The sequence below is a fragment of the Gottfriedia sp. NPDC058432 genome (genome assembly GCF_042721555.1).
Lineage (GTDB): Bacteria > Bacillota > Bacilli > Bacillales > Bacillaceae_G > Gottfriedia.
The window spans coordinates 1-52,518 of the sequence record NZ_JBHXLC010000032.1 but is presented as its reverse complement, the minus strand read 5'-3'; the positions used below and the strand labels follow the sequence as shown (position 1 = coordinate 52,518).

The 52,518-nt window shown below is 34.3% G+C and carries 53 protein-coding genes, 2 tRNA genes and 1 rRNA gene; 1 reads left to right on the top strand and 55 read right to left on the bottom strand.

Features of this window, described 5'->3' with window-relative positions:
• Positions 1-363: 363 nt before the first annotated feature.
• The 45 genes from lysS to metG all read right to left on the bottom strand — a co-directional run bounded on the left by lysS (position 364) and on the right by metG (position 44,203).
• Positions 364-1,845, bottom strand: coding sequence for a lysine--tRNA ligase (gene lysS / locus ACFWM3_RS22425; RefSeq protein WP_056474397.1), 1,482 nt, complete (start codon positions 1,843-1,845; stop codon positions 364-366).
• A gap of 134 nt (positions 1,846-1,979) precedes the next feature.
• On the bottom strand, positions 1,980-2,978 hold the full coding sequence (gene dusB / locus ACFWM3_RS22420; RefSeq protein WP_390312975.1) for a tRNA dihydrouridine synthase DusB: 999 nt from the start codon (positions 2,976-2,978) through the stop codon (positions 1,980-1,982).
• Positions 2,979-3,008: 30 nt separating this feature from the next.
• Positions 3,009-3,209 carry a helix-turn-helix domain-containing protein gene (locus ACFWM3_RS22415; protein WP_056474403.1) on the bottom strand — a complete coding sequence of 67 codons (201 nt, stop codon included), beginning with the start codon at positions 3,207-3,209 and terminating at the stop codon, positions 3,009-3,011.
• Positions 3,161-3,658, bottom strand: a complete 498-nt coding sequence (folK, locus tag ACFWM3_RS22410; protein ID WP_390312974.1) for a 2-amino-4-hydroxy-6-hydroxymethyldihydropteridine diphosphokinase — start codon at positions 3,656-3,658, stop codon at positions 3,161-3,163. The genes ACFWM3_RS22415 and folK overlap by 49 nt, the downstream gene beginning before the upstream one ends.
• On the bottom strand, positions 3,655-4,017 hold the full coding sequence (gene folB / locus ACFWM3_RS22405; protein WP_056474411.1) for a dihydroneopterin aldolase: 363 nt from the start codon (positions 4,015-4,017) through the stop codon (positions 3,655-3,657). Before folB ends, folK begins: the two co-directional genes overlap by 4 nt.
• Positions 4,010-4,852 (bottom strand): dihydropteroate synthase, encoded by an 843-nt coding sequence (gene folP / locus ACFWM3_RS22400; RefSeq protein ID WP_056474414.1) that lies wholly within the window; start codon positions 4,850-4,852, stop codon positions 4,010-4,012. The genes folB and folP overlap by 8 nt, the downstream gene beginning before the upstream one ends.
• Entirely contained in the window at positions 4,849-5,721 is an 873-nt protein-coding gene (gene pabC, locus ACFWM3_RS22395; RefSeq protein WP_390312973.1) for an aminodeoxychorismate lyase, read from the bottom strand. Before pabC ends, folP begins: the two co-directional genes overlap by 4 nt.
• A complete protein-coding gene (gene pabA, locus ACFWM3_RS22390) occupies positions 5,718-6,305 on the bottom strand; it encodes an aminodeoxychorismate/anthranilate synthase component II (RefSeq protein WP_056474418.1) in 588 nt (195 codons plus the stop codon). Before pabA ends, pabC begins: the two co-directional genes overlap by 4 nt.
• Positions 6,302-7,720 (bottom strand): anthranilate synthase component I family protein, encoded by a 1,419-nt coding sequence (locus tag ACFWM3_RS22385; protein WP_390312972.1) that lies wholly within the window; start codon positions 7,718-7,720, stop codon positions 6,302-6,304. The genes pabA and ACFWM3_RS22385 overlap by 4 nt, the downstream gene beginning before the upstream one ends.
• 144 nt (positions 7,721-7,864) lie before the next feature.
• The gene (gene cysK, locus ACFWM3_RS22380; RefSeq protein ID WP_056474424.1) at positions 7,865-8,785 is read right to left on the bottom strand and encodes a cysteine synthase A; all 921 of its coding nucleotides are present in this window, start codon (positions 8,783-8,785) and stop codon (positions 7,865-7,867) included.
• A 154-nt stretch (positions 8,786-8,939) separates the two neighbouring features.
• Positions 8,940-9,815 (bottom strand): Hsp33 family molecular chaperone HslO, encoded by an 876-nt coding sequence (gene hslO, locus ACFWM3_RS22375; protein WP_056474429.1) that lies wholly within the window; start codon positions 9,813-9,815, stop codon positions 8,940-8,942.
• Positions 9,816-9,828: 13 nt separating this feature from the next.
• Positions 9,829-10,593: a type III pantothenate kinase gene (locus ACFWM3_RS22370; protein ID WP_056474433.1), complete on the bottom strand. Its 765-nt coding sequence runs from the start codon at positions 10,591-10,593 to the stop codon at positions 9,829-9,831.
• A gap of 246 nt (positions 10,594-10,839) precedes the next feature.
• Positions 10,840-12,756, bottom strand: a complete 1,917-nt coding sequence (gene ftsH / locus ACFWM3_RS22365) for an ATP-dependent zinc metalloprotease FtsH (protein ID WP_056474435.1) — start codon at positions 12,754-12,756, stop codon at positions 10,840-10,842.
• Between the two features lie 81 nt (positions 12,757-12,837).
• Positions 12,838-13,377, bottom strand: coding sequence for a hypoxanthine phosphoribosyltransferase (hpt, locus tag ACFWM3_RS22360; RefSeq protein ID WP_056474436.1), 540 nt, complete (start codon positions 13,375-13,377; stop codon positions 12,838-12,840).
• Between the two features lie 9 nt (positions 13,378-13,386).
• A complete protein-coding gene (gene tilS / locus ACFWM3_RS22355; protein WP_390312971.1) occupies positions 13,387-14,775 on the bottom strand; it encodes a tRNA lysidine(34) synthetase TilS in 1,389 nt (462 codons plus the stop codon).
• 71 nt (positions 14,776-14,846) lie between these two features.
• Complete coding sequence (locus ACFWM3_RS22350; protein ID WP_390312970.1) at positions 14,847-15,971, bottom strand: protein kinase domain-containing protein; 1,125 nt, start codon at positions 15,969-15,971, stop codon at positions 14,847-14,849.
• A complete protein-coding gene (locus tag ACFWM3_RS22345; protein ID WP_056474441.1) occupies positions 15,940-16,674 on the bottom strand; it encodes a VWA domain-containing protein in 735 nt (244 codons plus the stop codon). Before ACFWM3_RS22345 ends, ACFWM3_RS22350 begins: the two co-directional genes overlap by 32 nt.
• Positions 16,675-16,753: 79 nt before the next feature.
• Positions 16,754-19,228: a stage II sporulation protein E gene (gene spoIIE, locus ACFWM3_RS22340; RefSeq protein ID WP_056474443.1), complete on the bottom strand. Its 2,475-nt coding sequence runs from the start codon at positions 19,226-19,228 to the stop codon at positions 16,754-16,756.
• A 335-nt stretch (positions 19,229-19,563) separates the two neighbouring features.
• Positions 19,564-19,635: transfer RNA gene (locus ACFWM3_RS22335), tRNA-Glu, on the bottom strand.
• Between the two features lie 11 nt (positions 19,636-19,646).
• Positions 19,647-19,723, bottom strand: a tRNA-Met gene (locus ACFWM3_RS22330).
• A gap of 154 nt (positions 19,724-19,877) precedes the next feature.
• Positions 19,878-20,348: a S1 domain-containing RNA-binding protein gene (locus ACFWM3_RS22325; protein WP_056474447.1), complete on the bottom strand. Its 471-nt coding sequence runs from the start codon at positions 20,346-20,348 to the stop codon at positions 19,878-19,880.
• Positions 20,349-20,433: 85 nt separating this feature from the next.
• The gene (locus ACFWM3_RS22320) at positions 20,434-20,811 is read right to left on the bottom strand and encodes an FtsB family cell division protein (RefSeq protein WP_056474450.1); all 378 of its coding nucleotides are present in this window, start codon (positions 20,809-20,811) and stop codon (positions 20,434-20,436) included.
• Positions 20,812-21,423, bottom strand: a complete 612-nt coding sequence (yabQ, locus tag ACFWM3_RS22315) for a spore cortex biosynthesis protein YabQ (protein WP_390312969.1) — start codon at positions 21,421-21,423, stop codon at positions 20,812-20,814. It lies immediately after the preceding gene.
• A complete protein-coding gene (gene yabP, locus ACFWM3_RS22310; protein ID WP_056474457.1) occupies positions 21,420-21,725 on the bottom strand; it encodes a sporulation protein YabP in 306 nt (101 codons plus the stop codon). Before yabP ends, yabQ begins: the two co-directional genes overlap by 4 nt.
• A gap of 90 nt (positions 21,726-21,815) precedes the next feature.
• Positions 21,816-22,085, bottom strand: coding sequence for an RNA-binding S4 domain-containing protein (locus ACFWM3_RS22305; RefSeq protein ID WP_056474461.1), 270 nt, complete (start codon positions 22,083-22,085; stop codon positions 21,816-21,818).
• Positions 22,086-22,119: 34 nt separating this feature from the next.
• Positions 22,120-23,574: a bifunctional methyltransferase/pyrophosphohydrolase YabN gene (gene yabN / locus ACFWM3_RS22300; protein ID WP_390312968.1), complete on the bottom strand. Its 1,455-nt coding sequence runs from the start codon at positions 23,572-23,574 to the stop codon at positions 22,120-22,122.
• Between the two features lie 18 nt (positions 23,575-23,592).
• Positions 23,593-25,182 (bottom strand): putative polysaccharide biosynthesis protein, encoded by a 1,590-nt coding sequence (locus tag ACFWM3_RS22295; protein WP_390312967.1) that lies wholly within the window; start codon positions 25,180-25,182, stop codon positions 23,593-23,595.
• A gap of 223 nt (positions 25,183-25,405) precedes the next feature.
• Entirely contained in the window at positions 25,406-25,942 is a 537-nt protein-coding gene (gene spoVT / locus ACFWM3_RS22290; RefSeq protein ID WP_056474471.1) for a stage V sporulation protein T, read from the bottom strand.
• Between the two features lie 231 nt (positions 25,943-26,173).
• Positions 26,174-29,704, bottom strand: coding sequence for a transcription-repair coupling factor (gene mfd, locus ACFWM3_RS22285; RefSeq protein ID WP_056474473.1), 3,531 nt, complete (start codon positions 29,702-29,704; stop codon positions 26,174-26,176).
• 177 nt (positions 29,705-29,881) lie between these two features.
• On the bottom strand, positions 29,882-30,115 hold the full coding sequence (locus tag ACFWM3_RS22280; RefSeq protein ID WP_056474476.1) for an anti-sigma-F factor Fin: 234 nt from the start codon (positions 30,113-30,115) through the stop codon (positions 29,882-29,884).
• 90 nt (positions 30,116-30,205) lie between these two features.
• Positions 30,206-30,769, bottom strand: a complete 564-nt coding sequence (gene pth, locus ACFWM3_RS22275) for an aminoacyl-tRNA hydrolase (RefSeq protein WP_082459581.1) — start codon at positions 30,767-30,769, stop codon at positions 30,206-30,208.
• Between the two features lie 101 nt (positions 30,770-30,870).
• Positions 30,871-31,824, bottom strand: a complete 954-nt coding sequence (locus ACFWM3_RS22270; protein ID WP_056474480.1) for a ribose-phosphate diphosphokinase — start codon at positions 31,822-31,824, stop codon at positions 30,871-30,873.
• Positions 31,825-31,868: 44 nt separating this feature from the next.
• Positions 31,869-33,227 carry a bifunctional UDP-N-acetylglucosamine diphosphorylase/glucosamine-1-phosphate N-acetyltransferase GlmU gene (gene glmU / locus ACFWM3_RS22265; RefSeq protein WP_390312966.1) on the bottom strand — a complete coding sequence of 453 codons (1,359 nt, stop codon included), beginning with the start codon at positions 33,225-33,227 and terminating at the stop codon, positions 31,869-31,871.
• Positions 33,228-33,368: 141 nt separating this feature from the next.
• Entirely contained in the window at positions 33,369-33,659 is a 291-nt protein-coding gene (gene spoVG / locus ACFWM3_RS22260) for a septation regulator SpoVG (protein WP_056474486.1), read from the bottom strand.
• A gap of 207 nt (positions 33,660-33,866) precedes the next feature.
• A complete protein-coding gene (locus ACFWM3_RS22255) occupies positions 33,867-34,238 on the bottom strand; it encodes a RidA family protein (RefSeq protein WP_056474488.1) in 372 nt (123 codons plus the stop codon).
• A 51-nt stretch (positions 34,239-34,289) separates the two neighbouring features.
• Complete coding sequence (gene purR, locus ACFWM3_RS22250) at positions 34,290-35,132, bottom strand: pur operon repressor (RefSeq protein ID WP_056474490.1); 843 nt, start codon at positions 35,130-35,132, stop codon at positions 34,290-34,292.
• Positions 35,133-35,185: 53 nt separating this feature from the next.
• Positions 35,186-36,055: a 4-(cytidine 5'-diphospho)-2-C-methyl-D-erythritol kinase gene (gene ispE, locus ACFWM3_RS22245; protein WP_056474493.1), complete on the bottom strand. Its 870-nt coding sequence runs from the start codon at positions 36,053-36,055 to the stop codon at positions 35,186-35,188.
• Between the two features lie 184 nt (positions 36,056-36,239).
• Positions 36,240-36,398 (bottom strand): small, acid-soluble spore protein, alpha/beta type, encoded by a 159-nt coding sequence (locus ACFWM3_RS22240; protein ID WP_056474548.1) that lies wholly within the window; start codon positions 36,396-36,398, stop codon positions 36,240-36,242.
• Between the two features lie 118 nt (positions 36,399-36,516).
• Entirely contained in the window at positions 36,517-36,786 is a 270-nt protein-coding gene (veg, locus tag ACFWM3_RS22235; protein ID WP_056474496.1) for a biofilm formation stimulator Veg, read from the bottom strand.
• Positions 36,787-36,990: 204 nt separating this feature from the next.
• A complete protein-coding gene (gene yabG, locus ACFWM3_RS22230; RefSeq protein ID WP_056474498.1) occupies positions 36,991-37,869 on the bottom strand; it encodes a sporulation peptidase YabG in 879 nt (292 codons plus the stop codon).
• A gap of 190 nt (positions 37,870-38,059) precedes the next feature.
• Positions 38,060-38,935 carry a 16S rRNA (adenine(1518)-N(6)/adenine(1519)-N(6))-dimethyltransferase RsmA gene (gene rsmA, locus ACFWM3_RS22225; RefSeq protein WP_056474500.1) on the bottom strand — a complete coding sequence of 292 codons (876 nt, stop codon included), beginning with the start codon at positions 38,933-38,935 and terminating at the stop codon, positions 38,060-38,062.
• Entirely contained in the window at positions 38,935-39,489 is a 555-nt protein-coding gene (rnmV, locus tag ACFWM3_RS22220) for a ribonuclease M5 (RefSeq protein ID WP_056474503.1), read from the bottom strand. Before rnmV ends, rsmA begins: the two co-directional genes overlap by 1 nt.
• A 140-nt stretch (positions 39,490-39,629) precedes the next feature.
• Positions 39,630-40,838 (bottom strand): resuscitation-promoting factor, encoded by a 1,209-nt coding sequence (locus tag ACFWM3_RS22215; RefSeq protein ID WP_056474505.1) that lies wholly within the window; start codon positions 40,836-40,838, stop codon positions 39,630-39,632.
• Positions 40,839-41,024: 186 nt separating this feature from the next.
• The gene (locus ACFWM3_RS22210) at positions 41,025-41,795 is read right to left on the bottom strand and encodes a TatD family hydrolase (RefSeq protein WP_056474510.1); all 771 of its coding nucleotides are present in this window, start codon (positions 41,793-41,795) and stop codon (positions 41,025-41,027) included.
• Positions 41,796-42,220: 425 nt separating this feature from the next.
• Positions 42,221-44,203 (bottom strand): methionine--tRNA ligase, encoded by a 1,983-nt coding sequence (gene metG / locus ACFWM3_RS22205; RefSeq protein ID WP_172795440.1) that lies wholly within the window; start codon positions 44,201-44,203, stop codon positions 42,221-42,223.
• A gap of 297 nt (positions 44,204-44,500) precedes the next feature.
• Here metG and ACFWM3_RS22200 point away from each other — a divergent pair, with 297 nt between their 5' ends.
• Complete coding sequence (locus ACFWM3_RS22200) at positions 44,501-44,785, top strand: AbrB/MazE/SpoVT family DNA-binding domain-containing protein (protein ID WP_056474515.1); 285 nt, start codon at positions 44,501-44,503, stop codon at positions 44,783-44,785.
• Positions 44,786-44,891: 106 nt separating this feature from the next.
• Here the strand turns inward: ACFWM3_RS22200 and rsmI are convergent, their stop codons facing one another.
• The 10 genes from rsmI to rrf all read right to left on the bottom strand — a co-directional run.
• On the bottom strand, positions 44,892-45,767 hold the full coding sequence (rsmI, locus tag ACFWM3_RS22195) for a 16S rRNA (cytidine(1402)-2'-O)-methyltransferase (protein ID WP_390312977.1): 876 nt from the start codon (positions 45,765-45,767) through the stop codon (positions 44,892-44,894).
• Positions 45,763-46,029: a GIY-YIG nuclease family protein gene (locus tag ACFWM3_RS22190; protein ID WP_056474521.1), complete on the bottom strand. Its 267-nt coding sequence runs from the start codon at positions 46,027-46,029 to the stop codon at positions 45,763-45,765. Before ACFWM3_RS22190 ends, rsmI begins: the two co-directional genes overlap by 5 nt.
• Positions 46,016-46,756 carry a tRNA1(Val) (adenine(37)-N6)-methyltransferase gene (locus ACFWM3_RS22185; protein WP_390312976.1) on the bottom strand — a complete coding sequence of 247 codons (741 nt, stop codon included), beginning with the start codon at positions 46,754-46,756 and terminating at the stop codon, positions 46,016-46,018. Before ACFWM3_RS22185 ends, ACFWM3_RS22190 begins: the two co-directional genes overlap by 14 nt.
• Before the next feature lie 182 nt (positions 46,757-46,938).
• Complete coding sequence (yabA, locus tag ACFWM3_RS22180; protein WP_056474527.1) at positions 46,939-47,298, bottom strand: DNA replication initiation control protein YabA; 360 nt, start codon at positions 47,296-47,298, stop codon at positions 46,939-46,941.
• Between the two features lie 12 nt (positions 47,299-47,310).
• The gene (locus ACFWM3_RS22175) at positions 47,311-48,138 is read right to left on the bottom strand and encodes a PSP1 domain-containing protein (protein WP_056474530.1); all 828 of its coding nucleotides are present in this window, start codon (positions 48,136-48,138) and stop codon (positions 47,311-47,313) included.
• 3 nt (positions 48,139-48,141) lie between these two features.
• A complete protein-coding gene (holB, locus tag ACFWM3_RS22170) occupies positions 48,142-49,137 on the bottom strand; it encodes a DNA polymerase III subunit delta' (RefSeq protein ID WP_056474533.1) in 996 nt (331 codons plus the stop codon).
• Between the two features lie 213 nt (positions 49,138-49,350).
• Positions 49,351-49,983: a dTMP kinase gene (tmk, locus tag ACFWM3_RS22165; RefSeq protein ID WP_390312965.1), complete on the bottom strand. Its 633-nt coding sequence runs from the start codon at positions 49,981-49,983 to the stop codon at positions 49,351-49,353.
• Positions 49,984-49,995: 12 nt separating this feature from the next.
• Positions 49,996-51,417, bottom strand: coding sequence for an aminotransferase class I/II-fold pyridoxal phosphate-dependent enzyme (locus ACFWM3_RS22160; protein WP_483867286.1), 1,422 nt, complete (start codon positions 51,415-51,417; stop codon positions 49,996-49,998).
• 335 nt (positions 51,418-51,752) lie between these two features.
• The gene (locus tag ACFWM3_RS22155; RefSeq protein ID WP_286131748.1) at positions 51,753-51,941 is read right to left on the bottom strand and encodes a sigma factor G inhibitor Gin; all 189 of its coding nucleotides are present in this window, start codon (positions 51,939-51,941) and stop codon (positions 51,753-51,755) included.
• 486 nt (positions 51,942-52,427) lie between these two features.
• Positions 52,428-52,518, bottom strand: a 5S ribosomal RNA gene (gene rrf / locus ACFWM3_RS22150); the annotation flags it as partial.

The following is a 52,518-nucleotide window of genomic DNA, read 5'->3' as shown; positions in this document are numbered from 1 at the left end:
CCATAAAAGTTAAGTTTAAATCTTGTATTGCTCAAAAAACTAATAATTGACGTTTACTTCATGTTTTGTTTAGTTTTCAAAGTTCACTTCATCGCTCTGAGGCGACTTAAACATCTTAACATTTTCTTTCGAATGTTGTCAATGTTTTTTTAAAAGTTTTTTTGTTGTTGTTTCGAATTAACGTGACAACGTTTAATAATATAACACCTATAAAAACAAAATACAATACCTAAATTTAAATTCTTTTTATTCAGATAGTTTATACCAGATTTCAATAAATAAATGATGTCCTTATTCCTTTAAAAAGATACATCCAATCTTAAAAAAAACTGGCTAAAAGTACCCTTTTAGCCAGTTAGTTTCTTACTTATGTCTCATTAACGGGAACAATAGAACGTCACGGATTGAAGGAGAATTAGTTAACAACATAACTAATCGATCAATACCGATTCCTAGACCACCAGTTGGTGGCATACCGTGCTCTAATGCTTCAATGTAATCATCATCCATCATATGTGCTTCGTCATTACCAAGCTCACGTTCTTTAAGCTGCGCTTCAAAACGCTCTTTTTGGTCAATTGGGTCATTTAACTCTGTGAATGCATTAGCATGTTCACGCGCCACAATAAATAACTCAAAACGATCAGTAAAACGTGGATCGTCAGCATTCTTTTTCGCTAGCGGTGAAATTTCAACAGGGTGACCATAAATAAATGTAGGTTGAATTAACGTTTCCTCAACTTTTTGTTCAAAGAATTCGTTAATAATATGGCCAACGGACATATTCGCATTAACTTCAACATTATGTTCTTTAGCATATTCTCTTGCTTGCTCAACTGACATCTCTGGCCAGAAATCTACTCCACAAGCTTCTTTAATCGCATCTACCATATGAAGTCTAGTCCATTTTGGCTCTAGGTTTACCGTGTACTCACCATAAGGAATAGTAGTAGTTCCTAAAACTTCTTTAGCGATATGAGCAATTAGATTCTCAGTAAGTTCCATAATATCAGCATAATCAGCATAAGCTTCATATAATTCAATCATCGTAAACTCTGGATTATGACGAGTAGAAATACCTTCATTACGGAATACGCGACCAATTTCATAAACCTTTTCAAGTCCACCTACAATTAGTCGTTTTAAGTGTAGCTCAATTGCAATACGCATATATAATTCCATATCAAGCGCGTTATGATGAGTGATAAATGGTCTTGCAGAAGCTCCACCTGCAATTGCATGTAGCATAGGAGTTTCAACCTCTAAATAACCTTGGCTATCTAAATAACGTCTCATAGATTGGATAATCTTACTGCGAGCAATAAATGTTTGTCGGCTATCCATATTCATTAAATCTAAATATCTTTGACGGTAACGTTGTTCAACATCTTGTAAACCATGGAATTTATCAGGAAGTGGTAATAACGCTTTTGAAAGGAATGTATATTCTTTAACTTTAATAGATAATTCCCCTACATTCGTTTTAAATACCACACCAGAAACACCTACAATATCACCTAAATCAGTAATATCAAAGATTTCATATTGTTCTTCGCCTACAGCATCTTTACGTACATAGATTTGAACTTGTCCATTTAAATCTTGAACATGTGCAAATCCAGCTTTACCTTTACCACGTTTAGTCATTACTCGACCTGCAAATGAAACAACAATCGCTTTTTCTTCTAATTCTTCCTTAGAAAACTGGTCAAATTGTGCTAATAAATCGTTTGAAGAATGTGTGCGCACAAACTTCTTACCGAATGGATCGATACCTTTTCCTTCAAGTGTTTTTAATTTCTCCCTACGTATAAGGGCTTGATCATTTAATTCTTCATGACTCATTTTCTCAACTCCACGTAATTATTCAATAAATATTTAAATACAATATGATTTTAATAGAAAAACTGCCAGTAATTCGATCTGGCAGTTTTGTTTACTATAACTTATTATATTTTGTCAAGCGAAACCTGTCAAACTTACAAAGCTTGAGCAGCTTTCATTTTTTCTTCCACTTCATTAACGTATGTTGTTAATACTTCAACCATTTGAGCACGAGTACTAACCTCGTTAATTTGATTTCGAACTAATACAGTGCCTTTCAAACCTTTTAAATACCATGCTGCATGTTTTCTCATTTCCATTACAGCTACATGTTCATTTTTCAAATCAATTAAACGGTCTAAATGCAATAAACATACATCAATTTTTTCACGTGCTTCTGGCTCAGGCATTAATACACCAGATTCCAAGTATTTTACTGTACGATAAATCATCCATGGATTTCCTAAAGCAGCACGACCAATCATTACGCCATCACAGCCTGTTTCATCTAACATACGCTTGGCATCTTGAGGAGTCTCCACATCCCCATTACCGATTACCGGAATAGAAACCTGATTTTTAACTTCTTTAATCCAGCTCCAATCAGATTTCCCTTCATACATTTGATAACGAGTTCGTCCGTGGATTGCAACTGCTTTTCCACCCGCTGCTTCAACTGCTTTTGCATTATCTACTACATATATGTGATCGTCATCCCATCCAAGACGCATTTTAACTGTAACTGGTTTACTTACATTCTGTGCTACAGCATATACCATTTCATGAATTTTATTTGGGTCTAAAAGCCATTTAGCTCCTGCGTCCACTTTTGTAATCTTAGGAACAGGACACCCCATATTAATATCAATAATATCTGCATTCGTATTTTCGTCAACATACTTAGCAGCTTCAACTAATGTTGATTTTTCACCACCAAAAATTTGTAAGCTTAATGGCTTTTCACGTTCATCCATATAAAGCATATCTAATGTCCGCTTATTATTGTGAAGAATAGCTTTATCACTTACCATTTCTGCGCATACTAAACCTGCACCAAATTCTTTTACTGTTAAACGGAAAGCTGAGTTACAAACTCCAGCCATCGGTGCTAATACGACGGGATTTTTCATCTCGATGTCACCAATTTTTAGCACATCCCATCCTCCTTCTATTACATTAAAACCCTATATTGATAATTCCTCTACACTAACTTTTAATTGTTTTGCACAATCATGCAAAAACTGTTCAGTTGGCATACGATTCCCTCGCTCAACTTCACCTAACACTGAAACAGAAACTCCAAGGTTTTTTGCAAAGCCTTCTTGGGTAAAACCTTTTAATTTTCTAAAAGCCCTAATCCGTCTACCCCACTTTTCAGCTTCCATAATCGAACTCCTTTATCCTCTAAAAATTTAGTTTCAACCTTAATTGATTGATTAATTTCTTTTAAGGGGATTAATACAAAGCTTCTTTCAAACATTCTCGGGTGCGGTATTCTTAGGTGCTCAACTTCTATATCTTCGTGATTATAGAGTAAAATGTCAAGGTCTATTGTTCTTGGACCCCAACGTAATTCCCTTTTTCTACCAAGGTTTTGTTCGATTCCTTGCGTAACATCAAGTAATTGAAGTGGTGTCAAATTGGTAGAAATTTTAATAACGAGATTTAAAAATGGATCTTGGTCTACGTAACCAACTGGGTCTGTTTCATATATAGAAGAGATTTGTTCTACTTGAACGTCGGGATGGTCCACTAATTCCCTAATAGCTTTTGTAAGAAAACCTTCTCGGTCGCCTATATTTGTTCCTAAACTTAAATATGATTCATTTTTCATATGCGACCTCTTGTTATTTCAACTGCTACAAAATCATAATGTCCTGGTATTGGTGGATCTGGTTTTATGACTTTTACAGTACATTGTTGAATTAAATCGTATGTATTTAATATTTGTTTGGCAATCTCTTCAGCCACTGATTCAACTAAATCATAAGACTGACCTTGAACTACTTCTTCGCAGGTTTTAAATAAGTCTGCGTAACTTACTGAATACGCCAAATCATCTGTTTCTCCTGCTTTTTTTGTATCTAATTCGACAATTAAGTCAACATTAAATCGTTGCCCTAATGTTTTCTCTTCTTTAAATACACCATGGTATCCATAAAATCTCATACCTGTTACATAAATTTTATCCATTTTTAACTCCAATCTTTAACATCGCATCCATCATTTTAGTCATACGGGAAATCGCTAATACATCATGTACTCGTACAATTTCGCAACCTTTCGTAATACCTAAACAAACTGTAGCCCCTGTACCTTCCATTCGCTCATGTACTTCAGTACCAAGAACCTCCCCTATAAACCTTTTTCGAGAAGTACCAAGTAACACTGGATAATCCAATGCTTTGATTTGCTCCATTTGGTTTAAAACTTCCAAATTCTGCTCAGCTGATTTTGCAAAACCAACACCCGGATCCAAAATAATCATTTCATCCTTTACACCTGCGCGTTTTGCAATATTAATACTTTCTACTAAATCACAGACAAGATCACTCATTAAACTATAATAGTTTTCATCCGTTCGATTGTGCATTAAACAAATCGGAACATTATACGCTGCAGCCACTTCAGCAATTTTAGGATCTTTCTTTGCTCCCCAAACATCATTAATGATTGTAGCTCCTGCTTCAACAGCTTGCTTTGCCACTTCAGATTTATATGTATCAATTGAAATTGGGACATCAATTTCTTTAGATAATGCTGAAATAATCGGAACTACCCTTCTTAACTCTTCGTCTACATCAACTATTGCAGCTCCAGGCCTTGTCGATTCCCCACCTACATCAATAATTTTCGCACCATCAGCAATTAACTTTTTTGCATGTTGTATTGCTAATTCAATTTCGTTGTATCGACCACCATCAGAAAATGAATCCGGAGTTACATTTAAAATCCCCATCACAATTGTTTCATTCTGAATTGGTAATGAGTAATTTCCACAAATCAAAGGTTTAATTGCTCTTCTCACACTCGTTCACTTCTTTCCATTTCATTCATGCTTAATAAGGATTTTCGAAGATGTCTATAATCCTTTTGCAAATCCTTTATTACGCTATTTTCACTAACATTAAAGTTCCGCTCGCCAATTACTGTAACGGGAATAATTTCTTGAATTGAGTTTGAAATAAATATTTCATCCGCTTCTAACAGCTCTTGCTCCGTGTAGAAGCCCTCTTCAACTGTAATCCCTTTTAATTTAGCCCAATGGATTACAAACTGTCTCGTTATCCCATTCAAGATTCCCGTATCAACGTGTGGTGAATATAATCGATCTTGTTTAATAAAGAAGAGATTTGAAACAATACCTTCTGAAAGAAACCCATCTTTATTTAAAAAGATTCCTTCTATACTTGGTGAGTTACCGATCTCTTTTTTCCCGATAATATTATTTAAATAATGATGAGACTTTAATCGTTCTTTTCCTTCGGGAGAGTTTCGAGGGGTATTTAGTATTACCCCTTCTTTCTCTAAGATATTACTTTCATGCATTGGTTTAATAAAAATGATTGTATTTGGATTCGAATACTTACCAGTGTATAAACCTATTTCTCCATCACCCGCTGAAACATTCAAACGTATATACGCGTCTTGTAAATCATTAAATTCAATTAACCTATTTAAAATCGTTCGTATTTCCTCATCTAGCAAATCCCACTCGATATTCAGGTTTAATAACGACTTTCTTAAACGCTTTAAATGATCAAATAATAAAAATGGATGCCCATTATAGATCCGAAATGTTTCAAATAATCCTAAGCCATATAAAAAACCATGATCAAATGGAGATATTTTCACTTCATGATCGTTCAAGAATTCTCCATTACAATATAGTTTCATACTGTACTCCTAGACGGTTTATATGCTTGTAAAAAGTTTCTAAGCATTTCTTTGCCGAATTGTGACATAATCGATTCCGGATGAAATTGTACTCCTTCAATCGGTAATGTCTTATGTTTTAATGCCATGATTTCTCCATCATTCGTCCAAGCTGTTATTTCTAGCTCCTCAGGGAAAGTTTCTTTTTTAACAATTAAAGAGTGATATCGTGTAACGTCAATTGGAGATGGTAAGTCATTAAATAACCCTAAACCTTCATGTGTAATTGCAGATGTTTTTCCATGCATTAAGCGTTCTGCACGGACTACGTCACCTCCAAATACTTGAGCGATTGATTGGTGACCTAGGCATACGCCCAATATTGGGATTTTCCCAGCAAAGTGTTCAATGGCTTTTAAACTGATTCCAGCTTCGTTTGGTGTACAAGGACCTGGTGAAATCATCAAATAAGATGGAGCTAATACTTCGATTTCTTCTAAAGTAATTTCATCATTTCGTTTTACAATTAACTCTTCACCTAATTCGCCTAAATATTGAACTAGATTATAGGTAAATGAATCATAGTTATCAATCATTAATATCATTTTACATTCCCACCCAACTTTGCTTTTTCTTCACTTACTTTCTTAGCTGTCCATAAAGCTTGAGCTTTCTTAAGGCTTTCTAAGTACTCATGTTTTGGATTAGAATCAATAACAATACCAGCACCAGCTTGTACAAATGCTTGCTGATCTTTTGTAATCATTGTTCGAATCGTAATGTTTAACTCCATATCTCCTGTGAAGCTAATCCATCCAACAGAACCTGTATAAATACCACGCTTGGTTGGCTCTAGTTCTTCAATAATTTCCATTGTACGAATTTTTGGAGCTCCCGTAATTGTTCCCCCGGGAAATACTGCCTTTAATAGGTCAAATGAATCCTTACCCTTTTGTAGCTCACCTCTAACATTTGAAACAAGGTGCATTACATGCGAATACTTTTCGATTACTAATAGTTCGTCTACTTCAACAGTTCCATATTCGCATACTCTTCCTAAATCATTGCGCTCTAAATCAACTAGCATAATATGCTCAGCTTGTTCTTTTTCATTTGAACGTAGTTCTTCCATCAGTTGTTGTTCTTCTTCAACTGTTTTACCACGAGACCTTGTACCTGCTATTGGTCTTGTCCAAACTTCTTGGTCACGTTTCGCTACTAATAGCTCTGGAGAGCAACTAACAATTTGAAACTCTTCAAAATCTAGATAGGACATATAAGGTGACGGATTTATTTCTCTAAGTTGTTCATATATATACAATGGATCTGTTACAAGCGTCTCAGATTGTAGTACAGATAAATTCACCTGGAATACATCTCCCGCACTGATATATTCTTTAACATTTCCAACAGCATCCGTAAATTTTTGTTCAGACATATAGATTGTTTTTTCAATCTCATCGGTAGAAGTTCTCTTAGATAAATCGATTTGTTCTATTTCATTAATGAAGAACTCTTCTAAAGAATCTAGTCGTTCTTGTGCCTTATCAGCATTTTTCATTTCATCTATCACAATAAAATATAATTGTTTTTCTTGATGGTCATAAATAACCGCTTCATGGAAGATTAATAAATAAACATCTGGAATATTGTAGACATCCTCAGCCATTGATGGTAGGTCTTCAATATAATGGTTACAGTCATATGTGAAATAACCGATTGCTCCACCTTGAAATGGTGGTAAGTCATCTCTTTTTTCCGTAGTGTATTTAGATAGATATTCCTTTGCTAAATCAATTGGATTCCCTTCATACTCCACTTTCCCTGAGCATTCTTCGACCGTTAATTTATTATGCTTCCCGTATAACTTCGCAACAGGATTAGATGCCATAATTGAATATCTTCCGTCACGACCACTTTCAAGAAGTACAGCATTCTTTTTCTCTTTTACCGTTTCTACAAAGTATTTAAAGAAAGGTGTAGTATAATTGATAACTTTTGAAAAGATTTCATAATTCATGTGAATATCCCCCTCTGATAGCGCTTCTTTTTTCATTTTACACAAAAAGTTAGAAGTATACATCAAAGCATTTTATGGAAAAACAAAAAAACCTTTGCAGCTTGCAAAGGTTTTTTTAAATTCATCATTTCATCCATCAAAAAATTACTCAAATTGGAATAATGCTGTACTTAAATAACGCTCTCCATTACTTGGAATAATCGCAAGTACTTTTTTACCTTTTCCAAGTTTTTTTGCAACTTGTAACGCAGCACTAATTGCAGCTCCAGAAGAGATACCTACAAGTAAACCTTCTTCTTTTGCTACTCTTCTAGCCGTCTCCATTGCATCGTCATTTTTGATTTGAACGATTTCATCATAAACATCCGTGTTCAATGTTCCAGGTATAAATCCTGCTCCAATACCTTGAATTTTATGTGGACCTGGTTTACCACCTGATAAAACTGGAGAGTCTTCAGGTTCAACTGCAACAATATTAATTCCAGGGTAAGCTTCTTTTAACACAGCTCCAGCACCAGAGATTGTTCCTCCTGTACCTACTCCTGAGATAAATGCATCAAGTTGGTCTCCCATTTGTTCAACAATTTCAGGACCAGTTGTTAAACGATGTACTTCGGGATTTGCATTATTATTAAACTGTTGTGGAACGAAATATCCATTTTCTTTTGCTAATTCATCTGCTTTACGAATTGCTCCTCCCATTCCTTCAGGGCCTGGAGTTAGAACTAATTCTGCACCATATGCACGTAATAAGTTTCGTCTCTCAATACTCATTGTTTCTGGCATTACTAGAATTGACTTATAGCCTTTAGCAGCTGCTACCATTGCTAATCCAATACCGGTATTCCCACTAGTTGGTTCAATAATTGTATCACCTGGTTTTATTAAACCTTTTTTCTCCGAATCCTCAATCATCGCAAGAGCAATACGGTCTTTAACACTGCTACCAGGATTCATAAACTCTAGTTTTAAGTAAATATCCGCGCTGTCCTCGTCTACTAATCTGTTAAGTTTTACAATTGGAGTTCTACCGATTAATTCGTAAACTGAATTTGCAACTTTCATTTCATCCACTCCTAATTCCTAGTATATTGACCTGTTTAATATACATTATGTAAAAACCAAAAGAATCTGTCAATTACTTTCTCCTATACATAACTTGTATGAAATTCATAATAAATTATGAAAAGAAAGGTCGACAAATTCCTTCAATTTTCACCTACAATTTGCTAATTAATTCTTCTAATTGTTCTCCAGAAAAATGATAAGGCTCATTACAGAAATGACACGTTACTTCTGCTTTTCCATCTTCTTCTAATATTAATTGTAATTCTTCTTTACCGATACTTAAAAGAGCCCCTTCAATTCTCTCTCTTGAGCATTGACATTGGAATTTTACATCCATCGTTTCTAAAATTTTAACTTCTTCTTTCCCTAACACTTCATATAGAATTTCTTCTGGTGTAAGTCCTTCTTCAATCATTTTGGAAACAGGTTTAATCGTTTTTAAACGGTTTTCAATCTTCGTAATACATTCGTCACTAGCGCCAGGTAAGATCTGAATAATAAATCCTCCGCTTGCTAAAATCGAATGATCCGGGTTAACTAATACGCCGACACCTACAGATGAAGGTGTTTGTTCAGATACAGCAAAATAGTAAGTAAAGTCTTCACCAAGTTCACCTGACACGATTGGTACTGAGCCAGTGAATGGTTCTCTCATCCCAATATCTTTAACAACTGAGATTGTCCCTACAGTACCAACAGCTTTAGCTACATCTATCTTTCCATGTTTGTTAAGCTCAGTTTGCACATGCGGATTCTGTACATATCCTCGTACTTCACCTTTTGCATTACTATCGACTAAAATATGACCAATTGGACCATTACCTTCAACTTTTAAAGTTAACTTTTCTTCACCTTTTAACATAGCGCCCATCATTGTAGCAGCTGTTAGTGTACGACCTAATGCAGCAGAAGCATTTGACCAAGTATCATGACGTTCTTGAGCTTCTTTTACAATATTTGTTGATCTAACACTATATGCACGGACTTCGCCGTTAAAAGCTAATGCTTTTACTAAATAATCTTTCATGTTGTACCCCTTTTTATGAATTTCGTTTATAAATTAAATGTAGACCTTTTAATGTTAAATATGGATCCATGACATCAATGATATCTGATTCCTTAGATATTAATGATGCAAGTCCGCCTGTTGCTATAACAGTAGGTTCTACCTTTGCTTGAGCTTTCATTCGTTTTACAATACCTTCAACTTGACCTACATAACCATATAGGATTCCAACTTGCATTGCTTCTACAGTTGTACGACCGACAATATTAGAAGGTCTTGAAAGCTCAATACGAGGCAGTTTTGAAGCCTTTGTATATAGTGCCTCTGTTGAAATATTGATACCTGGTGCAATAGCTCCACCGATGTAATTTTTATTTTCATCTATATAACAATATGTAGTAGCCGTTCCAAAATCTACAATAATCAGCGGACTTCCGTATTGTGCAATTCCAGCAACTGCATTAACAATTCGGTCTGCGCCTACTTCTTTCGGATTATCATATTTTATGTTTAAACCTGTTTTTATACCAGGTCCAACGATTAGTGGCTTTTGTTTAAAGTATTTTGTTGCCATTCTTTCCAAAGAGAACATAATCGGTGGGACAACTGATGAAATAATAACTGCATGAAACTCATCAAACCCAATGCCCGCGTATTCAAGTAATGATCCTATGACCATACCGTACTCATCTTCTGTTTTATAACGATTCGTCTCAATTCTCCAATGATGTATTAACTCGTCTTCTTGGTAAACACCTAAAACAGTATTTGTATTTCCTACATCGATGACAAATAACATATAATCCACCGTCTCTCCATTTCAAAAATAAAACTTTTATTTTATATTTTTAGTTTCAAGTACAATTTTTAATCACTATAAAAATAATGATAACACAAGTTGATAGTAGTTTAAAAATAGATGCTTTCTGCTGTGGGCATGGGATCGTATTCGCGTCATTAAACCGATTTCCTCCATGTCCTTGGCCTATTTGACTTTTCACCAATAAACAAAAGAAAGAGTGTCTAGAAAGACACTCTCAATTTTTTATTCAGTGATTTTAGGCTCAGTTGGTTCATCATTCTTTTTAGAAATGTTAACTTTAATCTCATCATTTGAAGTTGGAGCTGTAGGAAGTGTACCTTGTTCCCAAAGACTCTTAATTCCTTTTGCATCTAAAGTTTCCACTTCTAATAATGTGTTAGCAAGCAAGTCTAATTTATCGCGATGCGTCTTAATAATATCAGTTGCTTTTGCATAACACTCTTTAATGATTGTTTGAATCTCAACATCGATTTCATAAGCAATTTTATCACTATAATTTTGTTCATTATTAAAGTCTCTACCAAGGAATACATTTCCTCCTTGAGATTGACCAAACTGTAATGGACCTAGTTTATCGCTCATACCGAACTCAGTAACCATACGACGAGCAATACCTGTTGCACGTTGGAAGTCATTATGAGCTCCTGTACTTACTTCACCAAATACCACTTCTTCAGCAACACGTCCACCAAGTAGACCTGTAATTTTATCAAGTAATTCTGGTTTTGTCATAAAGTAACGATCTTCTTTTGGAAGCATTACTGCATAACCACCAGCTTGACCACGAGGTACAATTGTTACTTTATGAACCATTTCAGCTTCATCTAACACTTGGCCAATAACCGTATGTCCAGCTTCGTGGAACGCAACAATTTTTCGCTCTTTTTCAGATATAACTTTATTTTTCTTAGCAGGTCCCGCAATTACACGGTCAGTTGCTTCGTCAATATCAAGCATATCGATTTTCTTTTTATCACGACGAGCCGCAACTAATGCCGCTTCGTTTAATAAATTCTCTAAATCTGCACCAGAGAATCCAGGAGTTCTTTGAGCAATAGCTTTTAAGTCTACATCTGGAGCTAATGGTTTATTTCTTGAGTGAACTTTTAATACCGCTTCACGTCCTATTACATCTGGACGATCTACTGTAATCTGTCTGTCAAATCGACCTGGACGTAATAACGCTGGGTCAAGAACATCTGCACGGTTTGTTGCTGCGATGATGATAATACCTTCGTTAGCACCGAAACCATCCATTTCAACAAGTAACTGGTTTAATGTTTGTTCACGCTCATCGTGACCTCCACCTAATCCAGCACCACGTTGACGACCTACAGCATCAATCTCATCTATAAATATGATACAAGGAGCGTTTTTCTTCGCGTTTTCAAATAAATCACGAACACGAGAAGCACCAACCCCTACAAACATTTCAACGAAATCGGAACCACTGATTGAGAAGAATGGAACTCCAGCTTCTCCTGCAACTGCTCTCGCTAATAATGTTTTACCTGTTCCTGGAGGTCCTACTAATAGTACCCCTTTAGGAATTCTTGCACCTAATTCAGAAAATTTACGAGGATCTTTCAAGAACTCTACTACCTCAACAAGTTCTTGTTTCTCTTCATCTGCACCTGCAACATCTTTAAATCGTACTTTCTTTTTCTCGTCATTATATAGACGAGCTTTGCTCTTCCCAAAGTTCATAACACGGCTTCCGCCACCTTGTGCATTATTCATTAGGAAGAAGAAAAGAATGAAAATAATTACAAATGGAATGAGTGAAGTGAAAATTTGCACCCATGCACTTGTTGTTTCAGCTGGATTCCAATTAGCCTTTATTTTATAGTCAGCAACTGCTTTGTTAACTATTTTTGTCGTTTCATCACTAATTGGTACTTGAGTTTGGAAAGATTCGCCTTTTTTTACATCTGTAAAATGACCTCTTACTATGTACACTCCATTTTTAGGTTGGATAGATGTTAAACTGCTAACATCACCTTTTTGTAACTTAGTATAAAATGTATCGTAACTTACTTTCTTAACTTGAGATTCTGGCCCATTGAAATATGTAACAACACCAATCACAACTAAGAAGATTAATATGTAAAAGACTGTATTACGGAAAATTCGATTCAATTCCAAACCTCCTCTCTTTCAATTTAATTACTTTATATAGTAGCATAGTTATACCATGTAAACAAACGAATAAAACTTGACTTATTTCGTGTAAACTTCAGGCTTTAAAACGCCAACATATGGCAGATTTCGATAACGTTCAATATAATCTAAACCATATCCTACTACGAAAGCATCTGGTACTTCGAAACCAACTAAATCAGCCTGGATATCTGCTTTACGTCCGCTTGGCTTATCTAATAAAGTAACAATTTTAACTGTATTAGCTTTGCGATGTTTAAATAGTTCAACTAAATAATTTAAAGTTAGACCACTATCAATAATATCTTCTAGAATGATTACATCTCTTCCTTCTACAGAAGTATTTAAATCTTTCACAATTTTTACTTCACCAGAAGAAACTGTACTATGTCCATAACTAGAAACATCCATAAAATCAATTTCGATATATGTATCAATATGCTTGATAAGGTCAGACATGAACGGAAGAGCTCCTTTTAAAACACCCACTACTAGTGGAAAGCGGTCTTTGTACTCTTCAGTTAGTACTGCACCTAATTCTACTACTTTTTGTTGAATTGCCTCTTCACTTACTAATACTTGTTGAATATCTTGTTTCATCTTTTCCTCCTAGAAACTCTTAGAAACCACCTGTATTGCAATGAGTGACTCATCTGTCGAAAAATTTCTTTCAAATGCAGATTTCTTTACGAAAGGTACCCATAATATATTATTTTGACTATCCGTAATTATTGGCCATTCATCACGTAATGATTGTTTCATTTTTTCATCAATAAATATATCTTTTAACTTTTTTGACCCATTCATACCCTTTAATGACATTCGATCACCATTCTTTCGATTCCGAACAACGAGTGGAAAAGAAACATCCTTGACAGAACAAATAAACATGGCGTTTTTTGGTTCAAAACATTGATTGTTTAATTCAACTTTTATTGAAAAACCATTTGGTAGTTCGTATACGCCAGGCTCATTAATAGAAATAGTATAATCCTTCACATTCATTCGTTCGAATGTAAAGGTGCATTCATTATATGAGCGTGTAACAAAAAGTCCTTCAGGCAAATGTTGCTCCCAAGTGGATTTTTCATTTCGTAATAAAGTCAGAATTGAATTAAGATGCCCGTGTGTCAAGCCTTTAGGGATATATAGGTAGACATAATCTAATATTAGTTGAATACATCTTCTTTGTAAAGATATAGGCATATTTAAAAACTGTTCAACATCAATAGTGACTGCTTGCTTTTCTTTATTTTTTATAACTGTATTCATTGCGTCTTCAGTTAATTCCATTAAATATAGTTCATCTTCCAATTGCTGTCGACTAAACTGCTGGAATCTTTTTTGTGCAGTTGGATTTTCTTCAAAAATAAAAGGTAAAATATGATGTCTAAATCGATTTCTTGTGTAAACATCTTTATCATTACTTGGATCTTTTCGAGGGATAATACTTTGTTCACGACAATATGTAGTTAAAGCTTGTTTTCTTAAATCTAAAAATGGACGAATAATTTCGCCTGTACTAAAAGATCTCTTTTCCCTAATGCCAGCGTAACCGACCTGCGAGCTACCTCTTACTAATCGCATCAAAATCGTTTCAACTTGGTCTTCTCCATGATGCCCTAACGCTAAATAATTAGCTTCATATTTCTTCATCGTTTCATCAAAAAAATGATATCGACATTCTCTTGCCGCCAATTGACTACTTAATCCCGTTTCCTCGATATACTGATTCACATTTATGCTCTTACCTTCAAATTGAACGTTATTTTGGAGGCACCAATTCTTAACATATTCCAAATCATCTAAAGATTCTTGTCCTCTAAACATATGATCTACATGTGCGATAATAATCGAAAACTCATATTCCTCTCTGATTGATAAAAAAGAGTGAGCTAACGCCATTGAGTCTGGACCGCCAGAAACACCGATCACAATTACACTATTTCTGCTAATATTGTTTTGTTTAATAAATTCCTTTAATTGATTAATTACCATTTACCTATACTCCTAATGAAAGTAAAATTCATATCTATATGTTACCATTCACACACTTGGAGTACTATAATTTACAACTGATAATAAAAATATAATGCATAGGCCAAGCCCATTAACAAAAGAATGGTCGATGTTTCAAACCAGTGTATTCTTTTTTTCTTTTGCTTCACTTGGACATTGTTCCCTGCTCTTGTTTGTGTTGATTGGTTAGGTGTTTGATTCTGACTATTTGAATTTCTAGATTGATTTGTAGTTTGACTATGTTTTTTTGATTTTGTTGTTTGAGCAGTTTGATGTTGTTTTTTTGATTGCCTCGTTTGATTCATCGAATTAGTTTGTGCTGTAGTAGTTTGAGCCTGTTTACTTTTATTCCTCTTTGTAGCATTTATCTTTTGTTCATACATTAATAGAGCCTGTTTCATAGCACTTGCACTAACATACTCCCCTTTTAATCCCCTCATTAGAAATTCTTTATATGGATTAAGGGTTTGTGTTTGAGCTATTACTTGTTCAATTTGTTTTATTCCTTGCCCATTTTTTAAAAACTGCTTTTTACAATGTAAATGGATAAAAATCATCGTAACAGCAAATAAGTCATAGGAAACTTCTGCTTTTCTAGAACCTAAGCCCCAATAACCACGATCAAAGAACTCCGTAAACTCTTTAACTGCACGTCCAATTTGCGTAACTCCTCCAAAATCAATCCACTGGATTTTATTTGGTTCTTTCGTAACTAGTAGATTATCTGTTTTTAAATCACCGAAAATAAAGCCTTTATGGTGCAATTTATCTAACAATGATAAAACTTGTATGATAAAAATACTACTCCATTCCATACCGTTTCTTTCGATAAATTTTGGTAAACTTACACCATTTACGTACTCCATTACATAGTAATAGCAGCATTCATTTGTTCCTGGATTTATATAGTCATCTACATCGATAAAAGAAGGCCCTAGGAATGAATCCTGGACCTGTGTGATTTTTTTTAAAACATTTACTTCGTTCGTGATATTAGTAGATTCTTTACTCAGCTTAATCGCAACTTCTCCAGTTTGTCCAGAAGCTAGATAAACTGTACCGTTTGCGCCATTTCCAAGTAAACTCTTAATTTCGTATTTGTTTTTATTCCACTTACCAGTAATGAGAGTTCCAGGCGCTAAATTAATCTGCCCATTCAATTGATTGTTCATCATCACCATTATTACCTCTATTATAGTTTTGTTCGTTAAAATAGTTTAAAGCCTCACGTATTGCAGGACCAGTTGGTGTCATACCACCCATCGTTAGCTTAGGAAAAATCGTGTTTAGCTTTTCTAATTTAGGTGTCCAATCTAGTAATTTGTCTACATCGTCTTGTTTCCCAGGAAATATAAATAATGAGTAGGCATTTTCTCCTGTTCTTGAGTTTAAACTAATTTGTAAATCAAATAATGATTCCTTAACAGTTTCTAGTTTGTCTTTCATACTAGCACTCGTATCTACTAAAATAATAACTTCTAAACCTACAGTTTCGCCGATCTCCTCTACAACCTCATATACCTCTTCTCGCTTTGAAGGAGGAAGTGATTCCATTGAATTGCTATCGCCTAAAATTTGCTTTAATTCTTTATTAACAAATCCTTGAATTGTTTGTGTCATCGCTTTTCTAGTAACCATTTGGACAGTTTGAGAAAGTTGCTTTGTGTAAACGACTTGGCTAATCCCTCCACCTGCTCTAGCAATTTCCTCGATTTCTTTTAAACCGTCGCCACTTTGTACATTTTCATCTAAAATTCCAATTACATTTACTGTAATACCGTATTCTTGAGCCAAACTTGAAACAGCTAACGGATCTTCACCATGGTTTGAATAACCATCAGTTATTAATAGAATTTGTTTTAATTTTCCTTTATACATACAAAATCCCCTCCGCGTAAAAGTTGTTACCATTTTGTCCAATTACGGGAGGGGATAAACCTTTATTTAATTTATTTTACTAAGCCATTGCGCTATATGATGAGATAGATGACCACTCTGGCAAGTTTCGTTTAACGACAGCAACCACAACTGTCATATCATCATTAATATCACCTGTATTCGAACGAATTACTTCCTCCAGTAACAATTCTGCTACTGATTGTGGATCATCAGTTTCAAATTCACTTATTTTACGTTTCATCCACATTTCGTAATTTTCAACATGTTTCGGACCTTCAAAAATACCATCACTCATCATAATTAATAAGTCTCCAGCTTTTAACTGCTCACTTACGACTTCTACGTCAAATTCATCAATGATCCCGATTGGTAGATTACTACCTTCAATTTTAATAACTTGCTTTCCTCGTTTAACAAAGCTTGGCGATGAACCAATTTTCAAGAATTTTGCTGAAGCATCGTGTAAATCAACCATCGCTAAATCCAATGTAGCAAAGACCTCTTCAGTAGTACGTAAAGATAGAATCGAATTAATCGATTTAATAGCGACTGTTTCTTCAATACCTGAATTTAATATTTTTTGAAGTAGTTTTAATGTCTCATTACTTTCAATATGAGCTCGCTCTCCATTCCCCATTCCATCACTAATTGCAATAGCGTGCTTTCCTGCTCCAACGTCCATTATTTTAAATGCATCACCCGATATAAAGCCTCCACCTTTAGCTGCCGTCGCAACCCCAGTTTCAATAACAAATGCCTTATCTGATCCAAATGTAACTAAGTAATTACCTCCATTTGGTATTGTCGCTGCCTCTTCTTTTAATACGACAATCGTCTCTTTTAAAATATCTGATAGAATCGGCGCAATTAGTTTTTGGCACTCACCATATTCGTTCTCAAACGGAATTAAGATATCTATATCAATATTACCTTGCTCTAAGTTATAAATTTCTACTTGGCTAACATCAATTCCAAAGTTTAATAAAGCTTGTAGGATTTGGTCTTCCTGTAATTGATGATTTTCTTTTTCTCGTTGAATCTCTTTTGCAAAATCGACCATTACTTTTGAAACCCCGCGCAATTGCTCTGCCACTAATCTTCTACTTTCTTGAACTTGTTTTTTAAGTCTTTGATTTGCACGGAAGTAGAAAACCTCTTGCTTCATTAAATCTGCCATTTTTGAAGAACGTTGGCAATATTTTTCCCACTCTCTCATAAATTGGCCATTCTTAATAAGCTGGTCCTTTTCAACTAATTGCATCATATTTTCCATGTATTGATATGTCCGGTCACCGTTGTTTGACCAGCAATGATCCTTTTTCATACAGCTATTACAGCACTTATTTGAAATACTGCAAATGAAAAGCTCTTCATCAGTTAATTCATCTTCAATATGCGCAAACTGACTAGGCTGTGAGAAGCTTGCCGATAACGCTTCAAACACATTAGAGAATTGAGTAATTCGATTCGCCGTCAAATCTCTTATTTTACGTAAGTACTGCTGTTGGTCAGTAGAGTGTTCCTCTGTCCCAGGTACTAGTTTAGCTAATTGTTTTAGCAGGAAATTCGGCGTCAATAAGAATAAGACAATCGCAATCACTGATTCAATGATGGAAAAGATAATATCAGACTGTTTCTCTGCATAAAAGCTGATTAGGCATGTCCCAATTAATAGTCCAGCTGCCGCACCCAATCTTTTACCCTCTTTTAGTAGGCCACCAAGTAATCCAGAGAATGCTAATAAGCTCATTTGGTATAAACTTGAAACACTTGCTAGACTTAATATAAGACCCGTTACAACCCCTACTGTACAACCGACCGTTCCCCCAGCTACGAAGGCAAATAGTAAGACAATATATCTAGTAACAATATGCTGAATAGATAAGTCTTGAATATACCAATCAGTTGTCCCCGTCACAACCGAAGCTAAAAGAATAACTAAACATACGATTTCTTCAACACCTAAAAGCTGTTTTCTTTTAGGAATCGCAAGTAGAGGTACACTTTGGAAAAAGATCATCGTTAAAATAAAACTTAATCCCGCTTCAACTGAAGCCATTAATACATCGTACATTAGAACTTCTTGTTGGAAAGCATATGCAATTAGTAGATGACTAATGAATACGGATAAAAATACTTGAAAAGGTACAAGACCTATATAATGTCGTTTAACTCTAGCAAAGAAAATATTGAGGATAAAAAATAAGATAATTGTGGCAAATGCATAACTAACCGTTTCAATCGATACAGTTAATGAACCGATCATAAGAGCAACGAAGGCTATTCCTGTACGCTCACGTTTCATCATATAAACTGAGGCAAAAAACGGTAATACAAACGGGAGAATATGTGATAGTATCAACGCTCGTCCTAATAAAAATCCCGTTAAAAAGATTAGTAGCCCAAAATCAAAGAATGCTCTCTCTAATTTGGATTTAATTGATTTAGAAGATTGCCGAAATACTGATTGAATACCATTAGTAGGGACTAAGCTCGCTGTAGAATTAGAAGACCCTCTTTGCAGTTTCGTCATATTTCCACCTCATCCGATTTGGTTTATTGAACATATTTTAACTTGTCCAATTGAAGGAATATGTCAAAATGACAAAGGCAAATAAAAGTTTTCTTCGACGGAAAAAGCTTTTACGTACAACTGTTTTACAAAATATGAGTAAAGCTTGCAGCATAATTTCTCTAATAGGGTAAAAGAAACGCAATTATTAAATTTTATGTCAATCGAAATTCAGAATAAAGAGAGAAAGTTTGGAATGAAGTATGTGATTAAGAGAAGGAGGACACGTATGTTCCTGGAAAAGAAAAAAAAACGCTTAGCCTCTCTTATAGAGACCAAACGTTTTTGTTGTTGTATGACCCGTACGGGATTCGAACCCGTGTTACCGCCGTGAAAGGGCGGTGTCTTAACCGCTTGACCAACGGGCCGTTAAAGGGAATGGTAGCGGCGGAGGGAGTCGAACCCACGACCTCACGGGTATGAACCGTACGCTCTAGCCAGCTGAGCTACACCGCCATAATCTTTAAACGACAAGATTTATAATATCATGGTACTAATTACCCGTCAACAGTTTTTTCAAATGTTATTTTATTATTTTTTTCATACAAAAACGCACCCATTAAAGAGTGCGTGTTCTATATACCTATTTATGTCCTGACAAGGTAGGAAATTAGCCTCGACGAGCTCCACGGCCACCACGTTTAGATTCTGTGTTGCGTTTTAAAGAAGCTAGACGATCTTCACTGTCTTTTAAAAATTTACTCATTTTTTGATCAAATGTTTCTTTAACCGGACGTTGATCCGAACGGTTTTGATTTTTACCACGGTTTCCACCACCGCCGCCTCCATATGAAGGTCTGCTTTGACGAGGTCTTTGCTCACGCTCTCCCTCTTTTACTGGTGGACGTTCTTTCGCTTTTTTGATTGAAAGACCGATTTTACCGTCTTTTTCAACATTGATTACTTTTACTTCTACTTCATCGCCAACTTTTAAATGTTCGTTAATATCTTTAACATAGTTGTCAGCTACTTCACTAATGTGAACAAGTCCAGTTACTCCTTCTGGTAACTCTACAAAAGCACCAAAATTTGTAATCCCTGTAACTTTCCCACTAACTTTGCTGCCTACCTCAATTGACATAAAAAAAATGCTCCTCCTTAAAAATGTTTAACTGGATTTACTATATTATATAAAATTATAAAAACAAGTGTCAATGAAACGATAATTACTTGATATTGGGAAAAATTATTTCTCCCTTTTTAGAAAAAAATAAGTTTTTTCTAGCTAACTCAATAATATATTGATCATCGTTCAATTGGTCAATCATGCGTTTTGAATCCTCAACCTTACTCTTTGTTCTCTTTAAATCCACCTTTGCTAGTTTTAATTGTTTTACTTTAGATGAATACACATGTTGTTGTGTTACATAATGAGATTGTAATAAAAAAAATAGGGGGACAGTTAAAAAGCAAAATAATGAAATGCGCACTAAAAACTTTTTAAAACTCCTTCTCCTAGGCTTAACACCTTGTTCTTCAACTAAAGTAATATTTTGTTTATCTTGAACTTGACTAGTTAAATCCAACTTTCTCGCATGTTCCACCTATTTCTTCCTCCTATCTAAAAGGTCCTTTACTTTTTTAATAGTAGTAAGGAAGATATTCTTGAATTTTCCGAAAACTCCTTTAAATTGTATTAAATAGTTTTTGACTCGTTTTGGCACAAAAAACCAACATACTCTGCCGAAAAACAAAAGAATTGATAGTAGAACGTTGTAAACTAAACGGATTAGTCGAATAAGGAGTCCATAAATAAACAAAAGAATTACAATTATTACCTGAATAATCCACTTTATAGGTTTTACAATAAATATTACGATTAACTTTACTATAACGCGATAAATGCCAATAACCAACTGAATAATAAATTCTAATATCTTTTTATAAATAGTTCGAAATAGACTTTGATATGCCGCATAACCACATAGTAAAGCTAATAGTAAATAAAACCTGAGTGCACCTTCATTAACTAAGTATAATACATAAAAAACTAGTAGAGCCTGAAAAACCCAAAATAAAATATCAGTTGCAAATACAATCAATCGATTACGAGTACCTCGATATAAAAAACGATGGTATGTATCTAGTGCCATACCAAGATAAGCACCCATACCGACCATCGCTATCATTGAGTAGAACTGAACGTTTAAGCTCATTTAAATAGCTTGCTAAAGATTCCTTTAGCTTTCCCCGAATTGTATTCGTCAATATAACAAAGTTCATTAATCTTTCCCTTTATTGCTACATGACCTTTTTCTACATCGAGGTTTTTCATTTGTAAATTATGACCTTTAATATGCAAAAATCCTAATGCTGTTTCTAATAGAAACTCTTCACTATCAAAGCTCTCAACTTGTTTTACTCCAGTAATTTCAAGATATCTTCTACTTTTTAACGATAAATCCTGCTCGATTATTTGGCTTGTATTTTTCGCATTTAACTCATACGGATTATTCATACTAGTCCCTCCATTTACATAAACTGTACCACTTGTAAATCGATTCCTAATACAGTGTTATTTGTAAAAGTATATGAAGGGACAACTTTTTTAGAACAAGCTATCTGACAGTTTTTCCTCACTTATGATCGTATACATTGCATCTGCTTCTTCTTTTCGAACAGTCTCTTTAAGTAAATTAATTTTTGCAGTAACAATTTTCTGTCCAAAACGAATTTTTAATTCATCATTTACTTTGACTTCTGTAGATGCTTTTGCAACTGTTCCGTTGATCGTTATTCTGCCTTGATCAGCTACTTCTTTTGCAAGTGTACGACGCTTAATAATTCTCGATACTTTTAAAAATTTATCAAGTCTCATAATTTATTCTCCTCAATTCTCATTCATTTAGACATTATTCATATTTTTTAGCTTCATTCCATATCTCATCCATTTCTTCAAGAGATACATCAGAAAATGCCTTATTTATTTCACGAAGTCTTGATTCAATATATTGAAAACGTTTTGTAAATTTCATATTTGTTTTTAAAATCGCTTCTTCAGGATTTACATCAATAAAACGTGCTAAATTAACAATACTAAATAATAGATCACCAAGTTCCGCTTCAACTTTAGACTGATCTTTCAATTTGATGGCATCAAGAACTTCAGTTAACTCTTCATTAACTTTATCTACAACCGGCGGTAGTTCCTTCCAGTCAAACCCTACTTTCGCAGCTTTACTTTGAAGCTTCTCTGCTTTTAATAATCCTGACAGATCCTTTGGTATACCTGAAAGAACGGATTCAACGACGTGTCCCTTTTCAGCTTGTTTTAATTCTTGCCAATTTTTTAATACGTCTTCCTCACCATTCACATGAACCGTTGAAAATACATGCGGGTGACGATAGATTAGCTTGCTTACTAATCCTTGAATTACATCTTGAATTGAGAAGTAACCTTCATCTTCTCCAATTTGAGCATGTAACATGACTTGAAGTAATACATCTCCAAGTTCTTCAATAATATGATCATCATCTTCTTCATCGATTGCTTCAAGAAGCTCGTATGCCTCTTCTAGTAAGTACTTCTTTAATGATTCATGGGTTTGCTTTTGATCCCACGGGCAACCATTAGGTCCTCTTAAAGTAGCTATGACAGAGCGAAGCGTTTCAAATTGATGATATAGATCCTCTTCATTTTTAACTGGAGGAACATAAACACTTGTCAAATTATTAATTGATGTATCACGATCTAACTCAAACAATGGTACTCTTCTTATTTGCTCAGTTGCACTACCCGCTGCAGTAACAATTACGACTTCATAATCATCGGGAAGCTGCTCCATTAGCTTTAATTTCGCATGTGAGGCAGTCATTTGATCATAAACCTGGCAGATGATCAAATGCTGTCTAAACGTAATCGATTCCGACTCTAAATCCGTTGCATCAACAAACTGGAATCCTTCAATTGGATCAATCTTCAAACTAGTAAACATTGCATCTAAAAAGCTTTGTCCGCCTTTGATGTCTAGCTGGATTTTTCCTTTATCTGCAAGCTCTATTAATAGCTGAACAGTTTTTTCTGCTACAAGAGGATGTCCTGGCACAGCATATGTAATTGCCCCTTCTTCAGAAGCTTTCACCAATAGATGAACAATTTCTTGATATACCTCTTCGAAGCGATCATGTTTTTCATAAATTTCATCGAATGATTGGAACGTTAATCCTTCTCTTTCTAATTCACTTATAACAGGGTGGTCTTTTGTACGTAAATATAGATTGTCAGTTTTTTGTAACACTTTATAGATACCAAACGGAAGCTGATTAAGGTCACCTGCACCTAAACCTAAAACTGTAATCTTGTTCATTTTGATCCTCCTGTTCTTTTAAGAAAGCCATTTCTGTAGTTTTTCGCTTTTAACGATTGAGCTTAGCTCTTCTACTGTAAATAACTTAATTTTTATTAATACAACCGCAAATGCGATCGCACCTACAACCGCTGAAGATAGCGCCTCAACTAACATCCTTAAACGAAGCGGATTAATAAACATTGCATATTTTTCATAAACGTATTCATAACCATATACACAACCATACATAAAGGCTAAAGATACTAGTAATTTCACAATAAACTTAAAGTCAAAAAATGTAACTTTTGACAATTTATATATATAAGCTAAGTTCAAAATCGTAACAATGATTAAAGCAGATACCGTTGAATATGCTGCTCCTTTCGATCCGATTTGCTCCATTAAAATAACATTTCCAATAAATTTAACACATCCTCCAGCAATTACATTTAAAGCTGGAATTAAACTTTTACCTAACCCTTGTGCAATTGAAGATGTCGTAATCGATACGCCAGCAAAGAAGATCGATATACATAAAACAGTTAGGACATCCGTTCCTAAATCATTTCGATAAAGCATGATATTCGTCGGATGGATAATTGAAATTAACCCAATTGTTGCCGCTGCTCCTACTACAATACTTACTCGGATGGCACCTGATATTCGAGTATTAATAGAATGATGTTCTTTACGAACCAATTCACTAGATAAGTACGGAATTAGGGCCAGTGAAAATGATGAAGCAATGACAGAGCCTAATTGAATTAGTGGAAATCCACGGTCATAAATACCCTTTACTAGCTTAGCACCTTCAACATGGTAACCATATTGTACTAATAACGGATAAAAAGAGAGTGAATCAATAAACTGAATGAATACAAGTACTAAACTACTTAAGCTTAGTAAGATTCCTTGATATAAAATTGTTTTTAATTCTAAGCGATAGGTTTTAAGCAAACCAAATGATGGTATCGTTAAACCAGAGCCCCGAAAAGAAACCCAATAAAAGAAGTACAGTATCGCTGCTATACTACCAAGTATCGAACCTGAAACGGCCCCTGCACCTACAATATAAAGATTGTCGGTCGTTTGCATTAAATAAAGTGACAGCACTAAAATCGTAATAACTCGAATTAATTGCTCAATCACCTGACTGACTGAAGTAGGTCCCATATCCCCTAATCCTTGATAATATCCTCGAAATGCTGAAGTTATTGGGACAAATAAAAAGCCAACACTAACAACACGAATTAACATCGCTAGATGATCATCACGCATAAACTTCGCTATACTATTACTTCCTATGTATAAAGTAAAGAAACACAATATACCAATGACTAACAACATCATAAATGTTGCATAAACCAAATCTTTAGCACCTTTATCATCTTTTTTCGCCAATCTTTCAGCAACATAAGATGATAAAACTAAAGGAAAGCCATATGTAGAAAAAGCTAAAGCAATTGCGTAGACAGGATATACTTGTTGGTAAATATAGTAACCTAAATCGCCGGCAATATTTTGATAAGGAATTTTATAAAACGCACTTAGTACTTTCGATAATAATGATGCTATTGTTATGAACAAAGCCCCTTGTAGGGCTGCTTTTTGCTTAGCTTTTTGCAAAAGGATAACAACTCCTTTGTTAGACGGTTCACCCTTTAATGTATTACATTATTAGGGCTTATGTAAAGAGTTGCCAAAAGAAAAAACCTCTCTTTTCCAAATTTAGCAAGTAATGGTGTTTTTATTAAATGTACATCCAGTAGTTTATGCCAAAGGGTAAAACGAAAAAACAAAGACCAGTTAAGGTAATATTCCTTTACTGGCCCATGTACTTCATATATGATTATTGCTCCATTTGTCTAGCCAAGAAGTTAGTAGCAGTATCGATTGCTTTCTTTTCAACTTCAGAAATTGTTTTATCTTTTGAAAAGATAACAACAGCTCCAATTGGATCCCCGCTTGCGATGACTGCTCCTACTGCATAGGATTGATATTTTTCAATAACACTTTCGATAAATGAAGCTTCCCCAGGCTCGCCAACTACTTTTGAGTTACGCTCTGCCATAGTTTTTTCGATGATATCACCAATGTTTTTGTTTAAGTATTCTTTTTTGGAAGCCCCCGCAACTGCTACGACTGAATCTCGGTCACTTATAATGACTGTATGTCCAAGTGTGTCGTAAAGTGCATCAGCGTACTCCTTCGCAAAATCACTTAATTCACTAATTGGTGAATATTTCTTTAAAATGACTTCTCCATCTCGGTCCACAAATATTTCTAATGGATCACCTTCACGAATCCGTAAAGTTCTCCTAATTTCTTTTGGTATTACTACTCGACCTAAATCGTCAATTCGACGAACAATACCTGTTGCTTTCATACTTGTAAAGCGCCTCCTCACTTACTTGCATGTCTACGTTGATGAAAGATACCCGAGTGACAATGAGGTAAGGTCACCCTTAATTAATGATAGTATCCTACACAACGAAAGTTCTATACAAAATAAGTGAGATTTTTTAACACCTTTACTAAAAATATAGTACTGTAAGCACTTTTTGGTAACTTTTAATGACTTTATCACCAAAATAAAGAAGCCATTCGTACTACTTTCTTATGCATTTACACTCTCTTTTTTCACGTTCTTTAATCCATTAATTAAACCTTCTAGCGTTGTAAGCCAGTCAGCTGGATTTTTTCCTTTTACGTCTAGCGTTACTTTTAATTTCGATCCATCCATTCCTAGGCCAATGCCTCTTCCGAATGAATTACATAATTGGAATAACTTTCCACCATCAATATTAGTACTTGCCTTCTCAGAGAAATAAACACTTACTTCTGATTTAACTTGTTTAATAAGCTCAATCTGCTCTGCAATCGCTAAAAGTTTAATATGAGCAACTTGACATAGATAGCCTACTTCTACCGGGAAATCACCAAAACGATCCATTAATTCATCTTGTAAATCATTTAACTCTTCAAACGTTTCAACACGTCTAAATTGCTTGTACATCTCAATTTTTTGCTTACTATCTTGAATATACGTATCAGGTAAATAAGCATCAACTTCAATGTCAATTTCAATTGAAATGATATCTTCTTTCTTAACTCCTCTACGCTGTTCGATTGCATCTTTTAACATTTGAGAATATAAATCGAAACCAACCGAATCGATAAATCCGTGTTGTTGTGCTCCAAGTAGATTTCCTGCACCTCGTATTGATAAGTCACGCATAGCAATTTTGAAACCTGAACCTAGTTCTGTAAATTCTTTAATTGCTTGCAGACGCTTCTCGGCAACCTCAGTCAGTACTTTATCCTGTTTATATGTGAAATAAGCATACGCTACTCTATTCGAACGTCCTACACGTCCTCTTAATTGATAAAGTGTTGATAATCCCATTCGATCTGCATCATATACAATCAATGTATTAACATTTGGAATATCCACGCCCGTTTCGATAATCGTCGTGCTTACTAATACGTCGTATTGGCCATCTAAAAAGGCATACATAACTGATTCTAATTCGCCTTCATTCATTCGACCATGTGCTACAGCTACTTTTGCATCTGGTACAAGCATCGAAATCTGTTCAGCCATACGTTCAATATCTTCTACCCGATTGTATAAGAAATATATTTGTCCATCTCGGGCAAGCTCTCTTTCAATCGCTTCTCTCGCTAATGCAGCATTATATTCAACTACATATGTTTGAACCGGAAAACGATTTTCTGGTGGCGTTTCAATAACTGATAAATCTCTTACTCCTAGCATTGACATATGCAATGTACGAGGAATCGGAGTTGCAGTTAACGTTAAAACATCTATATTTGCTTTTAGTTGCTTTATTTTTTCTTTATGAGATACACCAAATCTTTGCTCTTCATCAATAATTAAAAGTCCTAAATCTTTATATAAAATATCCTTCGATAATAGGCGATGTGTTCCAACTACTATATCGACAGAGCCCTCTTTTAGGCCTTTCATCGTTTCAAGCTGCTGTTTACGAGATCGGAAACGATTTAACACACCGATATTAATTGGGTGATCTTGAAACCTTTCCCTTAATGTTTCGAAATGCTGCTGTGCCAAAATTGTAGTAGGAACTAAAATAGCAACTTGCTTACCTTCCACAATTGCTTTAAAAGCAGCTCGAATAGCTACTTCAGTTTTTCCGTATCCTACGTCACCACAAAGCAGTCGATCCATTGGACGTTCTCTTTCCATATCCTTTTTAATTTCATGAATTGATCTAAGTTGATCGTCAGTTTCCTGATAAGGAAATGAAGATTCAAATTCTTGTTGTTCCAAGCCATCAGGTGAAAAAGCGTAGCCTTTTGATGCTTCTCGTTCTGCATAAAGCTTAATTAAGTCATCAGCTATATCCTGAACGGAGCCTTCAACTTTCTTCTTAACCTTTTTCCAATCAGTTCCACCAAGCTTATAAATCTTCGGCTCTTTACCTTCAGATCCAACATACTTTTGAACTTGATCAATTTGTTCAATTGGTACGAATAACTTGTCGTCGCCATGATATCGAATATGTAAATAATCTTTATGAATACCATTAATCTCTAATGTTTCAATTCCCAAAAACTTACCAATACCATGATTTACATGAACAACATAATCTCCAACTTTTAATTCTGAGTAATTTTTTATTCGTTCAGCATTTGATAACTTTGTATTGATTCTTTTTTTCTTCTTAGCTTTTTTCGTGAATAGCTCACGCTCTGTTATTAGAACGAATTTTTCTAAAGGAAGTTCGAATCCAGAACGAAGATCACCTTTCATGATGTATACTTCACCATTTTTGATTTGTTCAAGAGAAGAAATAATTTTACCTTCAATTTTGTAATCTTCTAATATATTTTCAATTTTATTTGTTCTTTCGTCACTTTCGCCGAGCATAACGATTGTATATTTATTTTTCTTCCAACGGTCTAATTCATTTTTTAACAAGCTCATTTGACCATGAAACTCTTGCATCGATTTACATTGAATCGAAACTACCTGTTCTGGATGCGTATGAGGTACTCTTCTTGGAAAAAGACTCGTATGAATTTGTTGACGCTTTCTCGAATGTAGTAATTCAAAAAAGTCATGTGAAAAACTTACTCCATGTAACGCATTTCCTTCAGCTAGTAAGGAAGTATACCACTCTGCTTCATCCTTTTTAAGCTGCTCTACGATTTCATGGACCCTCGAAATCTCATCAATAACGACAACAGTTTCCTTAGGAACGTAATCTAGTAAACTAAATTGGTTTTCATAGATTAGACCAAAATATTTATATATTTGATCAATCAATTGCCCTTGCTTTAATTGCTCAAGATCATAAGTTACCTTTTCAACCAATAACTCTTTTACTTGTTGGTCACTTATTTTTGATAGGGTTTCTTTAAAAGCTTGTTCGATTCGTTGAACTCCTAATTGCAAATCAGTCTTGGAAATAATTCTTTCCGTCGCTGGGCCAATTTGGACACTCTCATACTTTGTAATAGATCTTTGGGAATCAGGAGAAAACGAACGGATCGAATCGATTTCTGTATCAAAGAGTTCAATTCGAATAGGATCTTCATACGTTAATGGATAAATATCAAGAATTCCTCCGCGTACGCTAAATTCTCCTTTACTTTCGACCATCCCAACGCGTTCATAGCCCATTTGGACAAACTTTGAAACCAAATTCGATAAGTCGATATCTTCACCAATTTCAAAATTGATCTGGTAGCTAGACCATAATTCTGGAGATGGCAAATAGCCAATTAATCCCGATACAGGTGTAACCACTACCGACGGTTTTTTTGACATCAAACTGTTTAACGCAATTAATCTTTGTGATCTAAGCTCTGGACTTGATACTGCAATCTCTGAAGCAATCAGTTCATTTGCAGGATATAAAAATACTTTGTCTTCCCCAACTACTGATTTTAGATCTTCCGATACTTTTTGAGCTTGGAGAAGATTATTTGTCACGATTAACTGCGTTTGTCCAGTTTCTTTAAAAACAGCTCCAGAAAGCAATGTTTTCGCAGACCCCGTTAAGTTTGTAACTAATTGTTCTCTTAACCCATTTTTTAGGCCGTTTATTATTTTCTTAATATCTTTATACTGGTTAAATTGTTCAATTAAACCAATCACGAAGTCAATCTCCCCTAACAGTCAATCTAAGTAACAATAATCTTAGTTGAAGTTTATATTTATAGTTTTTTAGTAATTTGCTCCATTTTAAGTGGCATTTGTATAGATAAACGCACTCCATCTTAACGGAGTCTAGAAAAAAACAGAAAAACGCCTCAGTTATAAACCAAAGGCAATTTAATTTATGAAATTCTTATATTCATGGTAATGTGGAAACTCAGATAGAGTCATTTCGCAATCCTCGCACACAATATAAATTACTTGATTAGGAGATTGAATAAAGTTTACAAAATCGCTCAATTCTTCATCGAAAGAATGACAATACGAAGATGAAACTTGTAACAACTGTTGTTTTTCAATACTACCCATTTGTTTACTACAATACCTACACTGACAATCTAATAATTCCATTACTTCCTCCATACTACAAAAAAATTCATATATACAGTATGGATTGTACTAACTATACTTATTCAATGTGAAAGCTTAAATTCCTGTTTTTTATTTTTTATTATATTGATTCATTACATCCACGAAAGAATGCTTTAAAAAATATTCACATGCATCTGCGGCTCTTTTTACACCATCAACTACTTCCGCGATTTCTTCTTCAAAGAAGTTTGATAATACATGATTTACGACACTCATTCCATTTGACGGACGATCTACTCCAATTCGAACACGTTGGAATTCCTGTGTTCCTAAATGCTGAATTAATGACTTTATACCATTATGACCCCCAGCACTTCCTTTTGTACGTAGACGTAGCTTTCCGGTTGGAATATCCATTTCATCATATAGTACGACAAGATCTTCTAAATCAATATTAAAATAATCCATAAACGGTCTTACACATTCACCTGACAAGTTCATATATGTTAAAGGTTTTAATAAGAAAACTTTTTCTCCGTTCACAATTCCTGAAGTATAAATACCATTAAATTTTTGTTGGGTTAATGAAATGCCCCATCGGTGAGCCAATTCATCGATCGCAATGAAACCAATATTGTGTCGCGTTCTTTCATACTCTCTACCCGGGTTGCCTAATCCTACAAACAACTTCATTTTATTATCCTCCATTCTAATCTTGGTTATATTACGAAAAGACGTAACCACTTCTGGTTACGTCCTCTTATAAGTTTTAAAGCAAAGATGTAATTTTTATATTAATCAAATAAAGTACTTACTGATTGCTCTTCATATACACGAATAATCGCTTCACCTAATAGGCCAGCAACTGATAATTCAACAAGTTTATCAGTCTTTTTATCTTCAGTAAGACAAATTGAATTTGTTACAACTAATTCTTTAATACAAGAGTTTTCAATACGATCAATTGCCGGTCCAGACAATACAGGGTGTGTACAACATGCATATACTTCTTTTGCACCGTGCTCTACTAATGCATTAGCAGCAAGTGTAATTGTACCAGCTGTATCAATAATATCATCAATTAAGATAGCCGTTTTACCTTCAATATTACCGATGATGTTCATAACTTCAGAAACATTTGGTTTTGGACGACGTTTATCAATGATAGCAATCGGAGCTTTTAGACGATCTGCCATTTTACGTGCTCTTGTTACTCCACCATGGTCAGGAGAAACAATTACGATATCTTCAAGCTGTTTTTTTCTAAAGTAATCTGAAAGGATAGGTACACCTAATAAATGATCAATCGGAATATCAAAGAATCCTTGAATTTGTGGTGCATGTAAATCAAGTGTAATCACTCGAGTTGAACCAGCAGTTTCAAGAAGGTTTGCAACTAACTTAGATGTAATTGGCTCACGTGAACGAGCTTTTCGATCTTGACGAGCGTAGCCGTAATAAGGAATTACAATATTAATTGTTTTTGCAGATGCACGTTTTAAAGCATCAATCATAATTAATAATTCCATAATACTTTCGTTTACAGGGAAACTTGTTGATTGAATGATAAATACATCACAACCACGGATACTTTCCTCTATGTTAATTTGCACTTCTCCATCGCTAAAACGAGAAACCGAGCATTTACCAAGCTCTACACCAATGTGTTTTGCAATTTCTTCAGCTAATTTAGGATTCGAGTTTAGAGTAAATACTTTTAAATGCTTGTCTGGATAATGATTAGGCATGTTTCGTGTACCCTCCGCTTTTTTTCTTTTCTTTTTATCTATAATTAATTTTTATAGTAACCTTCTTTGTTCACTTGTCTTGCTCTTGCAATTGCTAGTGAATCTTCTGGAACTTCATCTGTAATTGTTGAACCAGCTGCAATGTATGAACCTTTTTTCACAGTTACAGGTGCAATTAAATTTGAATTACAACCAACAAAGACATTGTCCTCAATCGTTGTTTTAAACTTGTTTTTACCGTCATAATTCACAGTGATTGAGCCACAACCAAGATTAACACCTTGACCGATTTCCGCATCACCAATATAGCTTAAATGAGATGCTTTACTTCCGTTACCAAAAGTAACTTTCTTAGTTTCAACAAAATTTCCAATTCGAACTTCATCACCTAATGTTGACGCCGGACGAATGTGAGCAAATGGTCCAACTGAAGTTGAATGACCAATTTTACTTTCATGTACAACCGATTGTTTAATAACTGTATCATTACCAATTTCACTATCAATAATTTCAGTATTTGGGCCAATTGTACTACCCGTTCCAATTATACTATTTCCATAGATCATTGTACCAGGGTAAATAATTGTATCCGAACCAATTTTTGCATCTGCAGAGATGTATGTGCTATTTGAATCAATAATCGTTACACCGTTCAACATATGCTTTTTGTTTATATTTTTGCGCATGATTGATTCTGCAATAGATAATGCATATCGATCATTTACACCTAATGTTTCATCGAAATTTGCTGTTTTATATGCAGCTACTATTTCGCCTTTTGCTTTTAGTATCTCAATAACATCTGGTAAGTAGTACTCACCTTGAGCGTTATTATTGTTTACTTCGTTTAATGCTTCAAATAATGCTTTATTATCAAAGCAATATGTACCTGTATTTATTTCTTGAACTGTTAGCTCTTCTGGATTTGCATCCTTATGCTCAACAATTTTTAATACAGACCCATTTTCGCCCCTAATTATTCTACCATAACCAGTTGAATCCTCAAGATGAGCTGTTAAAATTGTAGCTTTTGCCTGTAATCTTTCATGCTCATCGAATAAAGCTTGAATTGTCTCTGGTGAAATTAAAGGAGTGTCGCCACAGATTACTAAAGTAGTTCCTTCTTTATCTTTTAACATTGGCGCTGCTTGAATAACAGCATGTGCAGTGCCTAATTGCTCAGCTTGTAGAGCATATTCGCTATGATCACCTATTTGTGTTTTAACTAATTCCGCTCCGTGACCTACAACGGTTACAATATTTTGTACACCAACTGATATTACGTGGTCTACAACATGTTGAACCATAGGCTTCCCACAAACAGGGTGTAGTACTTTATATAATTTTGATTTCATTCTAGTACCTTTTCCTGCAGCTAGAACAATCGCATATTTATTTGACATAGTCATCCTCCATCAATCTAAATACCTATACCTGGTAGCTCAAAATGCTAATTTTAATATTTTTCCACAAAATACATCCATTTTATTATACCATAAAAAAAGAACCCATTATACATTAATGGGTTCTTTTTGGTCATATTTTTAAGAAGCACCTGCTTCTTCAAAGTCTTCTTCTAACTCACCTACACGGTGATATTCAGCTAGTACAGAATCCTGTATTTTGCTACGAGTTGAAGAGTTAATCGGATGAGCGATATCACGGAACTCTCCATCCGGAGTACGTTTACTTGGCATTGCTACAAATAAACCGTTATTACCATCGATTACGCGAATATCATGAACAACAAATTCATGATCTAATGTAATTGATGCAATAGCTCTCATACGACCCTCCGTGTTTACGCGGCGTAGTCTTACGTCTGTCACTTCCATCTTGTTCACCACCTTTATCAACTTAAACCATAATTAGTAAGTTTCAACAATTATCAGTAATTTCCTTCTTTTTGGAAATTTTTTTATTTAAATTATTTAATTTTTACAAAAGTTTATTAAATAGGAGGCCTCAATCTATTTATCGGAATTTTTTAATTAAATTTCAGTGAAAATAAAAAAAACCTGAAAAAATTTCAGGTTTTGGGCTTATATAACTGCGATACATTCGATCTCTACTAATACGTCCTTAGGTAGTCTTGCAACTTCCACACAGCTTCTTGCAGGTTTGTGTCCATTGAAAAACTCTTCATAAATAGCATTAAAGTCAACAAAAGTTGTTAAATCTTTTAAAAATACAGTTGTTTTAATAACTTTTGATAAGTCTGTTCCAGCTTCTTCTAGCACTGCCTTAAGGTTTGCAAACACTTGCTTTGTTTGTTCCTCAATTCCACCTTCTACAATATTTCCTTCTACAGTTAATGGAATTTGTCCAGAAGTGTATAATAATCCGTTAGCGATTATCGCTTGAGAATATGGTCCAATTGCCTTTGGTGCATGATCAGTATGAATTAATTGCATTATGTATCTTCCCCTTCTTCATTATATACAAGTAGCTTATTTATCTAACGACTATAAGCTTTCAGTTTTAATAAATGATTCTTCTTGGAAATTGCCTCTTTCAACTCGAATAAGCTGTTCTCTTTCATTTACCTCAGATAGCTTTACAAGTGATATATAATCTTCAACTAATCTTTCTTCAATATTTACTGCCTCAACTAATACACCAATTCCCGCAACATTTGCCTGAAATTCCTTAAGCAAATTTTTCATACCAGTAACCGTTCCACCAGCTTTCATGAAATCATCGATAATTAAAACATTTGAACCTGCCTCGATGCTTCTTTTTGCCAATGACATTGTTTGTATACGTTTTGAAGAACCAGATACGTAGTTAATACTTACTGTTGACCCTTCCGTTACCTTGTTATCTTGACGAACAATTACAACTGGTACATTTAAAAAGTTTGCAACAGCATACGCTAAAGGAATTCCCTTCGTTGCGATTGTCATAACAATATCTATTTTTTGATTACTGAATATAGATGCAAACATACGGCCTACACTATTAACATAGTTAGGATTGCTTAATATATCAGTCATATATAAGTATCCACCAGGCAACACTCGGTCTGGTTTTTGAAGTAAATCACATAATTCTTCAATTACTGTATTTACTTCTTGATTACTAATACTAGGAATATACTTTACACCACCAGCTGCTCCTGGCACAGTCAATAGTGTCCCAATTCCTTGCTGTTCGAACGTCTGTTTTATAATACCTAAATCTTCACTTACTGATGATTTAGCAGACGCATATAAATCAGCAAAAAATGTTAATGATACTAATTGTTGTGGATGATGCAACAAATAGTGTGTCATACCTACAAGACGAGAGCTTCTTCTAATTTTCATGCAGCACCTCAAATCACGAATATTTTATAAAAATTTTATAATAATATTCGTTTTTAATCAAGTTTTTCCCTTTCACCTAACATCCGAACGGCGTATACTTGATCGCAGAAACCTTTTAGTCCGTTATAAACACGATTCATCCTAGAATCATGGCGAACTAATCCAAATACTGTTGGACCACTTCCGCTCATTAAAACGGCATCAGCACCAAAACGTTTCATTTGATCCTTAATCATTGCAACTTCAGGGTGTAATTGCAATGTAACTGATTCTAATACATTTCCTAATGACAGACAAATATCGTCGTAATTTTTATTCGAAATGGCATTTACCATACGATTTACATCAGGATGTTGAACATTATCTAATTTAAGCTTTTGATAAACAGTAGCTGTTGAAACGCCTTGTGTCGGTTTCGCTAAAATAACCCAACAAGGTGGGGGTGTATCGATATGTTCAATCTTTTCACCACGACCTGTAGCTATAGCTGTTCCTCCATAAACACAAAATGATACGTCCGACCCGATTTTAGAACCAATTACCGCTAATTCATCTAACGAACAATTTAAATTCCAAAGCTTATTTAGACCTCTTAGTACTGCCGCTGCATCTGAACTACCTCCAGCTAAACCAGCAGCTACAGGAATATTTTTTGTAATAAAAATATGCGCTCCTAATTTAACTCCGAACATTTCTTTTAGTAGCATCGCAGCCTGATAAGCTAAATTGCGTTGATCATCAGGTACGTACCGATTATGTGATGTAACGACAATTTTATCTTCTTGAATAAGCTCTAATTCAATTCGATCGGCTAAATCGATTGTTGTCATGATCATTTTTACATCATGATAACCGTCGTCTCTTTTCCCTACTACGTCTAATGAAAGATTTATTTTCGCAGGAGCCTTCACCATTAATTTCACTATTCTCACCTTCTTATGAACACTTACTTTTTTGCTATTGTATCATAATTAACTCATAAGAAAAATGTAACCCAATGAAAGTAAGCTAGAACAGTAAATTTTCTTTTAAGAAGATTCACAAAAACCGAAGCATTTTGCTTCGGTTTGATGTGTAGACAAATTCGCTTGTCGAAGTGAAGATTGTTTATTGTTGCTTATTAGATAATTGTAACTCAGCTAATTCGATTGCCCTTTTAACCATGTTGCCGGCATCCTTCGCTCGGATGCCTCCCCAGCCTTCTTTTTGAACGACGTCATAGAAACCAAGATCTTTTGCAAGTTCTTCTTTAAAGCCCTGTGACATGATACCTTTTTTTCTTCTACCCAAAAAAAGCAACCCCCTTTTTCCACTTCGACATGATTAGTATGTGTATATCTGTTAAATTTCATGAATAATAAAAAGAAAAGGACAGTAGAAAATTCTACTGCCCATTCGCCATTAGTCCACTTGTATGGTCATCACAGAAAAACAATTCAACTGTTTCTGTTAAAATATCTGCATAACTAAAAGATAAGCGTTCAAATGTGTTCTCTTCTTGATCTAATTGTACTACGAATATGGATGGATATGTTTCTGCTAATACACCGGAACGTTCCACAGTCTTTCTACGGCCGCTGTTTGCTTTCAATGTAAGTCGTTTTCCAACATGACTATCTAAAGTATCCTTTATTTCAGATAATTTTTTTGCCATTTCATACCACCTCACTATGACAAGTATACCATCTTATGTAAACTAAGTCAAAAAAGATAAAATTATACCAACGATACAGGTTACCTGTCAATATTTTTTTGCAACACCCGATTATTATTTGTGAAAATCAGAAAATTTATGTATGAAAATAAAAAAAAGATTTTCTACAAACGAGTTCTCTCGTTAATGTAGAAAATCTTTTCCTTATTCCTCTTCCATCGATTGGAAAGGTAGCCCTGTTCTTAAAATTCCTTTTGTTTCTACTCCGCCTAGTCCTTTTTCACCTGTAATTGTATTACGAACTACTTCATAAACATTTACTCGATCCATAAATGATGTGAAGCTTATCTTCCCAACTACATAAACGGGATCTAAAGCATGTATGTTTACCCTCGTTGGTGAGCTGGCAAAGTTTGCTCCCGCACGTATAATCGCTTCAAAGTGAGATTGACATGCCCCAGCAAAAATAACAAGGTGGTCTAAAGATGGAACCTTTTTTCTCGCTTCTTTTACAGCTTCGACAAAATATCTTGAATGTCTGTAAGCTTCTAAATCAGTAACGACCCCTTTTGCCTTTGTGTATGCATCATGACCAGTAATAACTAGTATATCGGGGCGATAATGATCTAAATAATAACCAATTTTCGTTGGTAATTCTGTTTCCTTACAATAGATTCCCTCAACGGGAACACCCATCTTATTATACATTTCAAGACATTTTTTTAAATAAATTGGATCTCCATCGATGTGAAGAACCCGACCTGGTATTTGAAAAAGATTTACATCTGTTCTAAATCCATTCGTTGCTTGAAATCTTCTTTTTTCTTTTTGCTCCATAGCTTCCCTTTTAAATAGTTTGTAGTTTTCCTCAATTTGAACAGATGATCTCTTACCTTTTTCTCGATACTCTGATTCAATGATTACTCGCAGGTCGGATAAAGGCGCATCAGCAATTAAACGAAAATCGTCACCATATAAAACAGCAATGACTTCATCCCCGATTTGTTTTACCTCCACTACTCGAAAAACTAGGTCATATTTATAAGATGCTCTTTCTACTATATCCCCTACATTAATATTCACATGCCTTCCCCTCCAAAATTGCTTAAGTACACTACGAGTTCGCTCTCTTTTCTTAGATTATGTATGGACAAAAAAAAGGGTGAAAAGAAGGTTTATTGAACTTTTGTAGGGCATCGGAACTAAAATGAGGCAGCAAATAAAAAAGATGATTACAAACTAGTTAGTAAATTAGTTTATAATCATCTTTTTGTTATTTCATTCTTTTATATAGATTATTACTTAAAGTTCCAAATTCTTGAATTGATAAAGTTTCTCCTCTTCTTGTTCCTTCAATACCTGCTTCTAAAAGACAAGCTTCAAGGATTGTCTTGTCCTTTTTCAGTTGAGAAAAATGATTTAATAAATTATTATTTAATGTTTTTCTTCTTTGAGCAAAGCTCGCTCTAACTACTTCAAAAAAGAATGATTCATCAATTACCTCTGCTGCTGGTTCTTCTCGTTTTACTAGCTTTATAACAGCAGAATCAACGTTTGGCTGTGGCATGAAGACCGTTCTAGGTACAGTCATAACCGTTGAAGCATGTGTATAAAACTGTATTGCTATTGATAGTGAACCATAATCCTTTGTCCCCGGCTTTGCGGAGATACGGTCAGCTACTTCTTTTTGCAACATACAAACAATTCCTCTGATTGGTAAACCTTCAGTTAATAGCTTCATGATTATTGGTGTCGTTACATAATAAGGCAAGTTTGCGACTACCATTATATCCGACTCATTTGGTAAATGCTCATTAATCGCTTTTTCAACATCTGCCTTTAGAACGTCTTCATTAACGATTTGTATATTATCATATGGAGAAAGTGTATCTTCTAAGATTGGGATTAGTCTATTATCAATTTCAAAAGCTAATACCTTCTTAGCACGCTTAGCAATTTGCTCAGTTAATGCCCCAATTCCCGGACCAATTTCAATTGCACAACTTTCTTCAGTTAAGTCTGCATAACTTACAATGTTTTCTAGTATATTTGTATCAATTAAGAAATTTTGACCAAAGCTTTTTTTAAAGAAGAAATCGTACTTGGCTAATATTTCTTTCGTTCGACTAGGTGTCGCGATATCCTTCATTATTTTTCCTCCATTAAAACTTTTTTTACTGCTTGCCCAAATTCATCTTTTGATATTTGAAACATTTGCAGTCTTTTCTCTAGTTGCTTACCGTTTGTATAACCTATATTAAGAATTTTACCAAGTTTATCTCGTCTTTCACTTGATGAGGGATGTCCAATTAACCCAGCATCTATTAAATCTTCCTTAGTAATTTCGGATTCAACTTCGATAAATTCCTGCTTAACATGAATTAAAGCATTTCGAATAGATTCTCTAGTAGCATGCTCGATCCCTAATCCTTTTTTACCTGAACGAACAGCTTCTTCCTTTGGTAAAAACGCATGCTTACACCCTGGTACGTGCTCTTTAATAATCGAGCGTATACGTTGACCAGGATAATCAGGATCTGTAAATACAATTACTCCTCGAGTCTCCTGAGCATGCTTTATTAATTTTAAAGTATCCTTATTTATAGCAGAACCACTTGTTTCAATTGTATCTGCATCCACAGCTCTTTTAATTGCCGCCGTATCATCTTTACCTTCAACAACAATGATTTCTTTAATTTTCATTTGTTCCTCCAACCAATACAAGTATATGTAATCATACCATAAGGATAATAAAACTTCATACTCTCTTAAAAGTAGTATAAAAAAAAGCAGAAGGACTTATCCTTCTACTTTCATTCAAACAACGATCTATTTTAAAAATATTAACTAATAATACGAATTTTTACAGTACGACGACCAAAATTATAACAATCGTCTTTTGTAGGCATTAAAATATCGATTCTTCTGCCTTTAATTGCGCCACCAGTGTCACCAGCAATAGCAACGCCATATCCTTCAACCCAAACTTTAGATCCTAAAGGAATAACTTTTGGATCAACTGCAATCAGTTTTGTGTTAGGATTTTTACGTACATTAATACCTAAAGCTGTTACACCTGACATCCCCGCATCATAAGGTGAATATGCAGTTGCTTCAACAGACATTTCTTTCACCTTACTACTTGATTTAGGCGCACTAGATTTTACTAATGCACTTGATGTTGGTACAGACTTTGTTCCAACTGCAACTACTCGATCAACTGGTTCTTTTAATATCGTTTCATCAACTAGTGTTTTAGAAACTACTTTACCATTTTCTTTAATCAGTTCAAAGTTACGTTTAACAAGTCCTTTTACACCTTCTGAAATGACCGAAGATTCATCTTTATTCATTGAAGAATCTTTTTGCTCTTTTTCTTTAAAATCTACAGGCTCTTCCACCACATCGTTGACTTTTTCGACACGGATAACTCGAACTGTATCATTTTGTTTGATCATTTCGCCGGCACCTGGTTCAACTCGGTCAAATTCGTTTAAAGTAATGTTCTGCTTTTCTAAAAAGTCAGCGACAGTAGTCGAAGTTGCAAACACTTTTTTAGAAACTCCTCCGTCATTTAATACCATTGGGAATGCTTTTTCGTAAGATACCTTACCATTTTCCTCTAACGGTGTTGACAGTGCAGGCATTATAACATCATCAGGGTTGATCTTAATATTTTGTTCCTTTAATAATTCCTCTACCGTTTGAGCAGTTGTCATAATGACTTTTTCTTGCCCATCGATCGTAAGTTTAACAGGTTTTGCTAAATGAACCGTAATATCCATATCATCTGATATTTTCGTTTTGGCTGACGGATATATTTCATCTGCATTCGTAATATTAATATTTTGTTCTTTTAATAATTCAGCCACAGTATTTGCATGTGTTTGAATAACTTGTTCCTTCCCGTCTACCTCAAGAGTTACTTGTTCTTTAAGTCCCTCATATGCTCCTGTACCTACTGATCCAGTGAAAACTAAAGCTCCTGCAATTTGTACTGCTAGTTTTTTACTACTCCCAAGTCTAGAAAGTAACCTATTCGCGTCTATCACGATTTTACTCCTCCTTTTCGCCTGAGAAAAAAGATTGACTAGCTCCAAACCTATTAACTAGTGCTTCTACTCTACTGAATGTATGTTTACTAGATTTAGAAGTAGAAGAGTTTTCTTTCGACAAATTCTTCAACTCTTCATACGTGAACTGTGACGAATGTTATGTATTCGTACTAGTTCATGAGATCATTTGTTAATCTGAAAAATATTACACGCATTTTCGAAAGTTCGTTTTTGAACTTCCTCAACTGATATGTTTTTTAAACGTGCAATCTCATCAGCAACAAGTGATACATAGCTAGGTTCGTTTCTTTTTCCTCTATACGGATGTGGTGTTAAGTATGGACAATCCGTTTCGATTAATAGATTTTCTAACGGAATCTCTGTCGCTACTTCTTTTGGTTTTTTTGCATTCTTAAATGTAACTGGTCCTCCCAATGAAATATAGAAGTTCATTTTAATACATTCTTTTGCAGTTTCCACACTTCCGCTGAAGCAGTGCATGATGCCACCTACTTCTGATGCATTTTCTTCTTTTAAAATGGTTACAATGTCTTCAGTTGCGTCTCGATTGTGAATGACAATCGGTAGTCCACATTCTTTTGCTAATTGAATTTGTTTACGAAATACTTCTTTTTGAATTTCTTTTGGAGATTTATCCCAGTAGTAATCTAATCCAGTTTCTCCAATTGCTACTACTTTAGGATGTTTTGATAATTCCTTAATCCATTCAAAATCTTCTTCAGTTGCGTCAATTGCATCAACTGGATGCCAGCCAATAGCTGCATAAAGAAAATCATATTTCTCAATTAATTCCATAGCCTTCGTAATTGTTGGTCGATCAAAGCCAACAACTACTTGATGAACAACTCCTGCTTCTAGAGCTCTACTAATTACTTCTTCAAGGTCTTCTTTGTATTGATCTGCATTTAAATGTACATGTGTATCAAAAAGCATTTCTACTTCCCCTTTGCTCATCTGAGATTTAGTCTAGCATACCGTAAAATTTCTTACCTAACGCACAGTTAACAATTCCGTTACAAAAAAAAACGGTCAAAATTAAGCAATTTCTAATAAAATTTTAAAGATGTTTTAAATTAATTCCATGTTATATCAAGACTTTCTTACTTTTTGTTACCAAATTCAGATAATTTTTTTAGTTTACCATTGTAATCAATCTGTAATATTTTCTTCATATAATGACATTTTCTAACAATACCTTGTTAACACCTGCCATAAATCAACAAATTATTATCATATTTGTGATTATTATGATATTTTTACAATTTTCTGCACAATACAACAATTATTTCAGTAAAACAAATTTAAAAAAGAAAAGCATTTCATGTTAGTTTCTACACGAAATACTTTTCCTAGTAGCATTATTTAATAATAGTACCGTTTGGTAATGATTGATCAATTGTTGCAAGTGATAGCTTACCTTCAATACTTCCTGCAAGAATCATCCCTTCGGATAGTTCCCCTCTAAGCTTAACAGGTTTTAAATTCGTTACACAGATCACTTTTCTACCAATTAAGTCTTCTGGTTTATAGTATTCCGCTATACCCGATACAACTTGTCTAGATTCATTCCCTAAATCTAATTGAAGTTTTAGAAGTTTTTTTGCTCCTTTTACTGCACCAGCTTCTTTTACTTCAGCTACTTTTAGTTGAACTTTAAAGAAGTCATCAATCGTAATTTCAGGAACAGTTTCTTCCACTTTCTCTTCTGCCACTGGTTTTACAGTAGCTTGCATTTGTTCTTTAATATAAGCGACTTCAACCTCTGTCTCTAAACGAGGGAAAATTGGCTCACCTTTTTGTACTCTCGTATCCTCTTGAATTGCTCCAAACTTATTCAGGCTGTCCCATGAAAGAATCTTTTCATCAACTAGTCCTAACTGAGCGAAAATTTTCGCTGGAGTCTGAGTTAAGAAAGGTTTTAGTAAAATCCCTACTTGACGTAAAGATTCAGCTAAATGTGCCATTACCGAAGCTAGTTCGTTTACACGGCTTTCGTCTTTAGCAAGTACCCACGGCTGTGTCTCATCAATATATTTGTTCGTACGACTAACGAACTGCCAAATATTTGTTAAAGCAACTGAAAACTCCATATTTTCCATTGCTGCTTCAACAGATTCTTTCGTATTTTTTGCAACTTGTTGAAGGTTTTCATCAAAATCTGTTACTGCTCCATTAACAGCAGGAATATTACCATCAAAATATTTTTGGATCATTGCAATTGTTCGATTTAATAAGTTACCTAGATCGTTCGCTAAATCAAAATTAATGCGGTCAACGAATCCTTCAGGCGTAAAAATACCATCTGATCCAAAAGGAACTTCACGTAGTAAGTAGTATCTTAGTGCATCTAAGCCATATCGATCGATTAATACTACTGGATCTACTACATTTCCTTTTGATTTACTCATCTTGCCGTCTTTCATTAATAACCATCCATGAGCAAAGACCTTTTTAGGTAATGGTAAGTCTAATGCCATTAACATAATCGGCCAATAAATCGTATGGAAACGTACAATTTCTTTACCAACTAAATGAACATTCGCTGGCCAATATTTTTTATAGTTTTCTTCATTATCTGAACCATATCCTAACGCTGTAATATAGTTAGATAAAGCGTCAATCCAAACATAAATAACGTGTTTAGCATTACCAGGTACTTTTACACCCCAGTCGAATGAAGTACGTGAGACAGCTAAATCCTCTAAACCAGGTTTAATGAAATTGTTAATCATTTCATTTTTTCTTGATTCAGGTTGAATAAACTCTGGGTTTTCTTCATAATACTTCAGTAATCGGTCAGCATATTTACTCATTTTAAAGAAATATGACTCTTCTTTAACTAGCTCTACTGGATGACCGCTGTCTGGACTCTTTCCACCAATAATTTTTCCTTCTTCATTATATAGAGGATCTACAATTTGTGTTTCAGTATAATATGTTTCATCCGGAACAGAATACCAACCCTCATACTCGTCCAAATAAATGTCACCTTGATCAAGTAATTGCTTAAAAATCTTTTCAACTATTTCTTTATGTCTGTTTTCTGTCGTACGGATAAAGTCATCATATGAAATATCTAATTTTGACCATAGGTCTTTAATTCCAACAACGATATCGTCTAGGTATTCCTGAGGTGAGACATTTAACTCCTCAGCTTTTCGTTGAATTTTTTGACCATGTTCATCTGTACCCGTTAAATAAAAAACATCAAAACCTTGAAGTCTTTTATATCTAGCCATTGCATCCCCAGCAACAGTCGTATAAGCATGACCTATATGTAATTTTCCGCTCGGATAATAAATTGGGGTTGTAATATAAAATGTTTTATTACTCATTACCAAAAATCCTCCTTATTAAAAATTTCTAAATATTGACACTAAATTATTCGCATGATTTTGCATTTCATTATAAAATGAAAAATGAGTTATCTGCATATCCCCATCTACTATTACAACTTCATACTTATTTTATAAGTTAAATTTTACACAATAGTAACATCTATTTCTATTATTTCTCATAAATATACATACATTTTCTCTTAAATTAACCCATTTTGGCACATTAGCATTATGTAGCTCTGTTTTTTGGACTACATAGTACAATTATTTTCAGAAAAACTTTATATAGGAGGATTAATTATGAAATCTACAGGAATTGTCCGTAAGGTAGACGAGCTTGGCCGTGTAGTAATTCCCATTGAACTTAGAAGAACACTAAACATCACTGAAAGAGACACACTTGAAATATTTGTTCAGGATGATCGAATTATCCTAAAAAAGTATGAACCAAATATGACTTGTATGATGACTGGAGAAATTTCTCAAAATAATCTTGAGGTTGGTGATGGCAAAATTGTTTTAAGTAAAAAAGGCGCAGAACTTCTAAAATTCGAGATTGAACAATTTATAGCTAATAATAATTAAATTGAAGAGGCTGCCTATTTTAATTGCATTCTCTAAATAAAAGCAAGTAAAAATGAGTAGAGAATTACAAATAAATAAGACAGCCTAACTTCATTTTTAAACCATATTAAATTTCGTGATATTCCGCATAGACGTCCCTTTTATTTAATGAACGATCCTTCGCAACAAGTTTTATTGCATCTTTACTTTTTTCATTTTTTTCATTTATGTACCAATCGACATGTTGGTTAATTGATAGTTCCTGCCACCAACAATCCTCATTGTTTTTCACATCTTCTTCAGATGCCCCTTCTAGAACAACTACAAACTCTCCACGTACTTCTCCATTCGTTGCCCAGTCTATTGCATCACTAACTGTCCCTCGTAAAAACTCTTCGAACTTCTTTGTTAATTCTCTACAAAGTACAATTTTTCTGTCACCTAATACTTCAAGAATAACATGTAACGTTTCTTTTAAACGATGTGGAGACTCGTATAAAATAACTGTACTACGTTGTGCCTTTAACGGCTCCAATTGCTTCTTCTTATCTTTCTTTTGACGTGACAAGAATCCTATGTATAAAAATGAATCAGTAGGTAGTCCAGATGATATTAAAGATGTTAAAGCAGCATTTGCGCCCGGTAAAGGGATGACAGAAATACCTTCTTCTAAACAAAGTTTTACAAGCTCATAACCTGGGTCATTTATGCATGGCATTCCTGCATCACTTACTAATCCAACTTTTAATCCTTGTTTCAAGTCTTCTACAAGCTTTAATCCTGCTTTTTCTTTGTTATGTTCATGGTAACTCACTAATGGCGTTGGTATTTCAAAGTGATTACAAAGCTTTTTCGTGTTACGAGTATCCTCAGCTGCAATATAATCGACTTCTTTTAGTATTCTTACCGCTCTAAACGTCATATCTTCTAAATTACCAATAGGAGTTGGTATTAAATAAAGACAACCTAATTCTTCATTTAAGAAGCTCTTTTGACTTTTAATCATTGCTCGCTCCTCCTCTCATATATCGTTCTTTGTTTTCCCTTGATAATTGCTTAAAAGCGTATTCTGCTTGCATCGCTTCTCTTTTCGTTAGGTACTCCTCAAAAAATATACAATTTACAGGTGTCCTACCTCTCGTATATTTTGCACCTTTTCCATCATTGTGTTGTTTTACTCTACGCTCAATATCTGTTGTATACCCTGCATAGAAAGTAGCATCAGAACATTCTAGCACGTATAAATAGTGTTTATTGTCTTCCATATAAAATTTCCTTTAGCTCAGTCGTATACTCGTTATTTTCCTCATATACGTAAATCGGAGGCAAAATTTTAAGGTCTGCCTTACCACCTTTAATACCTTCAATTAGAAGTGTATTTGCTTCTTTACCCTTTTTTGGATAGACAAACTGAATTCTTTTCGGCTCAATGCCATGTCTTCGCATTGTTGTAACAATATCCAACATACGTCCTGGACGATGAACCATCGCTAATTTCCCACCGTGCTTCAAAAGTTGTTTACTTGCATTGATTACTTCTTCTAAATTCGTTTTAATCTCATGTCTCGCTATTGCATAATGCTCATTCATATTCTGTTCAGAAGTCGGAATATCTTGAAAGTATGGTGGATTACATGTAACAACATCTACAAACTCTCTACCTATTTTATCTGGTGCATTTTTTAAATCGTCATGAATCATTGATATTTTTTCATCTAACCTGTTATATTCAATGCTTCTTTTAGCCATATCATATAATCGCTCTTGTATTTCTACACCAATTATATTTGCTTTAGATCTTCGGTGTAGCATCAATGGAATAACTCCATTTCCAGAACATAAATCAACAATTGTACCTTTTTGGATCGGGACATATGTAAAATTGGATAAAAGAACTGCATCTAATGAAAATGAAAAAACAGATGGACTTTGAATAATCCTCATATCATCGGTTAATAAGTAATCTAAACGTTCGTCACCTTTAAGCATAATTAGTTCCTTTCAAATTCACACCAATATTATCTTTTAGCATTGCCTAATCGCCTAACAATTAACTAGCAGTGCATAAAAAGAAGCTATTCCATTTGGAATTGGCGCATTACCTTTTTAATCAGCTTATTTAATAGCCGTTTTCTAAAAAGGTAATTGCTCGCTTCTTCCGGAATAGCCTACCATTACTTTTTATCAAAGAAGGATAAACAAAACAGACAGTCCTCACCATGACGTACGCTTCCATAATGTAGATTACAAATATGGAAACCCTCTTGGTACAATCTTGCTAAATTATCATAGCCTTCCCCAAGATCCTTATCCTTTTGTACCTTTTTCTTCTTTGAGTCTTTTATTTGCTCTTTTTCTTCTATACGTTTATTTAGACCTAATCTTTCTCGTAAATGATCATTCTCAATTTTCGTATAGTGGTTTTCTTCTAGTAGCTCAGCAATATATTGTTTTAATTCGCTAAGCTGTGTTGATAAATCTTGAATTTGTTCTTCCATATTGGAAAGAGATAAGAATATATTCTTCTTGTCCAATCTTACCACCTCTTAATCTGTGGTTTGTATTGACACGACTCCCTCGTGAATCAAATCATCTAGGGTATACTCCACAACGCGTTCTTTTTTGATCAATTCTACCTGAATAACTCGTTCTAAGATGTTTAATCCTACTACTCTTCCAGGACCTTCTGATGTTTTGATGATATCCTCTAAGTCTGGAAGTTGTTCTTTTGCAGCCTCATACTCGTCATTTTCATATTTTAAGCAGCACATTAATCGGCCACAAAGTCCTGAAATTTTCGCCGGGTTAAGAGAAAGGTTTTGATCTTTAGCCATTTTAATGGATACTGGTTCAAAATCACCTAAGAACGTTGAACAACACAACATTCTACCGCAAGGCCCTATCCCACCAAGCATTTTAGCTTCATCACGTACTCCTATTTGTCTTAGTTCAATTCGAGTACGGAATACTGCAGCTAAATCCTTTACTAATTCCCTAAAGTCTATTCTACCATCTGCTGTAAAATAAAAGATGACTTTATTTCGATCAAACGTATATTCGACATCAACTAATTTCATATCTAGTTCATGTTGCATAACTTTACTAGAACAAACTTCATAAGCTTCTTTAGCTGATTGTTTATTCTCATCAACAATCATACGATCATGCTCATCAGCTAATCGCATAACTTTTTTTAACGGAAGGACTACGTCATTTTCTCCGACCTTTTTATTTGGTACAACTACTTTTCCAAATTCAATCCCTCTCACCGTCTCAACGATGACAAAAGTATCTTTAGGGATTGCTAATCCATTCGGGTCGAAATAATAGATTTTACCAGCTTTTTTAAAACGTACTCCGACTACTTCGTACACAATCTACAATCCCTCCTGTAGCTCTATTATCATTTGCTCTAAAACCATTAACATGTTTGCGTTGGATGTTAATCGCTTTTTAGCAAAAAGGATGATTTCTAAACAAGTGGTTATTTTCTCTAATGAAATACGATTTAATGCTTGTCTCATTAATGGTTCTTCATTCTTAAAAACAACGTTTTGATCTTGCTCAGCATATATATATAGCATATCTTTAAAGGCTAATACAAGCATATCAAGCATCATTTGTAACTGTTCCTTCGTATCAAAATGACGAGAAACATTTTGTTGTATGACTAGAAGACTATCTTTTTTCGTCGTTAATAATGCTTCATATAATTCTATCACTAAATCTCTAGCTTGTGCAAACCATTCTTCTTCAGCAATTTGAAGTGCGACTGCCTCACTATTTGTTAATCTTGCTAATAATGGTACTAAGTTTGATTGGAGCTCTATATTAACTAAATGTTCTTCAAAGTATTTTGTTGGTAATGGATTAAAATGGATTGATTGACAGCGAGATTGTATCGTTGGCAAAATTTGTTGTACTTGTTCAGTTAATAAAAATGCAGTTGTAATTGAGACCGGCTCTTCCAAAAACTTTAATAAAGAATTAGCTGCATTTGTCGTCATTCGATCAGCATGGTCTATTATATAAATTTTTCGATTTGATTCAACAGCCGTTTTAGAGAATTCTTCTTGTAATTGTTGAATTTGATGTTTCTTTATAGAGGCTTCTTCAGGCTCAATTACATAAACATTTGGGTGATTACCAGAATCGACACGCTTACAATTACGACAAGTTCCACAAGGTGTAGCGCCACTTACATTCTCACATAGTAATACTTTTGTGTAGTATAATGCAAGTTCGCGTTTACCAGTTCCTCTTGGACCCTCAAATAAGTAAGCATGTGCTACCCTGTTCTTAATGACTGCATTTTTTAACATTTTTGTAGCAACTGGCTGACGATCGCTTAATTTCTCCCAAGATGTTTTCATGTTTACACCTACTTATATCTGTAAAATAATCAATAATATTTTTTCAATTGTATCGGTTTTTTTAAAAATTGTTTTACCAATTACACAACCCTTGTTTTGGCCTACATTTTTCTATTAATACAAGTAATTTTCAGTTAAGTTCCGAAAGTTTTCTTTCTTCTATTATACCAGTTACGTCATGTTATTGTTCATGTAATCAATTTTTATAAATAATTAAATTTCTTCTATTTTTTCTAAAATGACTTTTAAAGTATCATTAAATACTTGCTCGACCTGGTTTGATGCATCAATTCGTTCAAAGCGCCATGGTTCTCTCTTCATGATCTCATCATATCCACTTTGAACTTTTAAATGAAAATCTAGTTCTTCTAAATCCAATCGGTTGATTTCTCTCTCATCTGCTTGGTGAACTCTATTTAATCCAACTTTTGGGTCTAAATCAAAGTAAATCGTTAAATCAGGCATTAAACCATCGATCGCGAATTGATTGATATTATAAATTTCATCTATTCCGATTCCTCTACCGACACCTTGATATGCAAGCGAGCTATCCACAAATCGATCACATAGCACCATTTTACCTTCTTCCAATGCAGGGATTACTTTCTCTGCCAAATGCTGTCTCCTTGCCGCAGCATAAAGTAGTGCCTCCGTACGTTTGTCCATTTCAATATTCTCTGTGTCTAAAATAATATTTCTTATACTTTCTGCGATACGTATACCGCCTGGTTCACGAGTAGATATAAAGTTCACGCTTCTTTTATGAAGTTCTTCCGATATCATTTTTATAATTGTTGTTTTCCCTGCACCTTCTGGTCCTTCAAATGTAATGAACAAAGATTTCAAATGTGTTTCCTCCTAAATCAATACTTCAATTTGTAAATTTTTATCTTCAATCAAATTTTGAATCGTCATTCCATATTGATATACATCTTGAATATAATCAACATGCTTAGTAGTAATTAGTTCACCTTTTAGTAAAATCGGAATTCCTGGTGGATAAGGTACAATATTTTCTGCAGAAATTTCTCCAACTGAATCTGCCAAATCTTTTACCAACTTCCTTTTTTTCTTTAAATCAGCGTAACTATGTAAAACTGTACTCGTAAAATTAGGTACGTTAAGCTTAGGTTGTTTACTTTCAATATATACCATAGATTCAATTGCTTTTTTTATACGATTAATAAGGTCATTAAAATCCATTCCTTCATCTAGCGGAAGGATAAACAGAACATGTCCCCAATCTGATAGCTCAGAATAGATTCCCTCATTTTCAAATATTTCCTGTAATTCTTTACCGGTATGTCCTTTTACACTTTTTACGATTACTTTTAGTAAATCTTGTGTATAGTTTATATGGCTTGATGAAACAATCTGTATACTAGATAAACCATTAACTTCTCTAATAAATTCGGCAATTTTCTTTTGAAGTAATTTTACTTTATCAATAGAAAATGTTTCAACAAAACCCCTTGCGTAATCTAAGGAAGCCATGATTGGATAAGAAGGACTGCTGCTTTGTAGCATTCTCAGCATTTCTCTTACTTTATCTTTGCAAACAAGTTTTGATTTTATATGTAAATATGAACCCATCGTCATTGCGGGCAAAGTTTTATGCGCTGACTGTATGACAATATCGGCACCCATAGATAGCGCATCTTCTGGAAAAGGCGCCCCAATGATAAAGTGTGTTCCATGAGCCTCATCTACTATAGTTGGGATATCCATATTATGAGCGAATTCAATTATATTTTTTAAGTTTTGAGACATTCCATAATAATTAGGGTTTGTTAAAATGATTGCTTTAGCTTTTGGATAATTTTTTATTACATTTATAGATTGTTCAGCGTTGATTCCAAGTGGCTGTCCTAGCTCTTCATCAATATCTAAAGGCAAGAATATAGGCTTTGCTCCAGCAAGTAAAAGACCATGAAAAACTGACTTATGACAGTTACGTTGTACCAATACTTCATCATTTTCGCCACATAACGCTAAAATTGCAGCTAGGTTACCTACAGTTGATCCATTTACTAAAAAGAAACTTTCTTCTGCTTTGTATACTTTGGCTAACAATTTTTGAGCCTCACTGATCACCTCTGAGGGATAATGTAAGTCATCTAAGCCGTTTAATTCCGTCACATCATAATTTAATATATTTGGTAATCCTAATTCATTTATAAAAGTGTGCTTTCCATTTTTATGACCTGGAACATGTAGTGATATTGTTTCTTCTTTAACAAACTGTTTCAATGCATTTAGTAATGGCATTTTATTCATCATTAACGCTTCCTTTAATTTTCGCAAATATTTGTATGTATCGTTATACTACTATATTTTTTTGTTACTTTTTTAATTGAACATATTAAACATACTTTTCGATAATTTAATACAACTTCCTAATTCAAAATCCAATAATTTTTAGACAATATAAAAACCGATTATATTTACAAGTTCTCTCCATTACTTAAAGGCTCAGTCACTAAAGAGGTGACCAAACAGTAATAAATTATGGCAGAGGTACCTGTATATAAAATCGGTCCTTCACTTATATCTTATTTTAACTTACAAAAACTTATTAGACTACTACTATTAGTCTATTACCCTTATGCTAATCTCTAATTCGCAATTTCTTCTTTCACCGTACTGATACATCTTAACTTCTCTACAAAGGAATTGTATATAGGTGCATCTGTTTCAGTTTTTACGATTTTCTTTTCACACTCTTCACATACGAATGCTTCAATAATATGAATGCCATGTTCCTTATTCTCTTCACAAACTATACATTTTGATAAACTGTTCACCTTTATTCCTCCTCTAAGTGTTTTTCCAGTGCAATTTACGTTTGATTAAACAATTTCGTTTATTATTTAGTTTTGCAAATTAAAAACTTTTTATACAATTTAGGGCCTATTTTTTTGTAATATATGAAAATAGTTCTAAATTTGTGCTCTATATTTTTAATTTTTTTTCTAAATATGATACTACTTTCCTGCTTTGAACTTATTTTTGTTCCTTCTAACTACTAAAAAAGGACTACAAATAGTTTGTAGTCTTCCCCTCCAAACTGATCATATTCTTCGATACTGCGCGGTGCTCATTACCATGTAGGGTAACTCCGTACCTCGAAAGAACTGCTACTTAAATCAATACCTTTAAGTGAAGTACCAATTAAATTAGCTTTGTTTAAATATATTGATCAAGTTTCACTTTATTTAACTTTGATTCTTAAAATTTTATATCTTTGTAAATACAAAAAAACATCAGCCTAATAGCTGATGTTTTTGGTTACCAGGCGACGTTCTACTCTCACAGGGGGAAACCCCCAACTACCATCGACGCAAAAGAGCTTAACTGCCGTGTTCGGTATGGGAACGGGTG

Excerpts from the sequence above, each read along its gene's own strand:
- lysS (WP_056474397.1), bottom strand. The coding sequence starts at position 1,845 with ATGAGTCATGAAGAATTAAATGATCAAGCCCTTATACGTAGGGAGAAA.
- rsmA (WP_056474500.1), bottom strand. The coding sequence starts at position 38,935 with ATGAAGGATATCGCGACACCTAGTCGAACGAAAGAAATATTAGCCAAG.
- hslO (WP_056474429.1), bottom strand. The coding sequence starts at position 9,815 with ATGAAAGATTATTTAGTAAAAGCATTAGCTTTTAACGGCGAAGTCCGT.
- yabP (WP_056474457.1), bottom strand. The coding sequence starts at position 21,725 with ATGAATAATCCGTATGAGTTAAATGCGAAAAATACAAGCCAAATAATC.
- ACFWM3_RS22190 (WP_056474521.1), bottom strand. The coding sequence starts at position 46,029 with ATGGAAGACAATAAACACTATTTATACGTGCTAGAATGTTCTGATGCT.
- cysK (WP_056474424.1), bottom strand. The coding sequence starts at position 8,785 with ATGAAAGTTGCAAATTCAGTTTACGAATTAATCGGTAGAACTCCAATT.
- pth (WP_082459581.1), bottom strand. The coding sequence starts at position 30,769 with ATGAAGTTGTTTGTAGGATTAGGCAACCCGGGTAGAGAGTATGAAAGA.
- ACFWM3_RS22370 (WP_056474433.1), bottom strand. The coding sequence starts at position 10,593 with ATGTTATTTGTCATCGATGTAGGAAATACAAATACTGTTTTAGGTGTT.
- ACFWM3_RS22160 (WP_483867286.1), bottom strand. The coding sequence starts at position 51,417 with ATGATGAATAAAATGCCATTACTAAATGCATTGAAACAGTTTGTTAAA.
- spoVG (WP_056474486.1), bottom strand. The coding sequence starts at position 33,659 with ATGGAAGTGACAGACGTAAGACTACGCCGCGTAAACACGGAGGGTCGT.
- pabC (WP_390312973.1), bottom strand. The coding sequence starts at position 5,721 with ATGAAACTATATTGTAATGGAGAATTCTTGAACGATCATGAAGTGAAA.
- ACFWM3_RS22415 (WP_056474403.1), bottom strand. The coding sequence starts at position 3,209 with ATGGAAGCTGAAAAGTGGGGTAGACGGATTAGGGCTTTTAGAAAATTA.
- ACFWM3_RS22325 (WP_056474447.1), bottom strand. The coding sequence starts at position 20,348 with ATGTCAATTGAGGTAGGCAGCAAAGTTAGTGGGAAAGTTACAGGGATT.
- pabA (WP_056474418.1), bottom strand. The coding sequence starts at position 6,305 with ATGATATTAATGATTGATAACTATGATTCATTTACCTATAATCTAGTT.
- folB (WP_056474411.1), bottom strand. The coding sequence starts at position 4,017 with ATGGATAAAATTTATGTAACAGGTATGAGATTTTATGGATACCATGGT.
- ACFWM3_RS22305 (WP_056474461.1), bottom strand. The coding sequence starts at position 22,085 with ATGAGACTTGATAAATTTTTAAAAGTATCGAGAATTATTAAGCGTCGT.
- hpt (WP_056474436.1), bottom strand. The coding sequence starts at position 13,377 with ATGAAACAAGATATTCAACAAGTATTAGTAAGTGAAGAGGCAATTCAA.
- tilS (WP_390312971.1), bottom strand. The coding sequence starts at position 14,775 with ATGGTAATTAATCAATTAAAGGAATTTATTAAACAAAACAATATTAGC.
- holB (WP_056474533.1), bottom strand. The coding sequence starts at position 49,137 with ATGAAAACATCTTGGGAGAAATTAAGCGATCGTCAGCCAGTTGCTACA.
- folK (WP_390312974.1), bottom strand. The coding sequence starts at position 3,658 with ATGAAAAATGAATCATATTTAAGTTTAGGAACAAATATAGGCGACCGA.
- ACFWM3_RS22200 (WP_056474515.1), top strand. The coding sequence starts at position 44,501 with ATGAAATCTACAGGAATTGTCCGTAAGGTAGACGAGCTTGGCCGTGTA.
- yabN (WP_390312968.1), bottom strand. The coding sequence starts at position 23,574 with ATGAACAAGATTACAGTTTTAGGTTTAGGTGCAGGTGACCTTAATCAG.
- yabQ (WP_390312969.1), bottom strand. The coding sequence starts at position 21,423 with ATGAGCTTAAACGTTCAGTTCTACTCAATGATAGCGATGGTCGGTATG.
- spoVT (WP_056474471.1), bottom strand. The coding sequence starts at position 25,942 with ATGAAAGCAACAGGTATTGTTCGTCGAATTGACGATTTAGGTCGAGTA.
- ACFWM3_RS22385 (WP_390312972.1), bottom strand. The coding sequence starts at position 7,720 with ATGAATTATGAAATCTTTTCAAAAGTTATCAATTATACTACACCTTTC.
- purR (WP_056474490.1), bottom strand. The coding sequence starts at position 35,132 with ATGAAAATTAGAAGAAGCTCTCGTCTTGTAGGTATGACACACTATTTG.
- ACFWM3_RS22240 (WP_056474548.1), bottom strand. The coding sequence starts at position 36,398 with ATGTCACAGGGCTTTAAAGAAGAACTTGCAAAAGATCTTGGTTTCTAT.
- ACFWM3_RS22345 (WP_056474441.1), bottom strand. The coding sequence starts at position 16,674 with ATGTATAAAGGAAAATTAAAACAAATTCTATTAATAACTGATGGTTAT.
- rnmV (WP_056474503.1), bottom strand. The coding sequence starts at position 39,489 with ATGAAAATTAAAGAAATCATTGTTGTTGAAGGTAAAGATGATACGGCG.
- ACFWM3_RS22270 (WP_056474480.1), bottom strand. The coding sequence starts at position 31,824 with ATGCCTAATCATTATCCAGACAAGCATTTAAAAGTATTTACTCTAAAC.
- veg (WP_056474496.1), bottom strand. The coding sequence starts at position 36,786 with ATGGCAAAAAAATTATCTGAAATAAAGGATACTTTAGATAGTCATGTT.
- ACFWM3_RS22210 (WP_056474510.1), bottom strand. The coding sequence starts at position 41,795 with ATGCTTTTTGATACACATGTACATTTAAATGCAGATCAATACAAAGAA.
- ACFWM3_RS22255 (WP_056474488.1), bottom strand. The coding sequence starts at position 34,238 with ATGCAATTAATTCATACTGATCATGCACCAAAGGCAATTGGACCATAT.
- ACFWM3_RS22280 (WP_056474476.1), bottom strand. The coding sequence starts at position 30,115 with ATGGAATTATTAGATTGTCAGTGTAGGTATTGTAGTAAACAAATGGGT.
- ACFWM3_RS22350 (WP_390312970.1), bottom strand. The coding sequence starts at position 15,971 with ATGATGAACAATCAATTGAATGGGCAGATTAATTTAGCGCCTGGAACT.
- spoIIE (WP_056474443.1), bottom strand. The coding sequence starts at position 19,228 with ATGACGAAACTGCAAAGAGGGTCTTCTAATTCTACAGCGAGCTTAGTC.
- glmU (WP_390312966.1), bottom strand. The coding sequence starts at position 33,227 with ATGTCAAATAAATATGCGATTGTTCTAGCTGCAGGAAAAGGTACTAGA.